51 protein-coding genes and 1 riboswitch (1 of these 52 running past the window's edge) are annotated in these 57,671 nt (G+C 63.5%); of the genes, 11 read left to right on the top strand and 40 right to left on the bottom strand.

The features are described from left to right. From GM676_RS09925 to GM676_RS09915, 3 genes are all read left to right on the top strand, one after another. Positions 1-559: the 3' end of a PhoH family protein gene (locus tag GM676_RS09925; RefSeq protein WP_155463380.1), read on the top strand. Its footprint begins 1,244 nt before the window's first position; only the last 559 of its 1,803 coding nucleotides appear in the window; its start codon lies beyond the left edge, outside the window; the stop codon is at positions 557-559. Between the two features lie 284 nt (positions 560-843). Next, entirely contained in the window at positions 844-1,134 is a 291-nt protein-coding gene (locus GM676_RS09920; RefSeq protein WP_155463379.1) for a type II toxin-antitoxin system HicB family antitoxin, read from the top strand. Between the two features lie 63 nt (positions 1,135-1,197). Continuing rightward, positions 1,198-1,398, top strand: a complete 201-nt coding sequence (locus GM676_RS09915; RefSeq protein WP_155463378.1) for a heavy-metal-associated domain-containing protein — start codon at positions 1,198-1,200, stop codon at positions 1,396-1,398. On the opposite strand, the gene GM676_RS09910 is transcribed toward GM676_RS09915, so the two are convergent. The 13 genes from GM676_RS09910 to GM676_RS09850 form a co-directional block, all read right to left on the bottom strand. Continuing rightward, positions 1,399-2,106 carry a glutathione S-transferase gene (locus GM676_RS09910; protein WP_155463377.1) on the bottom strand — a complete coding sequence of 236 codons (708 nt, stop codon included), beginning with the start codon at positions 2,104-2,106 and terminating at the stop codon, positions 1,399-1,401. It lies immediately after the preceding gene. A gap of 52 nt (positions 2,107-2,158) precedes the next feature. Further along, positions 2,159-3,724 carry a methyl-accepting chemotaxis protein gene (locus tag GM676_RS32770; RefSeq protein ID WP_155463376.1) on the bottom strand — a complete coding sequence of 522 codons (1,566 nt, stop codon included), beginning with the start codon at positions 3,722-3,724 and terminating at the stop codon, positions 2,159-2,161. Positions 3,725-3,832: 108 nt separating this feature from the next. After that, complete coding sequence (locus GM676_RS09900) at positions 3,833-5,869, bottom strand: TonB-dependent receptor (protein WP_155463375.1); 2,037 nt, start codon at positions 5,867-5,869, stop codon at positions 3,833-3,835. Beyond that, on the bottom strand, positions 5,866-9,831 hold the full coding sequence (locus GM676_RS09895; protein WP_170304274.1) for a cobaltochelatase subunit CobN: 3,966 nt from the start codon (positions 9,829-9,831) through the stop codon (positions 5,866-5,868). Before GM676_RS09895 ends, GM676_RS09900 begins: the two co-directional genes overlap by 4 nt. Before the next feature lie 10 nt (positions 9,832-9,841). Continuing rightward, positions 9,842-10,177: a DUF2149 domain-containing protein gene (locus GM676_RS09890; RefSeq protein ID WP_155463373.1), complete on the bottom strand. Its 336-nt coding sequence runs from the start codon at positions 10,175-10,177 to the stop codon at positions 9,842-9,844. Between the two features lies 1 nt (position 10,178). After that, the gene (locus tag GM676_RS09885; protein ID WP_155463372.1) at positions 10,179-10,745 is read right to left on the bottom strand and encodes a MotA/TolQ/ExbB proton channel family protein; all 567 of its coding nucleotides are present in this window, start codon (positions 10,743-10,745) and stop codon (positions 10,179-10,181) included. A gap of 76 nt (positions 10,746-10,821) precedes the next feature. After that, positions 10,822-11,039: riboswitch (cobalamin riboswitch) on the bottom strand. 4 nt (positions 11,040-11,043) lie between these two features. Then, the gene (cueR, locus tag GM676_RS09880; protein WP_155463371.1) at positions 11,044-11,430 is read right to left on the bottom strand and encodes a Cu(I)-responsive transcriptional regulator; all 387 of its coding nucleotides are present in this window, start codon (positions 11,428-11,430) and stop codon (positions 11,044-11,046) included. Continuing rightward, positions 11,427-13,697 carry a heavy metal translocating P-type ATPase gene (locus GM676_RS09875; protein WP_229262615.1) on the bottom strand — a complete coding sequence of 757 codons (2,271 nt, stop codon included), beginning with the start codon at positions 13,695-13,697 and terminating at the stop codon, positions 11,427-11,429. Before GM676_RS09875 ends, cueR begins: the two co-directional genes overlap by 4 nt. 67 nt (positions 13,698-13,764) lie before the next feature. Continuing rightward, entirely contained in the window at positions 13,765-14,625 is an 861-nt protein-coding gene (locus GM676_RS09870; protein WP_155463370.1) for a FecR family protein, read from the bottom strand. Beyond that, positions 14,594-19,804, bottom strand: coding sequence for a two-partner secretion domain-containing protein (locus GM676_RS31805; RefSeq protein ID WP_211923202.1), 5,211 nt, complete (start codon positions 19,802-19,804; stop codon positions 14,594-14,596). The genes GM676_RS09870 and GM676_RS31805 overlap by 32 nt, the downstream gene beginning before the upstream one ends. Positions 19,805-19,820: 16 nt before the next feature. Further along, complete coding sequence (locus GM676_RS09860; RefSeq protein WP_155463369.1) at positions 19,821-21,401, bottom strand: ShlB/FhaC/HecB family hemolysin secretion/activation protein; 1,581 nt, start codon at positions 21,399-21,401, stop codon at positions 19,821-19,823. 253 nt (positions 21,402-21,654) lie between these two features. Continuing rightward, positions 21,655-23,934: a CHASE2 domain-containing protein gene (locus GM676_RS09855; RefSeq protein ID WP_155463368.1), complete on the bottom strand. Its 2,280-nt coding sequence runs from the start codon at positions 23,932-23,934 to the stop codon at positions 21,655-21,657. Next, positions 23,934-25,550: an HD domain-containing phosphohydrolase gene (locus GM676_RS09850; RefSeq protein ID WP_155463367.1), complete on the bottom strand. Its 1,617-nt coding sequence runs from the start codon at positions 25,548-25,550 to the stop codon at positions 23,934-23,936. The genes GM676_RS09855 and GM676_RS09850 overlap by 1 nt, the downstream gene beginning before the upstream one ends. A gap of 211 nt (positions 25,551-25,761) precedes the next feature. Here GM676_RS09850 and GM676_RS09845 point away from each other — a divergent pair, with 211 nt between their 5' ends. The 3 genes from GM676_RS09845 to GM676_RS09835 all read left to right on the top strand — a co-directional run bounded on the left by GM676_RS09845 (position 25,762) and on the right by GM676_RS09835 (position 29,674). Beyond that, entirely contained in the window at positions 25,762-26,658 is an 897-nt protein-coding gene (locus GM676_RS09845; RefSeq protein ID WP_155463366.1) for an MBL fold metallo-hydrolase, read from the top strand. A 10-nt stretch (positions 26,659-26,668) separates the two neighbouring features. Then, positions 26,669-28,981: a GspE/PulE family protein gene (locus GM676_RS09840; protein WP_155463365.1), complete on the top strand. Its 2,313-nt coding sequence runs from the start codon at positions 26,669-26,671 to the stop codon at positions 28,979-28,981. Between the two features lie 63 nt (positions 28,982-29,044). Continuing rightward, complete coding sequence (locus tag GM676_RS09835; protein ID WP_155463364.1) at positions 29,045-29,674, top strand: nucleotidyltransferase domain-containing protein; 630 nt, start codon at positions 29,045-29,047, stop codon at positions 29,672-29,674. On the opposite strand, the gene GM676_RS09830 is transcribed toward GM676_RS09835, so the two are convergent. Continuing rightward, the gene (locus tag GM676_RS09830; RefSeq protein WP_170304273.1) at positions 29,655-30,212 is read right to left on the bottom strand and encodes a hypothetical protein; all 558 of its coding nucleotides are present in this window, start codon (positions 30,210-30,212) and stop codon (positions 29,655-29,657) included. The two genes, GM676_RS09835 and GM676_RS09830, sit on opposite strands and share 20 nt — an antisense overlap. Positions 30,213-30,292: 80 nt before the next feature. Next, positions 30,293-30,772 (bottom strand): GNAT family N-acetyltransferase, encoded by a 480-nt coding sequence (locus GM676_RS09825; protein ID WP_155463363.1) that lies wholly within the window; start codon positions 30,770-30,772, stop codon positions 30,293-30,295. Between the two features lie 102 nt (positions 30,773-30,874). Here GM676_RS09825 and GM676_RS09820 point away from each other — a divergent pair, with 102 nt between their 5' ends. Next, positions 30,875-31,558 carry a GNAT family N-acetyltransferase gene (locus tag GM676_RS09820; RefSeq protein WP_155463362.1) on the top strand — a complete coding sequence of 228 codons (684 nt, stop codon included), beginning with the start codon at positions 30,875-30,877 and terminating at the stop codon, positions 31,556-31,558. A 405-nt stretch (positions 31,559-31,963) separates the two neighbouring features. Here GM676_RS09820 and GM676_RS09815 read toward each other — a convergent pair whose 3' ends face one another. From GM676_RS09815 to GM676_RS09765, 11 genes are all read right to left on the bottom strand, one after another. Next, positions 31,964-32,815, bottom strand: a complete 852-nt coding sequence (locus tag GM676_RS09815; protein ID WP_155463361.1) for a metallophosphoesterase — start codon at positions 32,813-32,815, stop codon at positions 31,964-31,966. Positions 32,816-32,875: 60 nt separating this feature from the next. Next, complete coding sequence (locus GM676_RS09810) at positions 32,876-33,262, bottom strand: hypothetical protein (RefSeq protein WP_155463360.1); 387 nt, start codon at positions 33,260-33,262, stop codon at positions 32,876-32,878. Positions 33,263-33,329: 67 nt separating this feature from the next. Further along, positions 33,330-33,716: an ORF6N domain-containing protein gene (locus GM676_RS09805; protein ID WP_371866176.1), complete on the bottom strand. Its 387-nt coding sequence runs from the start codon at positions 33,714-33,716 to the stop codon at positions 33,330-33,332. A 29-nt stretch (positions 33,717-33,745) separates the two neighbouring features. Beyond that, positions 33,746-34,759 carry an inorganic phosphate transporter gene (locus GM676_RS09800; protein ID WP_155463358.1) on the bottom strand — a complete coding sequence of 338 codons (1,014 nt, stop codon included), beginning with the start codon at positions 34,757-34,759 and terminating at the stop codon, positions 33,746-33,748. 18 nt (positions 34,760-34,777) lie between these two features. After that, a complete protein-coding gene (locus GM676_RS09795) occupies positions 34,778-35,404 on the bottom strand; it encodes a DUF47 domain-containing protein (protein ID WP_155463357.1) in 627 nt (208 codons plus the stop codon). A gap of 61 nt (positions 35,405-35,465) precedes the next feature. After that, positions 35,466-36,851, bottom strand: coding sequence for a replicative DNA helicase (locus GM676_RS09790; RefSeq protein ID WP_155463356.1), 1,386 nt, complete (start codon positions 36,849-36,851; stop codon positions 35,466-35,468). A 122-nt stretch (positions 36,852-36,973) separates the two neighbouring features. Continuing rightward, a complete protein-coding gene (rplI, locus tag GM676_RS09785) occupies positions 36,974-37,426 on the bottom strand; it encodes a 50S ribosomal protein L9 (RefSeq protein ID WP_155463355.1) in 453 nt (150 codons plus the stop codon). A gap of 27 nt (positions 37,427-37,453) precedes the next feature. Beyond that, on the bottom strand, positions 37,454-37,744 hold the full coding sequence (rpsR, locus tag GM676_RS09780) for a 30S ribosomal protein S18 (protein ID WP_090176193.1): 291 nt from the start codon (positions 37,742-37,744) through the stop codon (positions 37,454-37,456). Positions 37,745-37,759: 15 nt separating this feature from the next. After that, on the bottom strand, positions 37,760-38,065 hold the full coding sequence (gene priB, locus GM676_RS09775; RefSeq protein WP_155463354.1) for a primosomal replication protein N: 306 nt from the start codon (positions 38,063-38,065) through the stop codon (positions 37,760-37,762). Between the two features lie 20 nt (positions 38,066-38,085). After that, positions 38,086-38,466, bottom strand: a complete 381-nt coding sequence (rpsF, locus tag GM676_RS09770; protein ID WP_155463353.1) for a 30S ribosomal protein S6 — start codon at positions 38,464-38,466, stop codon at positions 38,086-38,088. A 115-nt stretch (positions 38,467-38,581) separates the two neighbouring features. Next, entirely contained in the window at positions 38,582-39,199 is a 618-nt protein-coding gene (locus tag GM676_RS09765) for a TetR/AcrR family transcriptional regulator (RefSeq protein ID WP_155463352.1), read from the bottom strand. A gap of 160 nt (positions 39,200-39,359) precedes the next feature. Here GM676_RS09765 and GM676_RS09760 point away from each other — a divergent pair, with 160 nt between their 5' ends. The 4 genes from GM676_RS09760 to lexA all read left to right on the top strand — a co-directional run bounded on the left by GM676_RS09760 (position 39,360) and on the right by lexA (position 44,171). After that, positions 39,360-40,013, top strand: a complete 654-nt coding sequence (locus GM676_RS09760) for a DUF3313 domain-containing protein (RefSeq protein ID WP_155463351.1) — start codon at positions 39,360-39,362, stop codon at positions 40,011-40,013. Between the two features lie 10 nt (positions 40,014-40,023). After that, positions 40,024-40,626: an outer membrane protein gene (locus GM676_RS09755; protein WP_155463349.1), complete on the top strand. Its 603-nt coding sequence runs from the start codon at positions 40,024-40,026 to the stop codon at positions 40,624-40,626. A gap of 69 nt (positions 40,627-40,695) precedes the next feature. After that, complete coding sequence (locus GM676_RS31800) at positions 40,696-43,434, top strand: DUF5695 domain-containing protein (protein ID WP_211923201.1); 2,739 nt, start codon at positions 40,696-40,698, stop codon at positions 43,432-43,434. A 98-nt stretch (positions 43,435-43,532) separates the two neighbouring features. Further along, positions 43,533-44,171: a transcriptional repressor LexA gene (lexA, locus tag GM676_RS09745; protein ID WP_155463348.1), complete on the top strand. Its 639-nt coding sequence runs from the start codon at positions 43,533-43,535 to the stop codon at positions 44,169-44,171. Here the strand turns inward: lexA and GM676_RS09740 are convergent. The 14 genes from GM676_RS09740 to GM676_RS09675 form a co-directional block, all read right to left on the bottom strand. Next, complete coding sequence (locus GM676_RS09740) at positions 44,098-44,547, bottom strand: hypothetical protein (protein WP_155463347.1); 450 nt, start codon at positions 44,545-44,547, stop codon at positions 44,098-44,100. The two genes, lexA and GM676_RS09740, sit on opposite strands and share 74 nt — an antisense overlap. A 2-nt stretch (positions 44,548-44,549) precedes the next feature. Further along, on the bottom strand, positions 44,550-45,794 hold the full coding sequence (locus tag GM676_RS09735; RefSeq protein ID WP_155463346.1) for a cystathionine gamma-synthase family protein: 1,245 nt from the start codon (positions 45,792-45,794) through the stop codon (positions 44,550-44,552). Between the two features lie 2 nt (positions 45,795-45,796). Further along, the gene (gene purF, locus GM676_RS09730) at positions 45,797-47,323 is read right to left on the bottom strand and encodes an amidophosphoribosyltransferase (RefSeq protein WP_155463345.1); all 1,527 of its coding nucleotides are present in this window, start codon (positions 47,321-47,323) and stop codon (positions 45,797-45,799) included. Positions 47,324-47,361: 38 nt separating this feature from the next. Then, positions 47,362-47,850, bottom strand: coding sequence for a CvpA family protein (locus GM676_RS09725; RefSeq protein ID WP_371866174.1), 489 nt, complete (start codon positions 47,848-47,850; stop codon positions 47,362-47,364). A 13-nt stretch (positions 47,851-47,863) separates the two neighbouring features. Further along, on the bottom strand, positions 47,864-48,847 hold the full coding sequence (locus tag GM676_RS09720) for an SPOR domain-containing protein (RefSeq protein WP_155463344.1): 984 nt from the start codon (positions 48,845-48,847) through the stop codon (positions 47,864-47,866). Between the two features lie 22 nt (positions 48,848-48,869). Then, on the bottom strand, positions 48,870-50,159 hold the full coding sequence (gene folC / locus GM676_RS09715) for a bifunctional tetrahydrofolate synthase/dihydrofolate synthase (RefSeq protein ID WP_155463343.1): 1,290 nt from the start codon (positions 50,157-50,159) through the stop codon (positions 48,870-48,872). Between the two features lie 81 nt (positions 50,160-50,240). Further along, complete coding sequence (accD, locus tag GM676_RS09710) at positions 50,241-51,113, bottom strand: acetyl-CoA carboxylase, carboxyltransferase subunit beta (RefSeq protein ID WP_155463342.1); 873 nt, start codon at positions 51,111-51,113, stop codon at positions 50,241-50,243. A 77-nt stretch (positions 51,114-51,190) separates the two neighbouring features. Continuing rightward, entirely contained in the window at positions 51,191-51,475 is a 285-nt protein-coding gene (locus GM676_RS09705; RefSeq protein ID WP_155463341.1) for a hypothetical protein, read from the bottom strand. Positions 51,476-51,479: 4 nt separating this feature from the next. Next, positions 51,480-51,755, bottom strand: coding sequence for a BrnT family toxin (locus GM676_RS09700; RefSeq protein WP_371866173.1), 276 nt, complete (start codon positions 51,753-51,755; stop codon positions 51,480-51,482). Positions 51,756-51,824: 69 nt separating this feature from the next. Continuing rightward, a complete protein-coding gene (gene trpA, locus GM676_RS09695; protein WP_155463340.1) occupies positions 51,825-52,622 on the bottom strand; it encodes a tryptophan synthase subunit alpha in 798 nt (265 codons plus the stop codon). Positions 52,623-52,632: 10 nt separating this feature from the next. Then, complete coding sequence (gene trpB / locus GM676_RS09690; protein WP_155463339.1) at positions 52,633-53,853, bottom strand: tryptophan synthase subunit beta; 1,221 nt, start codon at positions 53,851-53,853, stop codon at positions 52,633-52,635. After that, positions 53,831-54,526 (bottom strand): phosphoribosylanthranilate isomerase, encoded by a 696-nt coding sequence (locus GM676_RS09685; protein WP_155463338.1) that lies wholly within the window; start codon positions 54,524-54,526, stop codon positions 53,831-53,833. The genes trpB and GM676_RS09685 overlap by 23 nt, the downstream gene beginning before the upstream one ends. A 12-nt stretch (positions 54,527-54,538) precedes the next feature. Next, the gene (gene truA, locus GM676_RS09680; protein ID WP_371866172.1) at positions 54,539-55,342 is read right to left on the bottom strand and encodes a tRNA pseudouridine(38-40) synthase TruA; all 804 of its coding nucleotides are present in this window, start codon (positions 55,340-55,342) and stop codon (positions 54,539-54,541) included. A gap of 49 nt (positions 55,343-55,391) precedes the next feature. Further along, positions 55,392-57,671: motility hub landmark protein FimV (locus GM676_RS09675; protein WP_155463336.1), on the bottom strand; the 2,280-nt coding region annotated here is incomplete at its 5' end.

Raw genomic sequence — 57,671 nt, 5'->3', positions numbered from 1 at the left:
GGGCACGGGCAAGACCCTGCTGGCCCTGGCGGCCGGCCTGGCGCAAGTGCTGGAAACCAAGCTCTACAACGAAATCATTGTCACCCGCGTGACGGTGCCGGTCGGCGAAGACATCGGTTTCCTGCCGGGCACCGAGGAAGAGAAAATGTCGCCTTGGATGGGCGCGTTTGACGACAACCTTGAAGTGCTCAACAAGTCCGATTCGGATGGCGGCGAGTGGGGCCGCGCGGCGACCCAGGACCTGATCCGTTCGCGCATCAAGATCAAGTCGCTGAACTTCATGCGCGGCCGCACCTTCGTCAACAAGTTCCTGATCATCGACGAGGCGCAGAACCTGACGCCGAAGCAGGTCAAGACCCTGGTGACGCGCGCCGGTCCGGGCACCAAGATCATCTGCCTGGGCAACATCGCACAGATCGACACGCCGTACCTGACCGAAGGTTCGAGCGGGCTGACCTATGTGGTGGACCGCTTCAAGGGCTGGTCGCACAGCGGCCACGTCACCCTGGCGCGCGGCGAACGCTCGCGCCTGGCCGATCACGCCAGCGACGTCCTGTAACGATATAAACTGTTTAGCTCGTTTAACAGCCCCGCCCGCAGCGATGCCGGCGGGGCTGTTTTTTTGTGTCTTGTCGGGCGAAGGCAACAGCGGCGTGCAAGGGCGTCGCGGCCGGGCCTCATAGTGCGTGCGCGATCCTTATGGCAACAGTCGATAGCAATCACACAAATTGCCGTTAACGTCATCCAAGAAAACGCTTGAAACCGGCGGCGACCTGTATAACACTAAACTCCCAAGTCATTGATTTTGCCCGTCTTTCGCGCCCTAGCTAAGGTTGAGACATCATGGACATCCCTATCCTGATCCAGAAGACGGTGGACGCCAAAAAGAAGTATGACGTGACGGTGCCGGACATCCCCGGCTGCGTCACGACCGGCGAGACAGTGGACAAAGCCATGAGCAACGCCACCAAGGCCATCTACGGCCACGTGGGCCAATTGGTCGAGCAAGGCAAACCCTTCGAAATCCGCCCCTCCGAGGTTGAAACCCTGGCGCAGGAACCCGACTACGCCGGCGGCATCTGGGCCCTGATCAGCCTCGACCTCGCCAAGCTGGACGATCCGCCGGAAGATTAAGCTTGACCTTCCCACCGCTGGAAGGATTAAAGTGTACTCATCGAAACTGTTTGGGAGTACACGATGTATCAGCTTCAAGTAGAAAATATGAGCTGCGGCCACTGCGTGGGCGCGGTGACCAAGGCCGTGCAGACCGTGGACGCGGCGGCCAAGGTGGAAATCGACCTGGCCACCAAATCCGTCAAGATCGACAGCGCCGCACCACTGGCCCCATTCAAATCCGCCATCGCTGACGCCGGCTATCCCGTCGCCAGCACGGCCTGACTACTTATCCAGCTCCGGATAGCGGCGGAAAATGCCGGTCTCGTTGAAGGGGATGCGGCGTTTGGATTGCAGGTAGGCGGCGATATTGGGACGCGCCGCCACTTTGTCGTGCAAGGCGATCAACTTGGGATACGAGGGCTCCAGCCGCGCCATGGTTTTCGGGAAGGCGTAGCGCAGGCCTTCGATCAATTGGAACAGCGACAGGTCGACATACGACAGGCGCGAGCCCACCGCCCAGCCGCCCTGCACCACACCCTCAAAGTAATCGAGGAACTTCGGAATGCGGTGCTCGCGGAAATCCTTCGCGCGCTTTTTCGCTTCCGTCTTCTGGTCTTCGTAATACAGATTGGTGGAGATCGGATGGTGGGTCTCGTGCGCCTCGTTGACGATGTCCGCGATCGTCAGTTGCAGCTGGTTGGCCCATAAGCGGCCAGCCTCCGCGCGCGGCGCCAGCTTGTGCTTCGTCCCCAGGTACATCAGGATGTTGGCGGTCTGCCCGATCAGCAATTCGCCCGCTTGCAGCACCGGAGGCGCAAACGAGGGGTGATCGGTCTGCTCGAAATCCAGGCTGGCCATCATCTTCGGCATGCCGCCCTTCTGCCGCGCCACGTCCACATAGGGCACGCCAGCCTCCTCCAGCGCCAGCCGGACAAATTCGCCGCGCCCTTGCAGGCCTGGCCAGTACAGCAGTTGATAGGGAGTCGTCATGCCCTCATGGTAGCATCATCGCGCGCAATCCGTCGCACAGACGGCCACGGCGTTACGATGCCAAAACCAGCCTGTCCCCATTGAGCTTGAAGACGCTGACGCACTGACTCAGGCCGCGCGCCTGTTCCTGTAACGACTGCGAGGCCGCCGCCGCCTGTTCCACCAGCGCCGCATTTTGCTGTGTCATGCTATCCATTTGCGTGACGGCCTGATTGATCTGGCCGATGCCATGCGACTGCTCCTGACTCGCCGCCGAAATCTCGCCCATCATCCCGGTCACGCCCTTGATGCTGTCGACCACCTGCCGCATGGTCTCCCCCACTTGGCCGGCCAGCTTGCTGCCCTCGGCGACTTTGGCCGCCGAGTCGGCGATCAGGCCCTGGATTTCCTTGGCGGCGCCCGCCGAGCGCTGCGCCAGCGTTCTCACCTCGGCCGCGACAACCGCAAAGCCGCGTCCCTGCTCGCCGGCACGCGCCGCCTCCACCGCGGCGTTGAGCGCCAGGATATTGGTCTGGAACGCGATGCTGTCAATCACACCGGTGATGTCGCCGATATTGCTGGCGGCCTGGCTGATGGCCTCCATGGTGGCGGTCAGATGCGCGATCTCGTCCCCGCCCTGGCTGGCCACCTGCGTCGCCGAAGCGGCAAGCTGATTGGCCTGGTGGACGTACTCGGCGTTGTGCTGCACCGCTGCGGCCAGCTGCTCCATCGATGACGCGGTCTCTTCCAGCGAACCGGCTTGCTCCTCGGTGCGCGACGACAAATCCAGATTGCCGGCGGCGATCTGGGCCGACGCGGTGTCGATGGTATCGGCGCCGCCGCGCACGCTGGTGACGATGCGCACCAGACTGTCCTTCATGTCGCCCATGGCGTGCAACAACAGCCCGGTCTCGTCTTTCGAGTCGGCGGCGATCGCGCCGCGCAGATCGCCCTCGGCCACGGTGCGGGCGATCCCGACCGCCTGTTCGAGCGGCACGGTAATGGAACGGGTGATGATGTACGCCATGGCCACCGCCAGCGCCAGGGCCAGCGCGGCCAGTCCCAGCACCATTTTTTCCGTCGAGCGGTACAGCCGCTCCGCCTCCTCGCCGCTTTCGATCAGGCTATCGTCCTGATGCTTGATCAGGACCCGCACAACATCAACGTAGCGGCGCTGGTCCTGCTCCATGCGGGTTTGCAGCAAGGCCGCCGCTTCCGCCTTCCGGTCCTCGGCAAGTTCCAGAAACGCCTTCTGCGACGCCTGGTAGACCACGTTGGCCTCCTGGATGGCCTTGAACTGGGCCTTTCCGGCCGGCGATTTGACCAGGGAGTTCAAGCGATCGAAATCAACCGCCAGCGCATCGTTGTTATCGCCCAGGATGCGCCGCTCGCGCGCGCTGGCTTCCGGGCTCTCCTGCGACAGCATATTGCGCATAGCGCTGGCGTTGCGATTGACGATGTCCAGCACTTCGTAAGCCAGCACGGTCTTGGGATATTTGTCGTGAACGATTTTTGCTGTGCGCTCATTCAGCAGGCCCAGGCTCCAGATACTCAGCCAGACACATCCTGCCATGAGGATCAATATCAGCCCGAACGCGCTGCCGAGCCGGATACCGATTTTCCAGTCCTTGATTTTCATGCGGCTCTCGAAGACAAACAAGCATCTTACGGCAGACACCTAAGATTTCCCATCAGGAAATCCCTATATTCAGATCAGGAAGAACTGATTTCATGGCGCCTGCGGCGGCTAGAACACCGCCTTCACCGTCAGGCGGAAGGTGCGCCGTTCGGCCGGATGGTAGTGGATGTCGTCCACGCCCTCAGCCGGCTCGCCCGGCAGGCGCGAGGCGTAGTAGTAATCCACGTCGCTGACCTTGCGGTCGAACAGGTTGAAGGCATCCAGCTGCGCTGACCAGCGGCGGTTAAACTTGTAGCCGATGCGCGCATACGCAATCGCCGTGGTGGCCGAACGCCGGCTGTTATCCTCAATCAGCGGACGCGGGCCGAAGTAACGCATCTGGAACGCCGCCGACCACGGACCGAGATCCGTGATGGTGGCGCCGAACGACGCCACCTTGCCGATCGCGCCGGGAATGTAATCGCCCGCCTCGTCATGTTCGGTGTAATGCCCGCGCGAGTAGGCCAGATCCAGATCCAACAGCAGCCAGGCATTGGCGATGTAGTGGTTGTTCCACTCGACGCCGGACCGGTAGCTGCCCCGGCTCGGCGAGGTATCGCCCGCATCGCCGGAGAATACCAGCTCCGAATCGGAGCGCAGCTTCCATACCGCCAGCGAACTTTGCAGGCCGGTCAGGAACTCGGTGCGCACACCGAGTTCCGCGCCGCGCGTTTTCACCAGCGGCGTGACCGGATCGACAGGCTCGCGCTCCTTCGGCGTCAGGTGCACCGTGGTGCCGCGCGCGTCGTTGCTGTGGAAGCCCTCGCCGTAGTTGACAAAGAATTCGGTCTTGGCCCATGGTCCCAGCACCACCGACAATTTCGGCGAGGTGGTGCCGGCGCTGACCTTGCCCGCGTTCTCGGCGAGATTGGTGTTCACGTCAAAGCGATAGCGGTCATAGCGCAGGCCGGCCGTGGTGCGCAGCCAATCTTGCCACTGCACGGTGTTTTCAAGATAAGCCGCCACGCTCCCCTCCTTCACCGTGGATTCGGTGATCGCGCGCAGCGGCTGCTGGTTGCGCGTGGCATACAGCGACAGCGGCGACAGGTAATCGTAACGTCCCTGCACGCCCACCTTGTTGCTGACATCCAGTCCGCCCCAGTGACTGAACCAAGTCTGCGCCACATCGAAGCCACCCATGCGGCGCTTCTCGTTCTGGCGTGACTGGTCACCATTCACCGGATCATCGAGGAAGTAGGTGAAGTCATTAAACAGCGTCAGCTCCGATTGCACCAGATAGGCATTGGCCTGCAACAGCGCATCACTGCTACGCTTGCGCAGCGTGGCGGACACGCTGTAACGCGAAGTGCGGCCGCCATCGCTGGCATCGATCGCGCCATACGGATTGAGCTCGCCGCTTTCCACCGCACGCAAAGGGATCTGGTTGCTGGCGTGCCACGCGCCTTTGTAGAACATGCCGGTCACGCTGAACTGATCGTCGCTCGCGCCCTGCGCGTAGCGCAGCACACCGAGACTTTTGTGGAAGGCTTCCGGCGTCACCCATGGGCCATTGTTGTGGCCCAGCTCCGCGCCGTACACCAGATTGCCCGCGCCCCAAGGTGTGGAGCCAGTGACCACGGAGCGCACGTACTGGTTTTCGCCCACGCTAACGCTGGCGGTATTTTCCTTCAGCTTATTCGCCAGCGTCATATGCGCTGCGCCGGCGGAAGCGAAGTCGCCTTCGTCGGCGTAGTACGGGCCTTTCTTGTAATTGATGCGGTCCACCAGTTCCGGGACCAGGAAGTTCAGATCCGTATAGCCCTGGCCATGCGCGTGCGTCCGCATATTGATAGGCATGCCGTCGACGAAAGTGGCAAAGTCAGTGCCGTGATCGAGATTGAAACCGCGCAGGAAGTACTGATTGGCCTTGCCGTCGCCGCTGTGCTGCGTGACGATCACGCCCGGCACAAACTCCAGCAACTCGCCCGGACGCAGGGCCGGACGATTGGCGATCAGGTCCGCCGTTACCGCGCCCTGGCTGGCCGCGACGGAAGTGCCGACGCCGTTGTCGTAGTGGCCGCGCACTTCGATGGTGGTGCTGACATCTTCCGCATGCGCCGCCAGCGGCAGCACTGCCGCCAGCGCGACGAGGGACTTACCGATCATACAAAGCCTTTCAATTGACGAAGTTTGTTCTTGCGGCTGACGTAGCCGACGCCCACCAGTGCAGTGGCAAGCGCCAGCAGCACAAGCGTGCCAACGGTCTTTTGCACCGGCGTCAGGTTGGACAGGGTTTGCATCTCAAAGCCGCTGACTTTTGCGTCGGCTGCTTCGGGCTTGGTTTTGACCGCTGGCCTCGGAGCGGGCTGCGCTTGCTGGACTTCGGCCTTGGCCTGCAAGACCTTCAACTCGGCGGCGGCGTTTTGCATCGCCACCTGCGGTGATGGCGCCGCGCCGCCAACGCGCGCGGCATTTGCAGCACCGCGAACGATGGCAGCATTGGTTCCGACATTTGGAACGAAGTCCGCAGTGAATTGCGGCGCTATTTTTAACGTCGCCTTGCTGCACGAGTCGGCACTGCACGACACGCCGGCATCTTTGATGGCGACGGCATTCATCTGCTCCAGTTTCCTGAACACTGCGTCGCTTGGCTTCCAGTAGCCGCGTTCGATAGCGCTCAGCATGCGGTCGGTCATCGCCTGGAATGCGCGCAGGTTGCCGGCGGCGGCAAAGCGCTCGCGCACCTTCAAGCCGTGGCGGTCCGCCACGTAGGTGTCGTACATGCGCTGCCACTTGCCATCGTCGACCACTTCCGGCACCGTCACCTGCCACGCCCACAAATAGTCCACCACGCGGTTGATGTAGCGCGCGCCGGAATAACCTTCCTTCAGCATGGTGTCGGCCCAGCGCGGATTCAGGTAGCGCGACTGCATCTCCTGCCCCATGTACTGCTCCAGCGTTTTGTGGGTGGCGCGGCGCGGATTGGCGAGGTCGCTCACCATCACCTCCGGCGTCTTGCCGTCCACGCTGCGGATCGCCATCGCGGTGCCGCCGAGGTACTGGAAGAAGTCATCGTTATCCAGCGTGGCGAACAGATTGCTGGAGCGGCTGTGCAACGCGATCTGGCTGCCGGACAGCGCCTGCTTGAACAGCGCGCGGCGCTGGTCCGGATTGGCCTTGTCGTCGCCCCAGTAGCCGGCGCCGAACGGATGGCTCATGCGGTTGATGAAGACATCCGCCACTTCCTTCTCGTTCTGCCACGCGTTGGTCAGCGGGATCAGCTTCTCGATCTGCGTGCCGTAAGCGCCGCTCGGCACGCCGAAGATGCGCACCGACGCCATGCGCTGCGCCTCTTCCGCCGAAATGCCGCTGGCCGTCAGCGCGGCGGCGGTCTTGCGGCTGTGCGCCGCCATGACGTTGCCGCCTTCGTCGTCCTGCTTCTGCGCCAGCTGTGCGGCTTGATCCATCAGCGTGAGCAAGTTGGGGAACAAGTCGCGGAACAGGCCGGAGGACACCAGCGTCACATCCACACGGGGACGGCCCAGTTGCTTGCGGCTCAGGGCCTCCACGCCGGTGACGCGGCCACGTTCGTCCCACGTTGGACGGATACCCATCAACGCCATGGCCTGCGCTTCCATCACCCCTTCGTGGCGCGAAGTCTCCACGCCCCACAGGTTCATGCTGAGCTTTTCCGGATAAGCGCCGTGGCGCTTGCGGTAATCCTCCACCAGTTGCTGCGCCAGTCTGGCGCCGGCTTCGTAAGTGGTCTTGCTCGGAATGCGCGAGGGGTCGAGGCCGAAGAAATTGCGGCCAGTCGGCAGCGCGTTCGGATTGCGCACCAGGTCCGCGCTGGCGCCGGTCGGAATGTAGCGGCCCGACAGCGCTTGCATCAGGCGGTCCAGCTCCAGCTGCGCGCTTTGCTCGATGTCCGTTTCCAGCTGCGCGATGCGCCGGGTCTTCTGCTCCGGTGTGGAGGCATTATCGAGACTGACCACGGCGCGTGCTGTCGCATTGCGCTGTTCCGCCGCCGGCGCCACGCCGAAGGTATGCAGGCCGAAAGGCGTCAGCTTGTTGCCTGTGTCGTCGAGATATTCCTCCAGCCCTTCCATATCGGCTTCGGATTTCAGCTCGGTCTTCCTCATGTCCTTCAACACACCGCTCTTTGCCGCGAGACGGTTGATAGCCTTCAGATGGCTGGCCGCCAGCAGCGGGCTTTTTTGCTCGGCCACGCGATAGTCGTTGAGTAGCGCACCCAGTTCGCGCAAGTCGGGATTCAGGCCTGCCACATCAAACGGCGGCGTCATATGGTCGATGATGGTCGCCATGCCGCGGCGCTTGGCTTGGATGCCCTCGCCCACATCGTCCATCACATACGGATAGATGTTGGGCATGGCGCCGATCAGCGCTTCGGTTGGATCGCTGTCGGACAGGCCGGCCTCTTTACCAGTCAGCCACTCCTGCGTGCCGTGTGTACCGATGTGCATGACCGCGTGCGCATTGAAGTCCTTTTGCAGCCACAGGTAAAACGCGATGTACTCGTGCGACGGCGGCATGCTGACTTCATTGTGCAGCTTCTCCAGATTCTGCTCCCATGCGCGGCCCGGCTGCGGCGCCATCAGCACATTGCCGAAGCGGCGCGCGGGATAAACGAAGAAAGCCTCACCTTTCACGTTGCGCCACAGGACCGGCGCTTTCTCCGGCTTGCCCCACGATTGTTCGATCGAGGCGCGCAGCGGCTGCGGCAGGCGCGCGAACCACCGCTGATAATCGGACAGCGGCACCAGCAAGGCCTGGCCGCTTTCGGCGAGGTGCTTCAGGCCCGCCATGTAATCGCCTTTGGACTTGCCGGGATAATTGCCCCACTTCTGGATTTCGCCTTGCAGCTCGCCCTCGCTGGCAGGCAGCGCGTCGCCGGTGCGATAGCCGTCGTGCTTGAGGCGCCGGACGATCTGCCACAGGCTCTCCGGCAGCACGTTCAGGTAGGCCGCGCCGATGGTCTCCGAGCCGTGCGGATAGTTAAAGTAGATCATGGCTACGCGCTTGTCGCCATTGGCCTGCTGGCGCAAGGCCAGCCAGGCGGCCACGCGTTCGTTGAGGCGCTCGATGCGCTCCGCGATCGGCGTCTCCTCCACGTAGGCCAGGCCGGTCTGCGCATCGCTGATGCGTTCGCGGCTGGCGACCACGGTAGGTTGGATCAGGCCCGCCGCTTCCGCGCCGGCCAGTTGCCAGGTGCGCTCGATGATGTCGAGCCCCACCTTGGAGTCCTGCCACTGCGCCAACGATTGCTGGCTCAGTGTGATGGCGTTAATCGCCGGCACGCCGATCTGGTCGAGCAGCGCGCCCACGCTGGCGGTGCCGCCCACCTTCATGCCCAGCGCGACGATCAGGTCGACGCGGCTCTTGCCGTTTTCGTCCAACAGCAGCTTCAAAGGCACCTCATATGGATAGCCGAACACCGGCGCCACGTTATAGCCACTGGCCTCCAGCCGCGCGACGATGGCGGCCAGCGGCAGCGTCTGTCCCGCCACCAGGCTGGCGCGGTAGAACGGCACGGCAATCCATGGCGCGCCCGGTTGATGGTGAGCATAGCCACGCACGTATTCGTCGTAGCTGCCGACGGTGCGGTTGGCTTGCACGTCGTACAGGCCAAACTCCGGCATGGCGTGCACCGGCGCCACGCTCACTTTGGAGCCAAAGCTGTTGCGCAGGATGTAGCGCAGCAGATTGCCAATGTTCTCCACACCGCCCTCGGCGTGATAGGCCTGAATGGTTTTATCGTCGCGCACACCGAGTTCGCGCAGACTGTCGTCAATCGCGCCCACCGCGAACACCGGCTTGTGTGCTTTTTGCAGGGCTTGCAGTTCGGCGGTCAGGCCGGCCATGGCCTGGCGGCCCTTGACGCTGATGACCGCCACGTCGGCGGCAGCCAGCGCACTGCGATCGGCCGGCGTCAGGCCGTTCACCGGCACGATGCGGATACTGAGATTCAACGCCTTCAATTCATCCTGCAAGCCGCGCACCGCCAGCACGGTCGGCCGCGATTCGACATCACCCAGCATCAGCGCCAGCGTGCGCGGTGCGGACGCGGATTGCACGTAGCCGGCCACGCATAGCAACAGCAGGAGCACAGCCCAAAGCTTATTCCGGAACATAAACCACCTTCCCATCTGGCAGCTGGTATGCAGTGCCCAAACGTTTGCCGGAGCCGGACAGCGGCTTGTCGCTTACCTTGCTCACCTTGATCTCCGCACCCTTCTTGGTCAGCACCTCGACGCGACCGTCGGCGGTTTTTTTGGCGATGGTGACTTCGGAGTTCGGGTCTAGCAGGTCCATCATGTTCCAGGCCGAGAACAGCGCCAGCATCATCGCCACAATGAACACGATGCTGGCGTCGAACAGATTGGCCACGCCCGATAGCGGATCTTCGCCATGCTCGCCGTGGCGGCTATAGCGATGCTTGTTCAGATAGCGCATCTCAGCCCTCCGCTGCCAGCAGCGTTTCGGCGGCGAAGGCGATCTCGGTCAGGTCGCTGCGCAGCCAGTGCTCTCGCACCAACGTCAGCACGTACGCGCTGACGCTACACGCCAAGCCGACCACGGTGGCGGTGAAGGCGGTGGTCATCGACTCGGCCATCTTCGGCAGGTTACCCTGTGCGAGGCCGGCCAGTGAGATGCCCATCGGGATCAGGGTGCCCATCAGACCCAGCGCGGGGCCGACGCGCACCACGAAGCGCACGCCATCGAGGCGGCGTACGCCGCTGGCGTCGGCACGCTGCACCACACGTTCGAGGCGGGCGTCCAGCGCCGGCTGGCCTTCCTTGGCGGTGAGCGCGGCGGCCATCTCTTGTCTGGCGGTGGCGACCAGCATGCGCACGCCGCGGCGGCGTTCCAGCCACTCGGCGGCGAAGATGCCGAAGCAGACCAGCATGTGCAGCACCAGTGCGGCGATGCCGAGCAATACCGGCAGATAAAGCACATTGGAAATAGAATACAGCAGCGATTCAATCGAATGAATCGCCGCGTCAGCAGGCAGATTTTGCATAGACGGATTGTGAAAACAGCGCGCAAACCGCTCACCTCCCCGTGAGCGGAATGAACAGAAATGCTGGTAACGCTTTAGCATTCCCACCTGTTTGGCCGGTATCCGGGCTTGCAAGCGTACCCGCCTGACCTTCCCATGCACGAGGCACAGTGGTGTAGCGAAGCGGGTTGTCGTCGCGTGACGACGCTTGATTACCGTTGCGGGGGCAGCACAGGTTGGCCGGTATCGGCTTCCTATTTCCCGTTTAACTGCGCATCCGGACGGACGCGCGGGCACCAAAACGTGACGGGATTATACGTTAGTCCGCAAGGCTTTGGAGGATCGGGCAGTCGGGACGATGGTCGCCGTGGCAGCAGCTGGCCAGTGTTTGCAGGGTGTCGCGCATTTCGGTCAGCTCGGCGATGCGCTGGTTGAGTTGCGCCACGTGGCCCAGGGCGATGGTTTTGACGTCGGCGCTGGCGCGTTCCTTGTTCTGCCACAGGGACAGCAGGTCGCGGATCTGGTCCAGCGAGAAGCCGAGCTGGCGGGCGCGCTTGACGAAGCGCAGGGTGTGCAGGTCGTTGTCGCTGAAGATGCGGTAGCCGGCGTCGGTGCGCTTGCCGGGTGGGATCAGGTTGATGCTTTCGTAGTAGCGGATCATTTTGGCGGAGACGCCGGTGGCGCTCGCGGCTTGGCCAATGTTCATTGTTGGTTCTCCGGTTTCCAGCGGCGCAGCAGCAGCGCGTTGCTGATCACGCTGACGGAGCTCAGGGCCATGGCGCCACCGGCGACCATGGGGTTGAGCAGGCCGAAGGCGGCCAGCGGGATGCCGATCAGGTTGTAGATGAAGGCCCAGAACAGGTTCTGGCGGATTTTGTTGTAGCTGCGGCGCGAGATCTGGATGGCGGCGGCCACCAGTGCCGGATCGCCGCGCATCAGGGTGATGCCGGCGGCATGCATGGCGACGTCGGTGCCGCTGGACATGGCAATGCCGACATCCGCCGCGGCCAGTGCGGGCGCATCGTTGATGCCGTCGCCGACCATGGCGACGGTTTTGTCGTCTTGTTTGAGCGCCGCCACTGCGCTGGCTTTATCGGCCGGCAGCATGTTGGCGATGACGCGCCGCACGCCGAGCTGCTTGCCGACGTAGTCCGCGCTGCCCTGATTGTCACCAGTGAGCAGGATGGTTTCAATGTGCAGGGCGTGCAGCGCATCGACTGCCGCGCGCGCTTGTGGTTTGATGCGGTCGCCGAAGGCCAACAGACCAATGAGTTGGCGGGCGTCGGCGTCGGCCAGCCAGGAGATAGTGTGGCCGGAGCGCTCCAGTTCCCCGGCTTGCGCCGAAAGCGCAGTCAATGCGATGCCCTGCTCTTGCATCAGCCGCGAGCTGCCCAGCACCAGCCGCACACCGTCCACCGTCGCCGCCACCCCGCGCCCCGGCAACGCGCTGACATCAGCCACCAGCGGCACGGCGCCAGTCGGCGCGGCTTGGTGGACGGCGCGGGCCAGGGGATGTTCGCTGCCGCGTTGGATGGCGGCGGCCAGCGCCAGCAGGCGCGCTTGGTCGACGCCGGGTGCAGGTGTCAGCGCGGCCAGCGATGGCTGCCCCTCGGTCAGCGTGCCGGTTTTGTCGAAGGCCACGGTGGTGATGCGGTGCGCCAGTTCCAGCGCTTCGGCGTCCTTGATCAGAATGCCGTGGCGCGCGGCGACGCCGGTGCCGGCCATGATGGCGGCCGGTGTCGCCAATCCCAGCGCGCACGGACACGCGATCACCAACACCGCCACCGCGTTAATAATCGCCTGCTCGACGTCGCCGGCGGCCAGCCACCAGCCGGCAAAGGTCAGCAGCGCCAGCACCAGTACCACCGGCACAAACACGGCGCTGACACGGTCCACCAGATGCTGCACCGGCGCCTTGGCGGCCTGCGCGTCTTCCACCAGCCGGATGATGCGCGCCAGCGTGCTCTCGGTGCCGACCGCTGTCACGCGCACCAGCAGCAAGCCTTCGCCGTTGATGGCGCCGCCCGTGACGCGCTGGCCGGCATGGCGTGCCACCGGCAGGCTTTCACCGGTGATCAGCGCTTCGTCGACGTGGCTGGCGCCTTCGGTGATCACGCCGTCGGCGGCGATGCGTTCGCCGGGACGGACCACGATGATGTCGTTCACGCGCACGGCGTTGATGGCCACCTCCACGTCCTGGCCATCGCGGCGCACGCGCGCGGAATCGGGACGCAAGGTTTGCAGGGCGCGGATGGCGTCGGCGGTCTGGCGCTTGGCACGCGCCTCCAGCCATTTGCCCAGCAGGACTAGCGTGATCACAACGGACGAGGCTTCGAAATAAAGGTGCGGCTGCGCGTCCAGCAGCTGGTAGATGCTCAGGCCATACGCGGCACTGGTGCCGAGGGCCACCAGCAGATCCATATTACCGCTGCGGGCGCGCAGTGCCAGCCAGCCGGCACGATAGAAGCGCGCGCCCAGCCAGAATTGAACCGGCGTGGCGAGCAGCCATTGCACGCGGCCGTCCAGCATCCAGTGGACGCCAGCCAGTTCGAGCAGCATCGGCAGCAACAGCGGCAGGGAGAACAGCGCGGCCAGCAAGACGGCGATACCGCCGGCGGGCGCTGGGAAGGCGCGACGGCGGAGCGGCGCAGTGGCGATGGCGCCGCTGGCTGGGGCGCCAGCGGCCGGGATGCCGGTGTCAATCGCGCCGGTGTCCGGGGAGATCGCACTGTCGGCAGCAGCGGCGGGCGCAGCGAAGGTAGGTTCGGGTCGGGAGGCCTGGTAGCCGGCTTTGTCGATGGCTTGCGCCAGCACGGCGAAGTCCACCGGCTGCGACGATTCCACCCGCGCCATTTCGGTGGCAAGGTTGACGCTCACCTTGTCCACGCCCGGCACGGCCGCCAGCACGCGCTCCACCCTGCCAACGCAGGAGGCGCAGCTCATGCCTTCAATTTTGATCGCTTGCTGATTCATGGGACACCCAATGCTGTTACAACATCTACAGCATCAAGTATCCCACGGTTGGAAGGTCAAGGTTTTTTTAACGAACTTCACAGTCCACGTTGTTCGACTTGGCGGGAGCACTGCTGGTGCCCGGCTGCGGCGTCGACGTGTTGAAGATCGGCGGCGGGTTGAACTTGAGACCCGGATTCTGCGGGATGATAATCGGCGGTGTCTGGAAGTTAGGCGTAAAACCGAACTGGCCCGCATTGAATACCAAGCTGCCGCCCTGGTTGCTCAGGTTGATGATGCCGTCGATCACCTGCACGTACAAGCCCGGCGCCATGGTCGGCAGGATCGGCACCGGTCCCTGCGCCGGCACCGGCCCCTGCGCCAGCATCAGCGGCTGCACCGGCAGCGCGTCGCCCAGCGCGGCGGTGCTGGCCATCAGCCAGGCCTGACGGGCGGCGGCGGCCTGCGCCACCGCTTGCGGCGACGGCTCGACCCATTCGGCAATGAAGGTGGTGCCGCGGATGCCAATGGTGGCGGTCGGCGTCTTCATCGCGAACTTTTCCTTGTTGCGCTTGCCCAGCAGGCCGGTCACCGAGCGCAACCCGCCCTTGACCAGGTTGAACGAGGCGTTGTCGCCGTCCGGCTTGCCGGCGTCGAAGGAGAAGTTCTCCACTTTGAAGGTGGTCGACGGCTTGAGCGTGATCTCGCTGTTGTCGATGAACTTGACCATGGCGTAGGTGTTCTTTTCCGTCACCAGCGTGTCGCCGCTCTCCACCTCGGACTTCATGGAGAGAATGCGCACCGCGCCATCGGCCTTCTTGGCCAGCAAGGGGCCACTCAGCTGGATGATGGTGCCCGCCACCTGGGCGGCCCAGCTGACGCCGGCCGTCCAGAACAGCGCCATCAGCACCAGCGCTTTAATTACAGTAGAGTTTTTTAACTTGATCATTTTTGGTTCCGGTCTTTTCCTTGGATGCGTCAGCCGTCTTGTCGCTTGTTTTCTGATCCTCCGGCGTGCTGGAGTTGGCCGTGCCTCCCGAGGACGAGCCGCCACTGGTCGGGCTGGTGGTCGACGTGCTGTCAGCAGCCGGGGTGGTCGAGGCCAGGGTTTTGATCACTTCGGTCGAGGCCTGCTGCACCGGCTTGACCGGCTCCGAAGCCGTCGGCGGCGACAACACCTGGCACAGCGCCGAATTCGGCGCGATGGTGCAAATGTCGGCCGATGGCGCCGGGGTCGGAACTGGCGTCGGAGTTGGCGTCGGTGCCGGAGTTGGCGTCGGCACCGGGGTAGGCGTCGGCGTAGGTTCCGGCGTTGGCGTTGGTACCGGCGTCGGGGTGGGTACCGGCGTTGGCGTTGGTTCGGGCGTCGGCGTCGGTACCGGTGTTGGCGTTGGTTCCGGCGTCGGCGTTGGTACAGGCGTTGGCGTTGGTTCCGGCGTCGGTGTTGGCACCGGTGTTGGTGTTGGCGTTGGCGTCGGAGTAGGCGTCGGGGTAGGCGTCGGGGTAGGTGTCGGCGCTGGCGTCGGCGCAGGGACCAAGGTTGGCGATACCGGGCTACCCGAGGCGGTCACAGTGCCGCCGAGATTGGTGTAGCCGGTAGCAGTCATGCTCACACTGCCGCTGGTCGAGCTGACGCTGGCGCCGCTGCCAATGGTGATGATGTTATCGGTGCCGTAGCCAGTGCCGGCCGCCAGCGTGATGCTGCCGGAATCGGAAATCACCGTGCCGTTGATCACCAGCGGGCTGTGAGTTTGCAGCGTGATGCCGCCACTTCTGGTTTCCACCATGCCAGCGATGGTCATGCCACCGATGTTATCGATGGTGATGGCGCCGCCGTTGCCGGCGCCGGCCTGCTTCACATCGTTCACCGTCAGGACCGAGGCATGCGCGGTGTTATTGGTATTGGCGATATTGATCGGCGCGCTGCCGCTGCTGGCGACATTGGTCACCTGCAGTTGCGACACCTTGGTCGACAGCGGCAAGCTGGCCGTGCCGACGCCATCGGTCGCATTGATGAATAACGAGTTGGCCGTCAGCGTGCCGCCCGTCACCGAGCCGCTGCCCGTCACCAGCGACGCCACGCCAAAGGCCGCGTTACCGTTGGTGCTGACGCCGTCGATGTTGTACAGCGCGTCCGTGCCAGCGGCACCGCCGGTCAGTCTGGCGATGGCCAGCGCGCCCGAGTTGGCGAAGGTGATGTTGCCGCTGCCGGTCTGCGCCACCGCCAGGTTGCTGACGTTGTTGCCAGACTGGTTGAGAATGATGGAACCGGCCGTTTCAATACCCAGGTCCCGCACGCTCAACAAGTTGTTTTGCGTAATGCTGCCCGTGGTGTTCAGCAGGCCGATGCGGGTGGTGGCGGCATTGATGTCATCCACGTCCGTCCCGACGCCGGCGATGCTCTCCACCACGATATTGCCCACGCTGAGCGCACTATCGGTGGAGCCCAGGCCCAACGTCGGCGCCACCACGTGCCACAGGTTTTGCACCGCCATGCAACCGGTGCTGCAACCCGAGCCGCCACCGATCTGCATGCTGTAGCCGGAGCTGTACGGGTGGATGCTGGCCACCGTGGCCGTGATATCGCTGTTCAGCGCCAGCGTATTGGCGCCGATCTCGAACAAGCCGGCCGAGCTGGCCGCGTTGATCGTCACGAGATTGCCTTCCAGCGTCACACGCTGGGATTTGCCGTCGATGGCGTGCGCCACCGTGAGGGTGGGCGCCGCAATGTCCAGTTGGCCGCCGCTGAGGGAACCGGTCAGGGTGATGGCGTCCACCGTCAGCGCGGTGCTGTTCTTGAAGGTCAGCGAACCCACGCTGGTGGCGCTCAGGGCGCCAATCTGGTTGGTTTCGCCCAGGATGCTCACCGCGCCTGGCGTAGTCACGCTCATCGCGCTGGCGCTCAGGATGCCGGAACCGGACGACTGGGTGATATTGCCGCCGCCGCTCAGCGCCAGCGTGGTGGCGGCGCTGATGTTGTTCAGCGCGACATTGCCGGCCGCGTTGTAGGTGAAGCTGCCATTGGCCGTGCTGCCGCCCACCGAGCCGGCCAGGTTGGCGCCGGTCAGGCTAACGCTGTTGCCGGCGTTGGCGGTCAGGTTGCCGGCCGTGATCGCGCCGGTGCCGACGACGTTGCTGCCGCTCAGGAGAACGCTCTGTGTCTTGCCATCGAGCGCGCCGGACACCGTGATGTCGCCGCCGGCCGCCACATTGATGGTGCCGTCGCCATAGCTGCCGCTCAGGGTGATGGCATTGAGTGTCATGCCGTCGGTGTTCTTGACCACCAGCGAACCGACGCTGGTGGCCGCCAGCGCATCGATATGGTTGGTGATGCCCACCAGGCTGGCCTTACCAGGAGTGGTCAGGGTCAGCAGCGGTGTCTCGATGGCGGCGCCGGGGTCTTGGGTGATGTCGCCGCCGGCCTTCAGGCTCATGCCGCTGTCGCCGCTCAGGTTGTCGTTGATGTCGAGCTTGCCGCCGGACGTCAGGTTCAGGTTGCCCTTGGCGGTGATGGTGTCGGTGACCTCCATGTCGCCCGCCGTGGTGAACTCAAACACGCCGCCGCTGGCGTGGCCGCTGACGCCGGTCACCGTGCTATTGCCGGTCAGCGACACCGAGCTGGCGGACGCGGTCAGGTTGCCGGCCGTGATCGCGCCGGCGCCGCTGATGGTGCCGCCCATGGCGCTGAGGTTCAGCTCGCTTTGCACCTTGAGCGCGCTGTTGATGGCGATCGCGCCGCCATACAGGTTCAACTGACCAACGGGGCTGCCGCTGCTCAGGTCGACCGCGCCGTCCACCGACAGCGTGCCCGCGTAGCCTTCGGCGCCTCCGATGCTGAGGAAGCCCGATCGCAGGTTCTTCAGCTCCGCCTCCGTCAGGCTGAGCTTGCCGGTGGTTTCCGCGCCCAGGCTGATGCCGACGCCGCTGCCATAGGCATTGACCGAAATGCCTTCCGCGCCGACCTCGGCGGCGATATCCATCTTGTTGGCGGTCAGCGAGACGCTGGTGGTGCCGGACAAGTTGAAGCCGGTGGCGGTGCTCAGGGTGCCGCTGCCGTCCACGCTGACATACAGGTAGGGCGCGCCCTCCAGGGTCTTGCTGAGGGTGATGTCCTGGCCGCTTTCCAGCAGCACGTTGCGAATACCGCTCAAGCTGATGTCGCCGGCGGTGGTGATGCTGCCGACGCCGCTGTGGCCGATGATCAGGCTGCCGGCCGAGACCGATTGCAGGCCGGCCGCGCTCAAGCCCAGCTTGCCGCTGTCGCTGCCGCCGAGGACGATGTCGCGACCGCTGGTGTAGGTGGCGAACGACACCGAATCGCTGCCATCGGAAGCGCCGCTGCCGATGGTGGCGCTGGCGCCGTTCAGGTTCATATTGTCAGCGATGAAGGACAGCGTGCCGCCGCCGCCGCCGGTGGTGGAGACCTTGCTGTTGGCGCCCAGCGTGATGTAGCCGTTGGCCACATTGGCGCGCGCGTCCAGGCTGCCGCCAGCCAGCTGGACGATGCCGTTGTTGGTGACGTAGCTGCCGCTCAGGTTGAGGTTGGCGCCGCCGGTGTCGATCATGGCGCTCGAGCCGCCGGAGGCAATCGTCACGCCACCCAAGCCAGTGGCGCTGCCGCTGGCGGCGTCGTTGGCGCTCAGCGTGATGTTGCCCAGCATTCCGATGGCCGCATTGACCTTGATGTCGTTACCGGCTTGCGCCGTCAGGCCGATGCCGGCGTTGGTGTTACCGATGGCGCTGCTGAAGGTGATGTCGTGCTTGGCTTGCAGCACCACGCTGTTGACCGACTCCGAAATCAGGTCGGCGCCGACGCTGCTGGTGCCGTCGGCGGAGGTGGAGGTGCCGAACACCTTGACATCATCGAGCGAGCCGCCGCGGCCGGACACCACTTCGATATCCCATGGGTCCAGCAGCCAGGTGCCGGTACGCCCCTTGGCGGCGCTGGTGCTGACGCGCGCGCCGTCCAGGTTGAGATAGTGGCCCGAGGTTTCGATCAGGCCGCCATTGCCGCCGCTGGCGCCGCCGCGTGCCGACAGGGTGCCGTGCATGCGGGTGGCGTCCTCGCTCCAGATCACCACCGTGCCGCCATTGCCGTTGCCGCCGGCGTCGGCGCGGATCGCCGCGTCCTTGTCGACATAGGTGTACAGCGCGTTCTGGATGGCCGCGTTCTTGCCCTGGTAGTCGCCGCCGACCAGCACCTTGCCGCCGCCGGCTTCACCGCTGGCGTCAACCACGGCATTGCCCATCACGCCGACCTGCTGCCCCAGCAGCACGATATCGCCACCGGTGTTGAGGTTGCCGCCGGTGGCGGTGGTCTGGCTGCCCGCCTCCACCAGCGTGGTGCCGCTGGCCTTGAGCACGATCTTGCCGTTCTCGCCGCGCACCGCGCTGTTGGCGTTGATCACGCCACGCTGATTGACCAGCGCGCCAAACACGCCCACGCGGCCGCCCTGCGCCACGATCTGGCCCAGATTGACGGCCTGGTCGGACGGCGCCGACACCACCACCTGCACATTCGGATCGCTGGAGTCGAACAGCTGCACGCTCTTGCCGGCCGCCAGCACCACATCGCCGTTCGGCGACGAAATCACGCCGCTGTTTTCCACCGCCGGCGCGATCAGGAAGATCTGGCCGCCGGACGGCGTGGTGATGGTGCCCTGGTTGCTGACCTTGCCCGCATTGGCGGCGCCGTCGAAGTTGTTCTTGCCGGCCAGGAAATCGGCGTTGGAGATATTCAGGCTGGAGGCCACCAGGCCGTTGACGTCCACGCGCGAACCGGCGCCGAAGATCACGCCGTTCGGGTTAATCAGGAACACCTTGCCGTTCGATTGCAGCGAGCCGAGGATCTGGCTCGGGTCCTGGCCGGTGATGCGGTTCAGCACCTTGCTGTCGGCGTTCTGCTGGATGAAGCGGGTGATCTCGCCCGGTCCGATCGAGAAGCTGCGCCAGTCGATGATGGTGTTGGGTGTGTTGGTGATCGAGTACAGGCTGCCTTGCTGATTGAAGGTAGCCATGCCGTGCACCACGGTTGGCGCCACCGGATTGGCTTGCGCGCTGCCAAACGCGGCGGCCACCACCACGGCCAGCACCTTGCGGCGCAATTTATAGGAGGTATGCGGTTTCATATGGGGTCTTCTTCAATCAGTAAGCCAGGCCGAGGCGCAGGTGCAGGCGGTTGGCGCCATCGCGGGTGGTGGCGCCGGCCTTGGTGACATGGCCGTAATCCAGTTGCAGGTTGACATTGGTCGACAGCACGAAGCGGGCGCCGACACCGGCGCTGGCGATGGACGTACTGCTCAGTTCGCTCGGCAGAGCCTTGTTGCGACGGATGTAGGCGCTGTCGTAGAAGCCCAGCAGGCGGCAATTCCAGCCGGCGCGCGAGCACAGGTTGGGCGTGTAGGCTTCGAGGTTGGCGCTCAGCCCGGAATCGTTGGAGATTTCACGCTCAATGAAGCCGCGTACCGAGGTGGCGCCGCCGGCGCCGAACTGCTCGCCGGGGATCAGCGCATCCGGGCTGTACTGGCCGTTGACGATGGCGCGCAGCTGCCATTCGTTGCTCAGCGCGCGGGTGACGCTGCCGCCCACGCGCAGGATGGTGTAGTTGGCCTTGGCGCCGGTGCGCACCGCGAAGGCCTCCTGGCCGCCGTTGGAGCCGCCCGAGATATTGCGCAGCAGGGTGATCTGCCCGCCCATCTCGCCCAGCTTGATCGGCGTGCTGGCCTGGTAGCTGATGCTGACCGGGTGCACCGTGACATTGTTGCCCAGCTCGGTGCCGGACAGCACCACGCTGTTCTTGAAGGCCTTGATGTCGACGCCGTAGGACAGGTGCGATTCCAGCTCGCCGCGTTTTTCCAGCGCCTGGTTGTAGCGGGCGCCGTACACCGCGCCCTTGCCGCTGACGGCCAGGTTGAAGGCGCCGGCGGTGATGGTGCCGGAGTCGACATTGGAATAGCTGGCGTAGAAGTCCAGCGAGTCGCCGCTGGCGTACAGCGGAATGTGGTAGCCGGCGCCGTACACTTTCACCCGGCCCGGTTCCTCGGCCGAGGTGGTGTATTGCAGCGACGCCAAGTGGTCGCGGCCGAACAGGTTGGCGTTTTGCAGGATCACGCCGACGTGGGTCTTGCCGGTGGCCTCGGTACCGGTGTTGTCGACATTGGCCATCAGCTTCCACGGCGATTCATCCACGACATCCAGCACGGCGTCGACTTCATCATCCTTCTCGCCGCTTTGCAGCTTCATGGTCACCTGCTTGGCCGGATTGTCGTTACCCTGCTTGAGGTTGGCCGACACGGCTTTCAGGTTGGGCGACTGGCCTTCCTGCAAGGCCGGCAGGCTGCGGCGGATATTGGCTTCGTCGAAATACTTGTTGTTCTTGACCGTCACCCGGCCGACTTTGGTTTCCACCACGCGCAGCAGCACCACGCCGCCATTCAGCTCCTGTTCCGGCAATTCAATCGTGACGACATTAAAGCCGCGTTGATGGTAAGCTGCCTCCAGCGCTTCCAGAGCGCGCTGCACATCGCCAAAGTCGCGCTGCTTGCCGCTGTAGCCGGCCAGCACGGTATCGATCTGCGCCTGCGGCAGCAACGTGTTACCCTTGACTTCAAACCGGGAAATTTCAAATCGGATGGCGCCGTCGTCAGGCACCTCCGCGCCCCATGCCGAGGCAACGGCAGCGGCGAGAACGGAGCCTGCAAGCAGGCGCGTTAAGCTGTTTGTCATGTTATGGACTCTGGTGATCTTGGCGTTTTGTTATTTTACAATAACAATCTTTCCCCGATGCTAGCATAGCCACCCCTCCCGCTGAGCGCGATCTTGCCCGGGTGGCCGCAAGTGTTGGATTTCTGCGGCACCAAATAATGTAGCCCACAGGAAATCAATATTCCCTAAGTTTAATCCTATTTAATCAATTCGCCACCTGATTTTGCTGAAACTGTGGCTACGTTATTTTTGCATCAAAATTGCCTCATCGACATTATTTCGTTTCAAAGGTGGTGACGCCATCCCAACCCTCGCCCGGCGGATGCTCACGGAAGTAGGCGATGCGCTCAACGTACAGTTCATACAGTCCGCGTTGCGGCGACAGCGCCCGCAATTCGGCGACGATGGCCGAAGCCTCGTCCCAGCGCTGCGCGCGCACGGCGGCCAGCGCCTCGTGCCAGCGCTGCACTTCGCGCCGGGTGGCATCGTCGGTCTCCTGCGCCAGCGCGATCGGCTCGAAGATGGCGACCGGCTCGTTCTTGCCCTTGACCCGCACCAGGTCGAGCTCGCGGTAGGTGAATTCCGGCGCGGCGGCGCGCGTGCTCTCGCCCACCGCGATGCCGACGCCATACACCTTGGTGATGCCTTCCAGCCGCGAGCCCAGGTTGACCGCGTCGCCCATCACCGTGTAGGCGCGACGGATGTTGGAGCCCATGTCGCCCACGTGCATCAGGCCGGAGTTGAGGCCAATGCCGATTTTCAGCTCCGGCCAGCCGCGCGCGATGAAGTCCTGGTTGAGGCGTTTGGCGCTGGCCTGCATCAGCAGCGAGGTGGCGACGCCGCGGCTGGCGTGATCGTCAAACGCCACCGGCGCGCCCCAGAACGCCATCACGGCGTCGCCGATGTACTTGTCCAGCGTGCCCTGGTGGCTGCTGCGGATGTCTTCCGACATGGCCGTCAGGTAGAGGTTGATGTATTCGCGCAGCTGCTTCGGCGTCAGGCCTTCGGAAATGGTGGTGAAGCCGCGCACGTCGACGAACATCACGGTCAGCTCGCGGCTTTCGCCGTCCATGTTGTACTGATCGGGATCTTCCGACATCTGCTCCACCAGCTCCGGCGCCACGTATTCGCCAAAGCGCGACACCAGCCCGCGGTTGCGCCGCACCTCGCCGAAGTAGCCCCACACCACGTTCATCACGAACAGGCTGAAGATCACCAGCACCAGCATGGCCAGGTTAAAGATCAGGTCTTCCTCGCTGTACTGGTAGTAATTCAAGCCGACCGCCGCCGCCAGCACCGCCACGCCCAGCAGGCTGGCCCGGATCGGCGACAGCGCCGCCAGCGCAAAGCTCAGCGCCAGGCCGAGCACCAGAATCTCGCCGGCCTCGGCCACGAAGGCCCAGTACGGCCGCGACTTGAAGCGGTTGTCGAGGATGGACTTGATCAGGTTGGCGTGGATTTCCACGCCCGGATATTCAGGATTGACCGGCGTGGCCCGCAAGTCGACCAGCCCCGGCGCCGTGGTGCCGATCAGCACCACCGTGCCGTTCAACAGCTCGGCCGGCGCGCGCCCGGTCAACACATCGGCCGCCGACACGTAGCGGAAGGAACCGCCCTGCGGACCGCCACGGCCGCGATACTGCACCACCGTGCTCATCGCCTCGCCCACCGGGATCACGCGCTGCTTGCGGCCCGGCAGCAGGATGGTCAGGGCATCGTAGCCACCGCTGTCGAGCTGGTTCTGCGACAGCTGGTCGGCCGTCTCCGTCATCAGCGGCTTGACCGCCAGCGCCTTCAGGTACAGCGAGGCCGTGGCCAGCGACAGCGAGGGATAGTAATTGTCGCCAACCTGCTGGATCAGATAGGCGCTGCGGACGATGCCGTCGGGATCGGTCACCACCGAGAAACTGCCGGCGCCGGCCGCCGCCTGCGTCAGCACCGACACATTGGCTTCAAAGCCGGGCGCGTTGTAGGCCAGCAGTTCGCGCCCGTTCAGGTCGGCCTCGGAAAACAGCGGCTTGGGCAGCGCGCCCTTGATCTGGTCCGGCGACAGGTTGAAGCCGAGGATCACCGGCTTGCCTTGCAGCGCGCCGGCAAACACGCCGTCGTAGTCCATCATCGGCTTGAGTTCCTCCAGCCGCTGGCGCAGCACCGGCACGTCCTTCAGCTCGGTTTGGGAGAGTTTTTCCAGCACGTTGTAGCCGGACGACGTGTCCGGCTCGGGAAAGGAAATATCGTAGCCGACCGCCGCCACCTTGTAGTGATCGACCAGCTGCGAGATCAGGCTGGCCTGGACGTTCCGGCTCCACGGGAAGCGGCCGAACTCGGTCAGCGATTTGCCGTCGATGTCGACAATCACAATGCGCTTGTCCAGCGTCGGCGCTTCCAGCTTCATGCGCTCGCCGGCCCACAGATTGTCCAGCCGGGCGATGGTGTCGTTGCCGAACAGCGCCAGCGAATAGGCCACGCCGATCGCCGTGATCAGCATGCCCAGCAGCCAGCGTTTCCAGTATTTGGAGAGGGTCTTGGTGAATTTGGCGGGCAGCAGGCGCATCAGGGCGTGTAGCCTGGAATCTTGGCTTCGTCGATGAAGTCGATCTGCTTCTCGTCCATGTTCTTATGGGCGAATTCCATGTAAATCTTGTTGCGGATGAAAATATCGAACAAGTCCGGATCGATGTGACCGTTAAGCGAGAAGTTGCCGAGGATGCGCAACGACTCGGACAGCATCTTGCCCTTCTTGTACGGGCGGTCCTTGGCGGTCAGCGCCTCGAAGATGTCGGCGATCGCCATCACCCGCGCCTGCACCGACATCTGCTCCTTGGTCAGGCCGCGCGGATAGCCCTTGCCGTCCATGCGCTCGTGGTGGCCGCCGGCGAACTCCGGCACGTTCTTCAAGTGCTTGGGCCATGGCAGCGCCTCCAGCATCTTGATGCTCATGACGATGTGGTTGTTGATTTCCTTGCGCTCGGCGTCGGTCAGGGTGCCGAACTTGATGGTCAGGTTCATCAGTTCGTCGTCGTCGAGGAAGGCGCGCTCGGCGCCGTCCGGGCCGGTCCAGCGGCGCTGGCCGATGCCACGCACGCGCTCCTGGTCTTCCGGCTTCATGCCCTCGCCGCCGACGTTGGCGCCCCGGATGAAATCGCGCTCGGCGCGCAGCGTGGCCTGCTGCGCCGCCAGCTCCTGGTCGATGGCGGCGTGGTCCGAGCCCGCTTCCAGCTTGCGCCGGAGGGCGGCGATCTCGGCGTCGCGCAGCAGCACCTCGAAGCGGGTGTCGATCAGGGCAATGCGGTCGAAGATGGTTTCCAGCTTGGTGGCCTTGTCCACCACGTGCACCGGGGTGGTGATCTTGCCGCAGTCGTGCAGCAGGCCGGCCAGCCACAGTTCCTTGCGGTCGGCGTCGGTCATGCGGAAATCGGCCAGCGGGCCGGTCTCGGTGTGGTGCACGGCTTCGGCCAGCATCATGGTCAGCTCGGGCACGAACTGGCAATGGCGGCCGGTGTATGGCGATTTTTCATCGATGCCGATGTTGATCAGGTTGACCAGCGACTCCAGCAGCTCCTCCAACTGGAAGATCAGACGCTGGTGGGTCAGCGCCACCGCCGCCTGCGCCGCCAGCGCTTCGATGAAACGCTGGTCGGTCTGACTGAAGGCGCAGATCCCGCCGGTGGCCGGGTCCTTGGCGTTAATCAGTTGCAGCACGCCCACCAGTTCGCCTTCGTGGTCGCTCATCGGCACCGTCAGGATGGATTGCGAATGGTAGCCGCGCAACTGGTCGAACTTGACCATGCCGGAGAAGTTGAACACATCGGCCTTGTACACATCCTCGATATTGACCGACAGGCGGAAATGGGCGGCGTAGGCCGCCACCGCCGACAGGTTCTTCTCGCCCTGGTCATCGTACAGCGGCACGCCGCCGGACACCGGCACGCCGCTGGAGCCGCCCTGGTGGATATTCAGCGTATCGTTGAGCAGGATGTGGAAATTCAGCTGCCGCATGTCCTCGCCGGGGCGATACAGCGTGCCGCCGTCGGCATTGGTCATGCCTTTGGCCACCAACAGTATGCGTTCCAGCAACGAGTCGGTATCGTGATTGCTGCCCAGCTGGACACTGAGCTCGGTCAGCTGGTCCAGGCGCGCAGCGATTTGGCTTTGATTCAACTCTTGCATGGTTGTTATTTTTGACAACGTTTTGGACGGGCGCAGTGGCGCGCAACTTGCAAGCGCAGTTCCAGAGTGTAGCTCCAGCGCAAGCTGTTGTACATCGGGAAATTGGCGATGCGACGAATTTACATCGGCTTTTTGCCTCTTCCGGAAAAAAAAAGCTATTATCGAAGGCAACAAATTAACAACAATAAGAGCGGCTATCAGGGATACACGTATGAAATTTAAATTTTGGGGAGTCCGTGGTTCCATACCCTCCCCCGGCCCGCGCACGGCGCGGTATGGCGGCAACACCACCTGCATCGAAGTTCGTACCGACAACGACACCCTGATCGTCATCGACGGCGGCACCGGCCTGTTCGCGCTGGCGCAAGCGCTGATTCAAAATAAAACCCGGCCCATCCACGCCAACATCTTCATCACCCACAGCCACTGGGACCACATCCACGGCCTGCCCTTCTTCACCCCGCTGTTCATCCGCGACAGCCGGGTGCGCCTGCATGGCGTGACCGATCCGGTCACCGGCAACGGCATCGAGCACGTGATGGGCGTGCAGCTGCAAAACAGCTACTTCCCGGTCAGCGAAACCCAGATGGACGCCACCATCGAATACCAGACGCTGGACATCGGCCAGCCCATCGCGGTGGGCGACGCCACCGTCGGCAACGTGGTGATGAACCACCCCGTGACCGACCTTGGCTACCGCATCGATTGCAACGGCCGCTCGCTGTTCTTCACCGGCGACCACGAGCCGCACTACAACATCCATCCTGCCGGCCATCCCGAGCATGCCGCCTACGAGCAGTGGATGGCCGAGCGCAACGCCGCCATCGATGCCACCGTGCGAGGCGTGGATGCGCTGATCGTCGACTGCTCCTACACGCGCGAAGAATATCCGGCCAAGCAGGGCTGGGGCCACGGCACCTTCGACTCCGCGCTCTCGCTGGCGCTGCGCACCGGCGTCAAGGCGCTATACTGCACCCATCACGAACCGACCCGCAGCGACGACGAGCTGGAAGCCGTCTTCGCCGAAGTGATGGCGCGCCACGCCCCGCTGCTGGGTGAACTGAAAGTATTCCTCGCATACGAAGGCATGGAAGTCCAACTCAACTAGCGGAGCGATCATGAATGACGCCGGTACACGTCCTCGCGATGTCGATCTCAGGCTGGCGTTTTTCCAGAAGCTGCAAACCGTCACCACCAAAATCCACGCCACCAGCAACCTCGACGAGATCATGCTCGACCTGGGCATGGAATTCTGCGACCTGTTCAACTGCGACCGCTTCACGCTGTACGCGATGGACAAGGAAAAGGACTACATCGTCTCCAAGGTCAAGACCGGCCTGACCTCGTTTCGCGACCTGAAGCTGGCCATCACCCCGGCCAGCATCGCCGGGTACGTGGCGCTGACGCGCAAAACCGTCAACATCGCCGACGTCTACGACCAGGCCGAGCTGGCGCGCTACTCGCCCGAGCTGCGTTTCCAGCAGGGCGTCGACCAGCGCACCGGCTACCGCACCAGGCAAATGCTGGTGGCGCCGCTGATCGCGGTACAGTCGCGCGAGCTGCTGGGGGTGGTCCAGTTCATCAACAACCGCGACCGCGTGCCCTTCTCCCGCATCGCCGAGGACGGCGTCAAGGACTTGTGCGAAACCCTGTCGGTGGCCTTCTCGCAGCGCATGAAGCCACCGCAGATGGTACGCACCAAGTACGACGGCCTGGTGACGGAGGCGGTGATCTCGGCGCAGGAACTGGAAGCGGCCACGCGCAGCGCGCGCGCCAGGGAGGTCGACATCGAGGACGTGCTGATCGATGAATACGAGATCAAGCCGGCCACCCTCGGCGTCTCGCTGGAGAAACATTTCGGCGTGCCGTACGAGCACTTCCGCGCCGATCGCCTGAAGCCGGTGGAGCTGCTGAAAAACCTCAAGCGCCAGTATGTGGAGGAATCCGGCTGGCTGCCGCTGGAAGACGGCAAGGAAGGTTTGCTGGTGGTGGCGCTGGACCCGGAGCGGGTGGCGCATACCCACATCGTCGAACAAATCTTCCCGCGCGCCAAGCCGGTGTACCGCGTGACGTCGCAGCGCGAATTCCGCCAGATGATGGAACTGTTCTTTGGCGCGGGCGACAACGCCAGCGTGGGCGACCTGCTGTCCGGCATGGACGACGCCTACGACGAGGATGGCGAAGGCTCGGCCGAGGTATCGGAGGCGGTGGAAAACGAGCTGGTCAAACTGCTCAACAAGATCATCACGGATGCCTACCGCCAAGGCGTGTCGGACATCCACATCGAACCGCTGCCGGGCAAGGGCAAGACCGGTATCCGCTTCCGCAAGGATGGTTCGCTGGTGCCGTATATCGAGATACCGGCCAGCTACCGCGCGGCGCTGGTGGCGCGCGTGAAAATCATGTGCGACCTCGACATCTCCGAGCGCCGCAAGCCGCAGGACGGCAAAATCAAATTCAAGAAATACGGTCCGCTGGATATCGAACTGCGGGTGGCGACCATCCCGTCCTCGGGCGGCGTGGAAGACATCGTCATGCGTATCCTGGCGGCGGGCGAGCCGATCCCGCTCGACAAGCTGGGCGTGCTGCCGTTCAACCTGGAGCGATTGCGCGAGACGGTGAGCAAGCCCTACGGCCTGTTCTTCGTCTGCGGCCCGACCGGTTCCGGCAAGACCACCACCCTGCACTCCGTGCTCAACTTCCTGAACACGCCGGACACCAAAATCTGGACCGCCGAAGACCCGGTGGAGATCACGCAGAAAGGCCTGCGGCAAGTGCAGGTCAACCGCAAAGCCGGGCTGGACTTCGCCACCGTGATGCGCGCCTTCCTGCGCGCCGATCCGGACATCATCATGGTCGGCGAAATGCGCGACAAGGAAACCGTCAGCATGGGCATCGAAGCCTCGCTGACCGGGCACCTGGTATTCTCGACGCTGCACACCAACAGCGCGCCGGAATCCATCGTGCGGCTGCTGGACATGGGCATGGACCCGTTCAACTTCTCCGACGCGCTGCTGGGCATCCTGGCGCAACGGCTGGCCAAGCGCCTGTGCGGCAAATGCAAGCAAGCCTACGAACCGTCGGCCGAGGAACTGGACGCCCTGCTGGGCGAATACTGCGAAGACCTGCTGGACAAATCCACGGTGCTGGCCCGCTGGCGTCAGCAATACGCCAAGGACGGCAAGTTCACGCTGTACCGCGCTGTCGGCTGCGACGAATGCAACAAAGGCTACAAAGGCCGCGTCGGCCTGCACGAACTGATGCTCGGCACCGACAAAGTCAAAAAGCTACTACAGGAACACGCACGGGTGGCTCAACTGCTGGCTGCGGCACTGGAAGACGGCATGCTGACGCTGAAAATGGACGGTATCGAAAAAGTCCTCCTCGGCATCACCGACATCAAAATGGTGCGCGCGGTTTGCATCAAGTGAGGCGCTGTACATTCAACAGCATCCGCTGTACTATCAACAGCACCGTTGATAGCAGGGGAAACGATGAACTCAGCGATGTTTGCCGAACTCTTTGGCGGCGCCGCCCGCTTCCGGGCTTTGCGCTGCCTGTTCGAACAGCCGGGGCGTACCTTCGGCCTGCGTGAGCTTGCCAACGAAGCCCAAGTGGATTCAGGCAACTTGAGCCGATGGCTACAGCGCTGGTCCGCACTGGGCCTGGTAACAACAGCGGAAAAAGCAGGCTATCGGGCCTCACCTGATCCCGCACTCCAGCCATTGGTGCAGCTATTCCAGCAATCCAGCGAGATAGTGACCGCGCTAAAACAATTATTCGCAGAGCTACCGAATGTGGAATCCGCTGTCCTATTTGGCTCAGTGGCCCGCCAGCAGGAAAGCGCGCATAGCGACGTCGACATTCTCATCATCGGAGATACTTCCGAAATAAGGATTAATGCACTGCTGAGGCCTTTGGAACGACAATTTGAACGCGCTTTTAATGCGTCCGTTTTCTCCAGATCAATGATCAAGCAATTGCAGAATCAGGGAAACGAGTTCGTTGCTACACTGCTTGACGGCCCCCTCCTCCTCTTGAAAGGAGATCCGCATGGTCTTGCCCCTGGCCGTCCTACGAAACAATGGTTCGCTCGGCACCACGCTACACTGCTCCAGCCGTAAGGTAAGAACTGCTAAAAAGGCCAGGCATAGACAAGGTCCTCTTCGGCATCACCGACATCAAAATGGTGCGCGCGGTTTGCATCAAGTGACCGCGCGGCTTGCGGCGACGGTCGGCCAGCAGGCGCAAGCGCGCAAGGCCGGCCTTCAGATTGTAGGAGCGGCCGGCCAGCATGGCGTTCAGCAATTGCGTCGCCATCGCCAACGCCGGCGCGCCGGCTACCGAGGGCAGCACCAGCCGATAGCGTCCCGGCATGTTCGGCACCACGCCGACGAAGCCAATCGCGACCTCATTCAAGGCCAGGCGGCGCAACTCGATCGCGGTCTGCTGCACCAGCTCCACCACGGGCGGCACGGCGTCGGCGCGCTTGCCGACCACGCCACGCAAACGACGCAGGCCGGGCAAGACGTTGTACAGGCGCTTTTGCAGCTTCTCGCTGGCCTCGGGCGTGACCGGTTCCAGCTCAAGAATACTCAATAAGCACGGTTGGGTGGAATAGCGGTTGCCGCTTTCCAGATAGCGTTGATCGATGATTTTCATGCGCTACATTGTGCCGCTGGCACCGCCCGCACGTAAGCAGCGTCCGTCGCGACGGCGTGTAAGAACATGCTTACATCCGCTTAAGCCGGTTCCAGCAGGGATGGCAACTGTTTCTCGAAGCACACCGCAAGCGGATTGCCGATGTATTTGCCATAGTTGGCGATGCGGGAGTAACCACGCGCCTCGTAAAAATCGACGGCGCGGCGGTTGACCAGTCGGGTTTCCAGCCAGATAGCCTGATATCCCATCGCCACCGCCTCCTCCTCCAGATAGCGCAACACCGCGCTGCCGACGCCGCTGGTGCCGTGACGCGCATACATGCGCTTGATTTCCGCCACGCCGGGTTCGAGCGGACGCAACGCGCCACAGCCGAGCGCCGCGCCACTGCGATTGCGCGCCACCACAAAACAGGCCATGGGGCCGCGTACATCCTCGACATCGAACGAAGCCCTGCCGCCATCGCCGGTAATTGCCTCCAGCGCCGTCGACAGCTCATCCATCAAAGCGACCGAATCGGCCGCGCCGGGATCTTCCTCTGCAAGTTGGATCTCATACGCCATGCCCCGCCCTCCCGAATAGCAGAGCTCATTGTAAATCAAGCACTGTGCATCTAACGAGTTACATGTCGCCTTCACAGGTCTAAAATGATCAACGGAGGACATGTGCGTAAAACACGTCTATTGCGGAGAGATGTTGTGGTAAGTTTTGCCGGGAAAGTAACCATTCAGTATGCGGCGGGGACAAACCCGCCTATCGTCGACGGCTGCAACATCTCAGATTGGATCTGGAAGCTTGCGGGAGCATTTGATGGTTCTACGATTTTCGTCAAGAGGAGGAAAACCCGCACTGTCTTTGGTGTTGTCGATGCTCTTGTCTTGGAAGTTGACGCTCCAGAAATACTTGAGCGTCGTATGGAACGAAAGATACTTGAGCGCCAAGATCAAGACGGCTCTGTAACCATCATTGACAATGTTGCATTTTATATAAAGAAAGAATATCGCGGCCAAGGGATCGCAAGCTACTCTTTGCTTACGGAAGCATTGGCTGCGAACGAACTTGGATTTGCGATGATTGTTGCTACAGCTGCAAATGATCCTGCAGTGGGGTGGAAAGTGTGGCCTAAGCTAGGGTATGACGCAGAGATACCTGATGACATCCTTGCGAAGATGATGCCTGACCTCTTGCTGGATGGGCGGTTTGACTTGAACCAACCAATGCGCATTTCCACGCTTTTGGATGGTGGTCGCTACGATCTTTGGGAGCGTGATGGAAGTGGGTGTATCATGGAGTTTGACGTGAGCGATTTAGACAGTTGGTCGATGACACGTCTTATCGCTAAAGTGTGAAGCAGGAGGGATAAAATGAGACGAATTTCAGTAGGAGGCCAATTTTTGGCGCCGGCCTCTGGCCGAGCTATCCGTGAAATGATGCGTGTGGATGCGGAGGCAATCGCTGCTGAGCGTCGGGAGGCGTCTGAACGTCAACAACCCTCAACACCCCAAAACACGCTGGAACGCCCGAGTGCTCAAGTTCGCATATACGCGCCGCATATTCAAGCTTTCTTGGCTCAGCGCAAGAAGAAAGCGGAGCCAAGTTTTTGACTACCAGGGCGCGAGCCCCTCGAATTGCCCCTCACTCCAAGTCCTCGAAACGCAGAGGTCGGTCGTAAAGCCCTTGAACCAATATGCTTTAAGCCCCTCGTGAGGAATACCTCGGCGTAGGCAGGCTCAATGATTTCAGAGCGCAGGTAGCTATTGCAACGTGCAGATCACCAACTCCGGGTCGGCGTTGATGCGGACGGGGATGCCGCTGCAACCGACGCCGCGACTGACGATGAGGTCGCCATTGCCGGGGACGGGGAAGCGGGCGTAATAGTAGGGACGGGACAGCGGACCTCGCGGCATCACCAGCGGTGTGCCGTCCGGTAAGGCGATCTGGCCGCCGTGGGTGTGGCCGGCGAAGCCGATGTCGTAGCGGTGGCCGTTCAGCAGCAGCAGGCCGTCCGGGGCGTGCACCAGCAGGATGCGGGTCTCAGCGGCGTTGGCAAAGGCGGCGTCGACATCCGTCTCGCCGGTCCACGGGTCGTCCATGCCGCAGATGGAGACGCTGTCGAACGGCGCAGGCAGCGTAACCGCGCGGTTGACCAGCATGGCCACCCCGGCCTCGCCAAACAGGCGGGCGATTTCCTGGTCGTCGGTGGACAGGTCGTGGTTGCCGAACACGGCGAATTTGCCCAGCGGCGGCCGGCACGCCGCCAGCCCCGGGCACAGCAAGGCGGCGTTGCGCGCCGGGCCGGTGACGTAGTCGCCGCCCAGCAGCAGCACGTCGGGCTGCTCTTCGGCGATTTCGGCGAACAGGTCGGCGAAGATGCCCGGATGGGTCGGACGGCCGGCGTGGAAGTCGGAGGCGAAGCCGATTTTCAGCGGTCGCGGCAGGCGGCGTTCGGCCGGCAGTGTGACGCTGTAGCGGGTGACGCCCATGCGGCCATGCAGTCCGCAGTGGTAGCTCAGCGCGCTCACGATCCCGCCCAGCATGGCCACATCCAGCATGGCCTGGATGCCAAGGCGGAGTCGGGAGTAGCGTTTGCTGCGGTGAGGAGGCATGTCGATCTGGGCTGGTTTAAAACGGACCCGGGATGATAGCGCATCCTGGCGCCGTGTGCGCTATAAAGCGGCGTCCGCCAGCAGCGACGGCCGCAATGCGCGCATGCGCACTTCGCTGAAGTAGCCGCCGCCTTCGGTGTAGCGCAGGTAGTGGCGGCCGCATTGCACGCAGCGCACGAGGTGGCTGCGATTGCTGGGGAAGTAGCGTGGGGCGATGGGGGCGTCTTCACTGTCGTAGCGGGTGCCGTGGGGGTGGTATTCGGCAAAGGTCGGCTCGGTGTATGGATCCTCCACCAGCGTGGCCACTTCCTCGAACTGGTCCAGCTCCAGCGTCAGGGGCACGGCGCGCCATGCCAGCAATGCGGCATCGTGGCAACTACACGGTACAGCCACCGCAGCCGACCGCTCGGCCAACTGCTTCAAACCCGCAAAATCAATCGCCATCATCCGCCGCTCATCAAAAGAATTCGATTCTACTGCAATCCAAATCCACTGGCCGCCGAGTGACTCAACATTATTTATCCGGTTGCTCAGATATCACGAATCCTATTGGTCGTTTCACGGGTGATGGCGGGCTGGCGGTAAGTTGGCGAATGGCGGCAATTACTTGTGCAAGTTGCTGCGCAAGAGAATCATGTCTCGCAGATAAATTGACCGTCTGGAGCTCCAGCTCCGACAATTTCTTCGCCAACTCCAGGTTATTGGCCAGCAGGCTGCGCATTTGAACAAAAGCGCGCACCACGTACAGCGATGTCTCAATTGCTCTGGCTGACTTTAGAACCGTCGCAGCCATGATGGCGCCATGCTCAGTAAAAGCCAGCGGCCTTGAACGTCTCCCACCCCAACTTGAAGTCGCAAAATGCGACCTCAAGTTTTCGAGCTCTTCGACGTCAGCAAACATAAAAAAAGGGAGCCGCGGCTCCCTTGGTGTTACATGATGTGGTGCCCTATCCACCAGGCGATCGCAGCGACGAAGGCCGAGGCCGGGATGGTGAAGATCCACGCCCACACGATGTTGCCCGCCACGCCCCAGCGCACCGCCGACATTTTCTGCGACGAGCCCACGCCGACGATCGCGCCGGTGATGGTGTGGGTGGTCGACACCGGCACGCCCAGCGCGGTCGCGGTGAACAGGGTGATGGCGCCGCCGGTCTCGGCGCAGAAGCCGCCCACCGGTTTCAGCTTGGTGATTTTCTGGCCCATGGTTTTCACGATGCGCCAGCCGCCAAACAGGGTACCGAACGAGATCGCGGTGTAGCACGAGACGATCACCCACAGCGGCGGCTCGGTGGCGCCGGCGGTCGAGTAGCCGGCCGCGATCAGCAGCATCCAGATGATGCCGATGGTTTTCTGCGCGTCGTTGCCGCCGTGGCCCAGGCTGTACGACGCGGCCGACAGCAGTTGCAGGCGGCGGAACCAGCGGTCCACCCGGCGCGGCGTCGAGCGCACGAAGATCCACGACACCAGCAGCATCATCAGCGAGCCGAACACGAAGCCCAGCAGCGGCGACAGCACGATGAACAGCACGGTCTTGATCAGGCCGGCCGAGATCAGCGCGCCGGTGCCGCTCTTGGCCACCGCCGCGCCCACCAGGCCGCCGATCAGCGCGTGCGAGGACGACGACGGGATGCCGTAGTACCAGGTGAAGATATTCCACACGATGGCGCCCACCAGCGCGCCAAAGATGACGTACTGGTCGACCACGCCCGGGTCGATGGTGCCCTTGCCCACCGTGGCCGCCACGGTCAGCTGGTGGAACACGAAGATGGCGACGAAGTTGAACAGGGCCGCCATGGCGACGGCGGTCTGCGGCTTGAGCACGCCGGTCGAGACCACCGTGGCGATCGCGTTGGCGGCGTCGTGGAAGCCGTTCATGAAGTCAAATATCAGCGCCAGGGCGATCAGCATGCCCAGCACATAGATACTGATTTGTAGGGTTTGCATGGGTACTCGTCTTTGTAATTATGCGTTTTCGACGATGATGCCTTCGATGATGTTGGCCACATCTTCGCAACGGTCGGTCACGGTCTCCAGGATTTCGTAGATGGCCTTCATCTTGATCAGGTTGCGCACGTCCGGTTCGTCGCGGAACAGCTTGGACATGGCGGCGCGCATCACGTGGTCGGCGTCCGATTCCAGGCGGTCGATCTCTTCGCAGATGGAGACGATCTGGCGCGAGTTGTCCATGTTGTGCAGCATGGCCACCGCTTCCTTGAGCTTCTCGGTGCAGGCCAGCACCAGCTCGGCCAGGCGCTTGGCTTCCGGCGTCACCGAGTGCAGGTCGTACAGCGACACGGTCTGGGCCGCGTCCTCCAGCAGGTCGAGGATGTCGTCCTGGCGGGTGATCAGCTTGTGGATGTCGTCGCGGTCGATCGGCGTGATGAAGGTCTTGTGCAGCATGTCGACCGTCTGGTAGGTGATCTTGTCGGCTTGCTTCTCGATGCTCTCGATCGCGTGCACGCGATTTTCCAGGTCATCGAAATTGGACATCAGGCCCACCATTTCTTTCGCGCCTTTGACGCACAGCTCGGCGTGCTGATTAAACAGGTCAAAGAATTTGCCCTCGGTGGGCATCAAGCGTCCAAACATTGTTTTCTCCGTTTTATTACTACTGCTAAGCGCCAGCCCGGGGTGCGGGCCGGCGTGAGGATTAGTCGCCCTGATAGATGGACAGGTTACCGACGTAATTGCCAAACTTGGTGTACTGGCCGATCCAGGTCAGACGCACCGCGCCGATCGGGCCGTTACGCTGCTTACCGATGATGATCTCGGCCGTTCCCTTATCGGGCGAGTCGGCGTTGTAGACCTCGTCGCGATACAGGAAGATGATGACGTCCGCGTCCTGCTCGATAGCGCCGGATTCGCGCAGGTCGGACATGACGGGACGTTTGTTGGGGCGTTGCTCCAGCGAGCGGTTCAGCTGCGACAGCGCGATCACCGGGCAGCCCAGCTCCTTGGCCAGGCCCTTGAGCGAACGCGAGATCTCCGAGATCTCGGAGGCGCGGTTGTCGCCGGCCTTGGAACCCTGCATCAGTTGCAGGTAGTCGACGATGATCAGGCCGAGCTTGCCACACTGGCGCGCCAGGCGGCGCGCGCGGGCGCGCATCTCGATCGGGTTCAGCGCCGGGGTTTCGTCGATGAAGACCTGGGCGTCGTTCATCTTCTGGATGGCGTGCGTCAGGCGCGGCCAGTCCTCGTCGTTCAGGCGGCCGGTGCGCAGGCGGTGCTGGTCCAGCTGGCCCACCGAGCCCAGCATACGCATGGCCAGCTGGGCGCCGCCCATCTCCATCGAGAAGATCGCCACCGGCAGGCCGGCCTCGATGGCGACGTTTTCGCCGATGTTGACCGAGAACGCGGTCTTGCCCATCGACGGCCGGCCGGCCACGATCACCAGGTCGCCCGGTTGCAGGCCCGAGGTCATGCGGTCGAGGTCGATGAAGCCGGTCGGCACGCCGGTGATCTCGGACTGGTTCTCGCGCGAGTACAGCTCGTCGATGCGCTCCACCACCTGGGTCAGCAGCGGCTGCACCGCCAGCCAGCCGGCGGCGCCACGCGCGCCCTGCTCGGCGATGGCGAAGATGCGCGACTCGGCCTCGTCCAGGATTTCCTTGGTTTCCTTGCCCTGCGGACTGAACGCCTGGCCGGAGATGTCGTCGGCCACGGTGATCAGCTGACGCAGCACCGAGCGGTCGCGCACGATCTCGGCGTAGCGGCGGATATTGGCGGCCGACGGCGTGTTCTGCGCCATGGCGTTCAGGTAGGCCAGGCCACCGACGTCCTCGGCCTTGCCCAGCTGGGTCAGGTTCTCGAAGACGGTGATGACGTCGGCCGGCTTGGAGCCGTTAATCATGCGCACGATCTGTTCGAAGATGATGCGGTGATCGTAACGGTAAAAGTCTTCCGGCTGCATCATGTCGGCGATGCGGTCGAACGACGCGTTATCGCGCAGCAGGCCGCCAATGACGGACTGTTCTGCTTCGATGGAATGCGGCGGGACGCGGAGCGACTCGACTTGCGGATCGGAGGGGGCGTTCATGGCGCGAATTATACCTGCTTGCTTGTGCCAGATTACAATTTTATGACGAGAAAAAAGCCGGGCGAGCCCGGCTTTTTCTAGGGTGTTGCAAAACCAGCCAGGCGTTGCCGCCCGGTCCAGTCTTAGGCGGCTTCGCCCACCACGGCAACGGTCACTTCCACCACCACGTCGGTGTGCAGAGCAACGCTGACCGGGAACTCGCCAGTGGTCTTCAGCGGACCGGTTGGCATGCGCACAGCGGCTTTTTCAACAGCGAAACCGGCTTTGGTCAGGGCTTCGGCGATGTCGAAGTTGGTTACCGAGCCGAACAGACGGCCATCAACGCCGGCTTTCTGGGCGATGGTCACGGTCATGCCGTTCAGTTTTTCGCCCTGGGCTTGCGCGGCGGCCAGCTTGGCGGCAGCAGCTTTTTCCAGTTCAGCGCGCTTGGCTTCGAATTCCGCGATGGCGGCGGTGGTAGCACGACGCGCCATTTTTTGCGGGATCAGGAAGTTACGTGCGTAGCCGTCCTTCACTTTAACGACTTCACCCAGGTTGCCCAGGTTGACAACTTTTTCCAACAGAATGATTTGCATAGTTCTTCTCCAGGTTCTCTGCCGCGATTAGGCGTTGTGCAGATCGGTGTACGGCAGCAGGGCCAGGTAACGCGCGCGCTTGATCGCGGTGTCAACTTGACGCTGGTAGTGAGCTTTGGTGCCGGTCAGACGTGCTGGCATGATTTTGCCGTTTTCCTGGACGAAGTCCTTCAGGGTATCTACGTCTTTGTAGTCTACTTGCTCAACGCCAGCGGCGGTGAAGCGGCAGAACTTCTTGCGCTTGAACAGTGGGTTTTGTTGCTTGCGCTTTTCTTTCAGCTTGAGCTTGTTTTTGTCGAACTTTTTACCGAATGCCATTTTAGGCTCCTGTATTTAAATTGAGCTGTCCGGGACAGCACTAAAATCAATGATGTGAAACACCAGGCTTTTGCTATTGCGGCTTTTCTTGCTGAGGAAACCGGAGAACTGGTACATCCCGCCCAGCGGCGCCTGATGGAAGCGGCCTGAAATCTCGCCCGCTGCGACAGCGGACACTTCAAACTCGGTCAATCTGGCGATCCCCGCCTCCATCTGCTGCGATCGGTGCTGGAGTACAGCGTTCACGATCGGCATGCCGGCCGGGGTATAGCGTATGGCATCCCGTTCGGCGATGAGGGCGATGAACTGGAGCTGGTTCAGCTCGGTTCCTTCTCAGTCAATCAGGCGGCTGGAGCAGCGGCTGCGGCTTCCGCGCGGTGCGATTTCGCCGCGTCTTCGCGTTGTACCGATTTCATCATCGGCGAAGGAGCGGTTTCCGCTTTCTTCATCTTGACGGTCAGGTGACGCAGAACGGCATCATTGAATTTGAATGCGGTTTCCAGCTCGACCAGGGTCTCGTTGTCGCACTCGATGTTCAGGCAGATGTAGTGAGCTTTCGCCAGTTTCTGGATCGAGTAAGCCATTTGACGGCGGCCCCAATCTTCAACACGGTGAACGTTGCCGCCGCGGGTCGTTACGGTGGTTTTGTAACGCTCGATCATGGCGGGCACTTGCTCGCTCTGGTCCGGGTGGACGATAAATACGATTTCGTAGTGACGCATGTATAACTCCCTTAAGGACTTGATAAATAGCCCACCCTGGCGTCAAGACAGGTGTGGGAAGAGGTAAGCCCGCGACTATATCACCTTTGCGGGCAAAACGCCAGCCCGGCCGTGGCTATGGCGCTTTCAACAACAGCCGGATCAGCTGCCGGTGGGTTTCCCGGGTCTTCAGGCATTCGGCCTCGGCCACCGCCGGCGTGAAGATCAGCTTGCAGATCACGGCGTACAGCACCGGCGCCATGACGATGTTGAAATTGTCGGTCAGCGGCGTCTTTTGCAGCGCCCCCTCGGCCACGTACTGGTCGATCCGGGCCTGCTGCGCGCGGTGCGCCGGCAGCACCGTCTCGTCCTGCCAGCGGCGGATCAGCTCCGGCACGCGGTGCCCCTCGGCGATCACGAGTTTCATGATCGACATCATCTGCGGCGTCATTTGCTCATATTGCTTGTCGATGTAGGCGTCCAGCTCGCTCTGCACATTGGCGCCGGCCGGCGGCAGCTGCCAGGCGCCCAGCGCCGGTTGCAGCACATCCCTCAGCAGCGTCTCGAAAATCTCGTCCTTGCTGGCGAAGTGAACGTACAGATTGGCCTTGGACATGCCAGCCCGGGCGGCGATCTTGGCAATGCTGGCGGCGTTGAAACCCAGCGCGGTGAATTCGGTGAGCGCCGCGTCCAGGATCTGCTGACGCCGCACCTCGGTGGTCAGACGCACGCGTTTCTTGGCTGGAACATCCATGATGAACGATCGGTTAGTAAAAAACAGTATCTTAGCCGCGAACACTAATGACCGATCGATCATTATCGTGTTAGGATAAATATGATCGATCGGTCATTAGCGGATTTTCCGAGCGCACCGGTCGACCAAACGCATCTTCATCCACTCAAAGAGGAGTATCTTGACCACTCACTTCCCCCTTCCCGCCCTGCTGGGCAGCGCCGCCTTGGTGGCGCTGGCCGGTTGCGCCGGCACGCCGCCGGCGCGCTATACCGACCTGCCGGTTTCACCCTGGCTACGGCCCGACAGCGCGGCCACGCGGCCGTATTCCTACGCCGACAACGCGCGCCGGGAGCACTACCACGCCATCATCATCGAACCGGTGGCCATTTATCGCGGCGCCGACCACCAGTTCGGCGACCTGCCGGAGCGCGACAAGCACGAGCTGGCGGCCGCGATGCAACAGCAATTCGGCCAGGCGCTGAGCACGCGCTTCCGCCTCGCCGACAGCGCGCGGCCCGGCACGCTGCGCCTGCGCCTCACCCTGACCGGCGCCAGCACCAATACCGCCGTGGTCTCCACCTTCACCCGCTTCGACCTGGTCGGCCTGCCCTACAACACCGTGCAGTCGCTGCGCGGCAGGGAGGGCATCTTCATGGGCTCGGTCAGCTACGCGGTGGCGGTGTACGACGCCATGGACGACCGGCTGCTCAAGGCTTATCAGGCCCGGCAATACCCGAACGCGATGAATGTCAGCGCGACCATCGGCGCGCTGAGCGCCGCCAGGACCGGACTGGAAAAAGGCGCCGAGGAATTACTAACCCAACTGCAATAAGGAGCGATCTATGATGAACAGCAAATTCCTGCGTGGCGCCGCCGCGCTCTGCGGCCTGAGCGTCTGCCTGCTGGGCGGCGCGGCCGAACCGTGGAGCGGCTTCTACGGCGGCATCAACGGCGGCCGCGGCACCACCGACAGCGACACCGTCACCACCCGGCTGGGCCGCTTCAATGGCGACGGCAGCGGCGCGCTGGGCGCCGTCCAGCTGGGCTACAACTACCGCATCAGCCCGGCGTTTGTGGTGGGGATCGAAAACAGTTTCGGCGCCACCCGCATCGAGGCCGGCCCCGGCGGCGCGTTGTCGCCGCACGTCAAGCTGCCGCTGCTGGCGAGCGGCCGCGTGCGCGGCGGTTCGCTGATGCTGGACGACCGCCTGTTCCTGTACGGGACCGGTGGCGTGGCGATCGGCCGGCTGGACGATGCCGGCGTGAGAACCGGCAAATACGGCTGGACCGCCGGCGCCGGCGCCGAGTGGGCCTGGTCGCCGGCGCTGAGCACCAACATCGAAGTGCTGACCTACAACCTGTCCAAGGACTGGAGCAAGGACGACAACCTGGGCAGCGGCCTGAAATTCAAGACCGTCACCTTCGGCATCAACTACCACTTCTGATGCACCGCGCCGGGCTGGATGCGCAAAAAAGCGCCATCCAGTCCGGCGCGCGATGCTACGATTAGCTGCATGAAAATATTTCCTGCCCTGCTAGCCCTAGCCATCGCCCTTCCCGCCACCGCCGCCGACCACGCCTACAGCACGCCGCAACTGCTGCTGGCCTTGCGTGGCGATACGCAAACACTGGCCCGGCTGACGCCGGTCAGCGATCCCAGCTTCGACTTTGTGCCCGGCACCCGCGCCGACGAGCGGCGCGGCAATGGCTACCATCACATCGGCGACCTGACGCTGCGCCTGCGCAGCGGCAACGGCCCCTGGCAGGAATACGATACAGCGCGCGCCCGACAGCCGCTGCGCATGCTGCCCGCCGCCGGCGCGCTGGCGGCGGCCGACATCACGGCCACCTTGGGCGCCGACCTGCCGCTGGCGGTGGAGCGGCGCTGGCTCAATGTGAACGGCACGCTGGTGCTGCGCTTCACGCTGATGAATCGTTCGGCGCGGCCGGTGGAAATCGGCGGCCTCGGCATGCCCATGGTGTTCGACAACATCATCACCGACCGCACGCTGGAGCAGGCCCATGCCAGCGCCAGTTTTACCGATCCCTACATCGGCCGCGACGCCGGCTATGTGCAGGTGACGCGCCTCAACGGCAAGGGTCCCGCCCTGCTGGTGCTGCCGGACGGCCGCACGCCGCTGGAGGCCTGGCGTCCGATCAAGGATGGCAGCCAGCGCGAGCAGACCGCCGAAGGTTTCTACGACTGGACCGTGGCCAGCAAGGCCTATGCCGAAACCGACTGGAAAAACGCCGGCGAGCAATGGAATGCGCCCAGCAGCCTGATGCTGCGGCCCGGCGAGCGGCGCGAGATCGGCGTACGTTTCGTGACCGCGCGGTCGATCCGCGCCATCGAGCAGACGCTGGTCGCGCAGCGGCGGCCGGTGGCGGTGGGCGTGCCCGGCTATGTGGTGCCGACCGACCTGGACGCCACGCTGTTCCTGCATAGCCCGCAACAGGTCGCCAGCATCAGCGCCGAGCCGGCGGGCTCGCTGACCGTCACGCCCGTGGCGGGCGGCGACGGGCACGGGACGGCCTCAGCGGCCCACAGGGGCGGCGCGGGCGCTGGACACGGGATAGCGTCAGCGCCCGGGGGCGGCGGCACGGCGGCGGCGGCCGGCGGAAGCGGCGGCGACTGGGCCGCCAAGGGCTGGCTGCGCTACACCATCAGGAGCCAGGGCTGGGGGCCGGCGCGCCTGAGCATCACCTACGCCGACCACAGCGTGCAAACCATCAGCTACTTCATCACCAAGCCGCTGGAGCAGACCGTTGCCGACCTCGGCCGCTTCGCCACCACCCGCCAATGGTTCGACGACAAGAACGATCCTTTCCAGCGCGCGCCCGCCATCCTGACCTACGACCGCGAGGCCAACCGCATCGTCACCGGCGACACCCGCGTATGGATCTCCGGCATGAGCGATGAAGGTGGCGGCGGCAGCTGGGTGGCCGTCATGATGAAGCAGCTGGACAATCCCGACGCCGCCGAAATCGCCAGGCTGGAACAGCTGGTCAACGAAACCGTGGTCGGCAAGCTGCAAGTGGCCGACGGCCCGCAGGCCGGCGCCGTGCGCAAGAGCCTGTTCTACTACGACCCGCAAGCCTTCCCCAACTATTACGATCCCAAGGCCGACTGGACAAGCTGGACCTCGTGGAGCAAGAAGGACGCCGCCGACCTCGGCCGCGCCTACAACTATCCCCACGTCGCCATCGGCCACTGGGTGCTGTACCGCCTGGCGCGCAACCATGTCGGCCTCATAAAAACGCACGACTGGCGCTGGTATCTGGAACACGCCTACCAGACCGTGGTGGCCATGGTGCGCGACGCGCCCGAGTACGCGGAATTCGGCCTGATGGAAGGCGACGTCTTCGTCGACATCCTCAAGGACTTGCGGCGCGAAGGCCTGCAAGCCGAAGCCGCCGACATGGAGCGCCTGATGAAGCAGCGCGCCGACCACTGGCGCACGCTCACCTATCCGTTCGGCAGCGAGATGGCCTGGGACTCCACCGGCCAGGCCGAGGTCTACGCCTGGATGCGCCACTTCGGCTACCAGCCGCAAGCCGACATCACGCGCGAGGTCATCCTCGGCTACGACCCCACCATCCCGAGCTGGGGCTACAACGGCAACGCCCGCCGCTACTGGGACTTCCTGTACGGCGGCAAGACACAGCGCATCGAGCGCCAGATCCACCACTACGGCTCGACGCTGAACGCCGTGCCGCTGTTCGAAGCCTACCGCTCCAATCCATCCGACCTGCATCTGCTGCGCGTGGCCTACGGCGGCCTGATGGGCGGCATCACCAATATCGACCAACAGGGCTTCGCCTCGGCCGCCTTCCACGCCTGGCCCGACATGATGCGCTGGGACGCCTACAGCGGCGACTACGGCATGGGCTTCTACGGCCACGCCTACGCCAGCGCCACCTACGTGGTGAACGATCCAACCTTCGGCTGGCTGGCCTTCGGCGCCAACCTGCGGGTGGCGGACGACGGCCGGCTGCACATCACGCCGAAGGACAGCGCCCGCACGCGCCTGTTCATCGCGCCGCAACGCATCTGGATCACGCTGGAGGCCGGCAAGTACGACAGCGCCGTCTACGATCCGCGCAGCGGCGCGGTCACGCTGCAACTGGCGGCGCGCACGCCGCACACGCCCCAGGCCCGCATCATCACCGAGCGCGACGGCAAGCGCAGCGAGTACCTCGGCACGCTCGCCGACGGGCCAAGCAGCTGGGCCAGCAAGGGAATCGGCGATTGAATATGAATTAATTTCGCGTAAAGCAACAAATTCCCTTGCTTTTCGCTTCACACTGTACAAAAATACAGACTGTTCATATACACAGGCTCACTGTACTCATGCTCAAGCTCACCGCACGCCAGGAACAAATCCTGAACCTGATCAAGGACGCCATCGAAAACACCGGCTTCCCGCCGACCCGCGCCGAGATCGCCAACGAACTGGGCTTCAAATCGGCCAACGCCGCCGAGGAGCATTTGCAGGCGCTGGCGCGCAAGGGCGCGATCGAGATCGCCGCCGGCACTTCGCGCGGCATCCGTCTGCTGGGCGCGCACGCCGAACCGCCGGCGCCGAAGGTGCCGGCGGCGCTGATGATGTCGCTGCCGCTGATCGGCCGCGTGGCCGCCGGCTCGCCCATCCTGGCGCAGGAGAACCTGGAAACCAGTTACAGCGTCGACCCGGCCATGTTTGCCTCCAGGCCGGATTACCTGCTGAAGGTGCGCGGCGAATCGATGCGCGACGCCGGCATCATGGATGGCGATCTGCTGGCCGTGAAAAAAGTCGACAGCGCCAAGAACGGCCAGATCGTGGTGGCCCGCATCGGCAGCGAAGTGACGGTCAAGCGCTACCGCAAGACCGGCTCGACCATCGAGCTGTTGCCGGAGAATCCGGACTTCAAGATCATCAAGGTCGATCCGGAAGCTGACGAGTTTGCGCTGGAAGGCCTGGCAGTAGGCCTGATGCGGACCTGGCACTAAGCACATCCCCCTGCGCCAGCAAGACCAGATCGGCTTGCTGGCGTGCCTCCTGTGCGACCTGCACAAAGACCTGATTCATCAATTGCTGCGCGGCGGCCAGTTCGGCCTCGCTCATGGCGTCCGCCACTTCCACGGGGATGGTGCGTCCTACCGGCAGCGAGGCCTTGTAGTTGACCGCGAAACGGCCATAGCAGGCCAGCCAGGCGCCGCGCTCTTCGGCGGTGTGCATGGCGCTGGCCACGCCGCAATGAAAGCGCGACAGCGCGATGTCGGCGCCGTCGTAGTGATGGGTGTAGTAATCGATTTCAACGCGGTGATCGCCGGCCTGGGCCGCCGCAGCGGCTGCCATCAGGCCGGTGGCGATCAGCGCTTTCATCGTCAGCAGCCTTCGAGGGCGCAGCAGAAGTCGTCCAGCAGATCGTCGGTGTCTTCGATGCCCACCGACACGCGGATCAGCGATTCGGCGATGCCCATCGAAGCGCGGCGCGCGGCGCCCATCTCGTAGAAGATGGTGTGGGCGACCGGGATGATCAGCGTGCGGTTGTCACCGAGGTTCGAGGCTGGAATCGCCAGTTTCAGACGGTTCAGGAAGTCGAAGCAATCGAGGCCATCCTTCAGCTCAAAGCTCAGCAGCGAGCCGTGCGCGCGGAACAGTTCCGCGCTGATGCCGTGCTGCGGGTGCGATTTCAGGCCCGGATAGTAGACCGCCGCGACGCGCTCATCCTTCTCCAGCATCTCGGCCAGCGCCAGCGCGTTGGCGGTGGTGCGCTGCATGCGCAGCGCCAGCGTTTCGGCGCCGACGGCGATGTGGTGCGCGGCGTCCGGCGCCAGCGAGGAGCCGAAGTCGCGCAGCGCCTTGGCGCGGATCTGCGCCAGGCCCCATTGCGGCGGCGCGGCTTTCTTGTAGTTCTCGTAGATGTTCGGGAACCGGGTCCAGTCGTAGGCGCCGGTGTCGGTGACGCTGCCGCCCAGCGCGTTGCCGTGGCCGCCGATCGACTTGGTCAGCGCGTTGACCACCAGGCCCGCGTGCACCGACTTCGGCTGGAACAGGTAAGGCGTGGTCATGGTGTTGTCCACCACGTACAGGATGCCGCGCGCCTTGCACAGTTCGCCGATGCGCTTGAGGTCCGCCACTTGCGTGCGCGGATTGGCGATGGTTTCGACAAACACCACGCGGGTATTGTCGGTGATGGCCGCTTCGACATTGGCCACCTCGGTGGCGTCCACGAAGGACACGCCGATGCCCTGGCTCATAGCGGTCTGCCACAGGCTGTTGGTGTTACCGAACAGGAAGGACGACGACACCACGTGGTCGCCGGCGCGCAGCAGTGCCTGCACCACGGCGCCGATCGCGCCCATGCCGGTGGCGAAGCAGATGGTGCCGACGCCCTGCTCCATCTTGTTGACCTTCTCTTCCAGCGCCGAGATGGTCGGGTTGCCCTGGCGGCCGTAGCGGAAGCCCGGCTCCTTGCCCTGGAACACCGACGCCAGCTGGCGCGCATCGGCGTAGCCGAAGGCGACCGAGGTGTGGATCGGCTTGTGCAGCGAACCGTGCTCGATGCCCTTCTGGCGGTCGCCGTGCAGGATGGTGGTAGTGAAACCGTAGTTCTTCTTGTCGCTCATGGTTACGCTTCGCTGGCCGCCAGGTTCAGGTTCAGTTGCGAGCGGGCCGCGTCTTCCGGCGCCCTGGCCTTGGTCGGGTGGTGACGCTCGTATTCCAGTTTATCCAGATACTCGCGCGTCACGTCGCCCGTCACGTAGACGCCGTCGAAGCACGAGGCTTCGAAGTTTTGCAGCGCCGGATTGACGTCCGAGATGGCGCGTTTCAGCGCGTCCAGATCCTGGTAGACCAGCGCGTCGGCGGTGATCTCGCGGCACACTTCCTCCACGGTGCGGCCGTGGGCGATCAGCTCGTCGCGGGTCGGCATGTCGATGCCGTACACGTTCGGATAGATCACTGGCGGCGCGGCCGAGGCGAAAATCACTTTCTTGGCGCCGGAGTCGCGCGCCATCTGCACGATCTCGCGGCTGGTGGTGCCACGCACGATGGAGTCGTCCACCAGCAGCACCACCTTGCCCTTGAATTCATCCGGAATCGCGTTCAGCTTCTGGCGCACGGATTTCTTGCGCGCGGCCTGGCCCGGCATGATGAAGGTGCGGCCGATGTAGCGGTTCTTGATGAAGCCTTCGCGGTATTCTTTTTTCAGCGCCAGCGCCAGCTGGATCGCGGCCGGACGCGACGAATCCGGAATCGGCATGACCACGTCGATATCGTCGGCCAGGCCTTCGCGCTTGATTTTCTCGGCCAGGTACTCGCCCATTTTCAGGCGGGTGTTGTACACCGAGGCGCCGTCGATCACCGAATCCGGACGCGCCAGGTAGACGTACTCGAACACGCATGGGTTCAGGGTGGGATTGTCGGCGCACTGGCGCGCGTGCAGTTGCTTGTCGTTGTCGATGAACACCGCCTCGCCCGGCGCGATGTCGCGCACGAAGCGGAAGCCCATGCCTTCCAGCGCCACCGATTCCGAGGCGATCAGGTATTCCACGCCCTCCGGGGTTTCGTTGATGCCCAGGCACAGCGGACGAATGCCGAACGGATCGCGGAAGGCCAGCAGGCCGACGCCGGCGATTTGCGCCACGGCGGCGTAACCGCCGCGCACACGGCGGTGCAGCACGGTCACGGCGTTGAAGATGGTGTCGGCGTCGATCGAGATGTCGACCGTGGCCTTCTGGATTTCGTGCGCCAGCACGTTCAGCAGCACTTCCGAGTCGGAGTCGGTGTTGATGTGGCGGCGGTCATTGATGAACATCTCTTTCTTGAGCTGTTCCCAGTTGGTCAGGTTGCCGTTGTGCGCCAGCGTGATGCCGAACGGCGCGTTGACGTAGAACGGCTGCGCCTCTTCCTCGCTCGACGAGCCGGCGGTTGGGTAGCGGCAGTGGCCGATACCGGAATTGCCTTGCAGCGTACGCATGTTACGGGTACGGAACACGTCGCGCACCAGGCCGTTGGCCTTGTGCATGGCGAACATGCTGCTGTGATTGGTCGCGATACCCGCCGCATCCTGGCCGCGGTGCTGCAACAGCAGCAAGGCGTCATACAGCATTTGATTGACAGGTTGATGGGATACGACGCCGACAATGCCACACATGATGGTGCTCCTGGACAGGTACTACAGATTTAAAGAATTCAAAAATTCACATGCTGCGCCATCGCAGCGGGAAGATACGGCTTGACCATGCGCGCGCCTTGCTCGGCGTATGGACTCAAGACCGCATGCTTCCAGAAATCCTGCTTCGGCAACGACGTCATCCCGCTCAAGATGACGGCGGCCAACACAATTACAAGCCCGCGCGCCACGCCGAACACGGCGCCCAGCGCGCGGTCGATGAAGCTCAGGCCGCCCGCGTCGAGCAAGGCGTCCAGCGCCAGCGACAACAGGCCCATTAGAATCCGCGCACCGATGAACAGTGCGATAAACGCCACGATCAGCCGCAGCACCTCGCCGGGAATCACCGACGGCAGCATCTGCGCCAGCGCCGCCGCGTAGGCATTGGCGACCACAAAGGCGATCACCCAGCTCAGCACCGAGAGCACTTCCTTCACCAGCCCGCGCACCACGCCGATGATGACCGACGTGACCAGCACGAAAATAACCAGGTAATCGAAGATCGTCACGTTATGCCGCGGCTCAGACGGTTTCGATGCGGCCTTCCAGGCCCATGCTGCTCAACTTGGCTTTCACCTTTTCCGCTTCTTCCTTGCTGCTGAACGGGCCCACCCGCACGCGCGTCACGCCGGTGGGCGTTTTCTGCGTGAAGGAGCTGATGCCTGCGTTTTTCAGCTTGGCGCGCAATTCATCGGCCTTGGCCTGGTCGCTCAGGGCGGCGACTTGCAGCACGAATTTTTCGGCCGGCGCGGCCGGCTTGCCTTCGAGGATGGCCAGTGCGCGCGCGTCTTCGGTTTTTGCCGCCGGCTTGACTTCGGCGGCCTTGGCTTCCTTGGCCGCCCTGGCTTCCGCCAGCTTGCGTTCGGCTTCCTGTTTTTCGGCTTTCAGCTTGGCTTCCGCCTTGGCCTCGGCCTGCTTGCGCTCAAGATCCCGCTTGTCGTCGGCTTCCTGGCGCGCTTTCAGCTCGCGGTCCGCCTTGGCTTGCTGCTCGGCCTTGGCGTCCGCCTTGGCCTTGGCGTCGGCCGCTTGCCTGGCGGTGTCGACGGCGGCGACGGCCGGCGCGGCAGCGACCGGCGCAGGGGCCGGCTTGGCAGCCGGCTTCACGTCTTCAACGATTTCTTCCTTGCTGTCGAGCGAAGCGCTGGCGGCCACCGGCGCCGGTGCGGCGACCGGCGCGGCTGGTTTGTCCTTGGATGGGATTTTGATATCGATGTCGGACGACAGCGGCTTGGGCTCGGAATCCAGCACCATCGGCAAACCGACGGCCACCGCCAGCGCCAGCGCCACCGCGCCCACCAGGCGGCGGCGCGCGCGTTTCTTTTCCGGCAACACGGCCTCATCCTCTTCGCGCTCGCGCGTGCGGCGCTTGGTGGCGCCGCCGTCGGCCGACGAGGCGCGCTTGGAGCGGGCGCGTTCGGTCGCCGCCCGGTCATCTGCGCTGGTGTAATAGCCGCTGTCTTGACCAGCGTCTTGCTTGTTTTTACCGAGTTTCGAGAACAAGCCCATGCGTGATTTCAGTCCTGTGCGTTCAATGGAGTGAGGATTTTCGCGCCGCCATGACACCGGCGACGGTCAGGAAAGATCCAAAGACCACAATTCTATCATCCTCACCGGCCCGGCTGATGGCATTTGCGTAGGCCGCGCCCGGATCGTCGAACACATTGATGGTGCGTTCGTCGCGTTCCGGCTGCACCAGCTGCACCTTGGCGGCCAGCTCCGAAGCGCTGGCCGAGCGGGGCGACGGCAAGGTCGCCAGGCACCAATGGTCCACGTGTTCGGACATGGCGGCGATCACGCCGTCGATATCCTTGTCGTGCATGGAGCCGAACACGGCGTAGGTGTAGCGGTGGAAGCCCATGTTGCCGAGGTTCTGGTTCAGGGCCGCGGCGGCGTGCGGATTGTGCGCCACGTCGAGGATGATGGTCGGGCGGCCCGGCAGCACCTGGAAGCGGCCCGGCAACTCCACCGTCACCAGCCCGGTGCGCACTTCCTGCGCGCCCACCGGCAGCACCAGCTTGAGCGCTTCCAGCGCGGCCAGCGCGGCGCAGGCGTTGAGGATCTGGTTGGCGCCGCGCAGGCTCGGGTAGGCCAGCGAATTGCGGCGCTGGCCGCGGCCGCCGTAGCTCCACTGCTGCTTGTCGCCGGAATAGTTGAAATCGCGGCCCATCAGCCACAGGTCGGCGCCGATGGCGTTGGCGTGGTCGATCAGCGATTGCGGCGGCACCGGGTCCGAGCAGATCGCGGTCTTGCCGGCGCGGAAAATGCCGGCCTTTTCGAAGCCGATCTTCTCGCGGGTGTCGCCCAGATAGTCGGTGTGGTCGATATCCACGCTGGTGACGATGGAGACGTCGGCATCGATGATGTTGACCGCGTCCAGACGGCCGCCCAGGCCCACCTCCAGAATCACCACATCCATGCCGGCTTCCGACAGCAGCTTCATGATGGCCAGCGTGGTGAACTCGAAGTACGTCAGCGAGGTATCGCCGCGCGCCGCCTCGACCGCATTGAAGGCGGCCACCAGCGTCTCGTCGCTGGCCATGTCGCCGTTGATACGGGCGCGCTCGTTGAAGTCGAGGAAGTGCGGCTTGATGTACAGGCCGACCTTGTAACCGGCGCGCATCAGCACCGATTCCAGCATGGCGCAGGTCGAACCCTTGCCATTGGTGCCAGCCACCATGATGGTCGGGCAGCTAAAGCTCAGCTGCAAGCGTTCCTTGACGGCCAGAACGCGGTCCAGGCCCATGTTGATGACGGTTTCGGCATGGCGCGATTCAAGCAGCGCAAGCCAGGCGGGCAAAGTAGTTGGGAGGTTCGACATGATGGTGACTCAGAAATGAAAACGGCGCGCAGGCCGGATGATATCCGATTGCGCGCCGTCGCGTGAGAGGGTAGCCGGTTTTTAGGCCAACACTTCCACTGGTTGATTTTGCAACAGAGCCAGCAGGCGGGCGATCTCCTCGCGCATCTTGCGGCGATCGACGATCATGTCGACGGCGCCCTTCTGCACCAGGAACTCGGCGCGCTGGAAGCCTTCCGGCAGCTTTTCGCGCACGGTGTTCTCGATCACGCGCGGGCCGGCGAAGCCGATCAGGGCCTTCGGTTCAGCGATCACCACGTCGCCCATGAAGGCGAACGAGGCGGACACGCCGCCCATGGTCGGGTCGGTCAGCACGCTGATGAATGGCAGTTTCTTCTCCGACAACTTGGTCAGCATGGCGGTGGTTTTCGCCATCTGCATCAGCGACAGCAGGCCTTCCTGCATGCGGGCGCCGCCGGTGGCGGTGATGCAAATGAACGGCACTTTCTGCTCCAGCGCGACCTGCGCGCCGCGCACGAAGCGCTCGCCCACCACCGAACCCATGGAACCGCCCATGAATTCGAATTCGAAGCAGGCCACCACGGCCGGCAGGCTCATGATGGAGCCGCCCATCACGACCAGCGCATCGGTCTCGCCGGTGGCTTCCATCGCTTGCTTGAGGCGGTCTGGATATTTCTTGCTGTCCTTGAACTTCAGCGTATCGACCGGCAGGGTATCCATGCCGATTTCATAACGGCCGCCGGCGTCGAACAGGCTGTCGAGGCGCTCGCGGGCGCGGATGCGCATGTGGTGATCGCATTTAGGGCAAACGTGCAGGTTCGACTCCAGGTCGGTGCGGTACAGCACGGCTTCGCACGATGGGCATTTGACCCACAGGCCTTCCGGCATGGTCTTGCGCGCGCCCGCGTCGGAACGCTGGATACGTGGGGGCAGCAGTTTTTCCAACCAACTCATACATTCTCCTTGCAGCTAACTCGTGGCCCGAAGTGTAGCCGTTTCTCGCCCCCCTGTCGAACTTTAGAGGATTTCCACTACTCCTCCAGAGGGAGCTTGCCCTCCGCCTCCAGTGATTTCTTCAATTCTTCACGTTCTTTCAAGGTAAGAATACCAAGATTGGCTTTATAACCAGATCCCGCCATGTGACGAAGATACATCCTGATCATATCTTGAGCAGGCAAGCCGTACGGCCTGCCCAACCCCTCAAAATACTCTATCGAGCGGAAGTCCAGCCTGAACGTAATTTCCGCGCTAAGCTGTTCGAAAAACGGATTGGGTACCGCATGAGAGAAATCAACCTGTTTGTGCTTGTTGCGCATGATGTCACCTATTCAGATAAGCTAGCTTCTTGCCACGCGAGGCCTTGCGCGCTGAAATAATACGGATGACATCAGCATCGCGATAACAGAACGAAACTACAAGTGCTCGGTCTTTATCGCTCCGCGCCAAAAGGCAAAACCGGTCCTCAGTATCAGAATGAAGATGGTCGAATTCCATGCGCGCTTCCGGGTCATCAAACGCGGTAACGGCTTCATCAAAGCTGACGCCATGCTGGCGCAGGTTGGCTTTGGCTTTGCGGGGATCCCAAATGAAGCGCACGACCGCTCCCTTTCAACATAGCGAGTACTTAACTATGTATCAAGGTGAGCAGTCGGGTTTTGCGTGACGTCAGGCGTCGAGGGCGGTGCGGATGGAGGTGGTGAAGGCCTGCACGGCGGCGACGGCGCCGTCTTTGCCCGCGGTTTCAATCTCCTGGATGATGCGGCTGCCGATCACCACGGCGTCCGCCACTTCGGCCACGGCGCGCGCGGTGGCGCCGTCGCGGATGCCGAAGCCCACGCCCACCGGCAGTTTCACGTGCTTGCGAATGGCTTGCAGGCGCTTGGCCACGTCGACGGTGTCGATATTGCCGGCGCCGGTCACGCCTTTCAGCGAGACGTAATAGCTGAAGCCGCCGCCCACCTTGGCCACCTGTTCGATGCGTTTTTCGGTCGAGGTCGGGGCCAGCAGGAAGATCAGGTCCAGCTCGGCCGCGCGCATGGCGGCGGCGAACTCTTCGCACTCTTCCGGCGGGTAGTCCACCACGATCGCGCCGTCCGCCCCCACCGCCACCGATTGCGCGATGAAGGCCTTGGCGCCGATGCGTTCGATCGGGTTGGCATATCCCATCAGCACCACCGGGGTGGTCTGGTTGGTCTTGCGGAACTCGGCCACGTAGTCGAACACATCCTTGATGCCGACGCCGTTGGCCAGCGCGCGTTCGCAGGCGCGCTGGATCACCGGGCCTTCGGCCATCGGATCGGAGAACGGCACGCCCAGCTCGATGATGTCGGCGCCGCCAGCCACCAGTGCGTGCATCAGCGGCACGGTGGATTCGCGGCCCGGATCGCCGGCGGTGATGAAAGTGACGAGCGCGGTTTTATTGTGCGCCTTCAAGGCGCTGAAGGTTGCTGCGATTTTGGACATGTCGGTTTCCTTAGTTGAAGTTCAGACCCATACGCTCAGCGACCGTATGCATGTCCTTGTCACCGCGGCCCGACAGGTTGGCCAATACAATCTTATCTTTCGGCAGCGTGGCTGCCAGCTTGGCCGCGTAGGCCAGGGCGTGCGACGACTCCAGCGCCGGAATGATGCCTTCAATATGACAGGAATCGTGGAAGGCCTTCAGCGCTTCCTCGTCCGTGATCGACACGTACTCGGCGCGGCCGCTATCCTTCAGGTACGCGTGCTCCGGGCCGACACCCGGATAGTCGAGGCCAGCGGACACCGAGTGCGTCTCGATGATCTGGCCGTTTTCATCTTGCAGCAGATAGGTGCGGTTGCCGTGCAAAACGCCGGGATAGCCCTTGGTCAGCGAGGCCGCGTGCTTGTCGCCGTCCAGGCCCTCGCCCGCCGCTTCCACGCCCACCAGCTTGACGCCCGGCTGGTCGATGTACGGGTAGAAAATGCCCATCGCGTTGGAACCGCCGCCGATGCACGCCACCACGTAGTCCGGCTGGCGGCCGGCCAGTTCCGGCATCTGCACCAGGCATTCCTCGCCGATCACCGACTGGAAGTCGCGCACCAGCATGGGATACGGGTGCGGACCGGCCACGGTGCCGATGATGTAGAAGGTGTTTTCAATGTTGGTGACCCAGTCGCGCATGGCTTCGTTCAGCGCGTCTTTCAGGGTCTTGGAGCCCGATTCCACCGGCACCACCGTCGCGCCGAGCAGCTTCATGCGGTAGACGTTCTGCGCCTGGCGCTTGACGTCCTCGCTGCCCATGTAGACCACGCACTCCAGGCCGAAGCGCGCGCAGATGGTGGCGGTGGCCACGCCGTGCTGGCCGGCGCCGGTCTCGGCGATGATGCGCGGCTTGCCCATGCGCTTGGCCAGCAATGCCTGGCCGATCACGTTGTTGATCTTGTGGGCGCCGGTGTGGTTCAGGTCTTCGCGCTTGAAGTAAATCTGCGCGCCGCCGGCCAGTTCGGACCAGCGCTTGGCGTGATAAATCGGCGACGGACGGCCGACGAAATGCTTGAGCTCGTAGCGGAATTCTTCGAGGAATTCAGGGTCCTTGCTGTATTTGGCGTAAGCCTCGTTCAGCTCGGACAGGGCATAAGTCAGGGTTTCTGCGACAAAGCTGCCGCCGTAAGGGCCGAAGTGGCCTTTGGCGTCCGGCAGTTCGTAATCTTTAGCGTGGAACAGCGCTTTCATGATGGGTTTGGCTTTCGATAGTAGTATCTCCGGCCCGCACCGCCGTGACAAAGTCGGCAATCTTGCGGGCATCCTTGATCCCCTTGGACGCTTCGACACCGGAACTGATGTCGACCGCGTAAGGGCGTACACCGACCACCGCGTCAGTCGCGTTGTGTACGCTCAAGCCACCACTCAAAACGACCCGAGGCGCGAGATCTTTTGGAACGAGAGACCAATCAAAACCCTTTCCTGCGCCACCGTAGGCGTCCACATAAGTATCCAGCAACAGGCTGGTGAACAGGGGACTGGTGGCGCGGTTTGCCTGCTCGTATTCTAGCAGTTCATCCGGCCGCGTGTCAGGTTTGACGCGGAACACTTTCAGGTACTGTCGCCCGGCCGCCGCAGCAATGGCCGCGCCCTGCGCCACCGTTTCATCGCCGTGCAGTTGCAATAACGACAGCGGCGCGATCTTCACAGCCGCCGCCACTTCTTCCGGCGCGGCGTTCACGAACAGGCCGACGGTGGTGATGAATGGCGGCACGGTGGCGATCAGCTCGGCCGCGCGCTCGGGCGTGACGTAGCGCGGGCTCTTGGGATAGAACACGAAACCGATCGCGTCCGCGCCCGAGGCGATGACCGCCTGAATGTCTTCCTCGCGGGTCAGTCCGCAAATTTTGATACGGGTGCGCATGCGTCTATCCTTTTAAAACCACGGCAGCTGGCTGGCGCTTTCCTGCGGCAGCGCCCATTTTTCATCGTAATCGATCTTGGCCAGGTACAGGCCGTCCGGCATGAAGGTCGGCGCCGCCAGCTGGCGGTTCCGCGCTGCCAGCAGCTCGGCCATCCAGTGGACGTCCTCCCTGCCCTGGCCGATGTAGACCAGCGAGCCGACCAGGTTGCGCACCATGTGGTGCAGGAAGGCGCTGGCCTTCAAAGTGAAAATGATCAGGTCGCCCTGGCGGCGGATCTGGATGTCATGCATCTGCTTGACCGGCGACTTGGCCTGGCAATGCGCCGCCCGGAAGGTGGTGAAGTCGTGCGTGCCGATCAGCGGCTTGACCGCTTCCCGCATGCGCTCCACGTCCAGCGCGTGATGGTAGAAACCGGCGCGGCCGTTCAGCAGCGGCGAGCGTACCTGGTGGTTGTACAGCACGTAGTGGTAAGTGCGCGCCTGCGCGCTGAAACGGGCGTGGAAGAAGTTTTCGGCGGTGGGATCGCCCTCCAGCTCCCTGGCCCAGCGCACGCCGATCGATGGCGGCAGGAAGGCGTTGACACCGCGCACCCAGGCATGCGGCAGGCGGTTCAGGTCGGTATCGAAATGGACCACCTGCTCGGCAGCGTGCACGCCGGCGTCGGTGCGGCCGGCGCAGGTGGTGGCCAGCGGCACGGTGGCGAACTCCAACAGCGCCTGCTCCAGCTTGTCCTGCACGGTGAGGCCGTGGTCTTGCTTCTGGTAACCGTGCCAAGCCTGGCCGTCGTACTGGAGCCCGATTGCTATCCGTTTCACTACTGCCCAATCCAAATGTCTGAATCAGCCATTATATAACGGCGCGGATTTATCCCAGCTGAGCCTTCATGGCGTTGGCCTTGGCGATCTGCTCGTCGCTGCCGCCGCGCAGCACCTCGTCCAGCAGCTCGCGCGCGCCTTCCTTGTCGCCGATTTCCTGATAGGCGACAGCCAGGTCCAGCTTGGTGTCCATTTCCATGTGATGGGCGGACAGCGGTTCGTTGCCGGCTGGGGCCGGTGCCGGTGCCTCGGCTGCGGCTGGCGCGGCGCCCAGGTTGTCCAGATCCAGATCGATGCCCGACAGGTCGAATTCCTGCGCGGCCGGCGGCGGCGCGGCGGTGATGTTTTCCACTTCCGGCGGCAGGTCGAGCGCGGTGTCGAAGTCCAGCGCGCCCGCTTCGGCCTTGGGCGGCTCGGTGAAGGCCGGCACTTCCGGAATGTCGAAGCCGGCCAGGTCCAGGTCCAGCGGATCGCTGGTGTCGGCCGGCCGGGTGTCGGCGGCCGGCGCGGTCGATGGCAGGTCGAGGCCGAAGTCCATGCCGAGATCGTCGGCCGGCGCTGGCGCTGGCGCCGGGGCTGGCGTTTCCGAGGCCGGCAGTTCGATGGCCGGCGCCGGCGCCGAGACTGGCTCGAAGCTCAGGCCGCCCAGGTCGAAGTCCATCAGATTGTCGGCTTCGGCCGCGACCGAGGCTGGCGAAACCGAGGCATCCGCTGCTTGCGGCAGCGCGGTGTCCATGTCGGCGCCGAAGTCGAGGTCGTTGAAATCGGTGGCCACCGTAGCTGGTGCGGGTGCCGGCGCGGCGGCTTCGGCCGGCGCGGCATCCTGGCCCAGGTCGAAGTCCAGCGTCGAGGCGGCGGCAGGCGGCTCGGCAGGCGCGAAGGTGCTGGCCGGGTCGTTGCCGAAATCGCCGAATGGCGGCTCGGCAGCGGCGGCCGCCACGGCGGCGCCGGCGACAGCGGCACCAGCGGCTGCGGCTGCGGCTGGCGCGGCAAACGACGAGCCGCTATCGGCGCCCATGGTGTACAGCGGATTGGACGGATCGAGCGTCTTGCCCATGGAAGCGGCTTGCTCCCACTCGCCGCCCTGGCCGCGCGTCAGCGCATACAGCTCGGAGGCCTGGGTCTCGAACGCGCGCGCATCCTTGCGGGTGACGTAGATTTCCAGCAGTTTCAGACGCACCGCGTGGCGTTCCGGATGGGTGCGCAGCGCTTCTTTCAGGATCTCTTCGGCCTGGGCGTCGCGGCCGTAGGCGATGTAGACGTCGGCTTCCGCCACCGGATCGACCTCATTGGTGTCCAGCTGGCTGGCCGATGGCGCGAAGTTGGAATTGAACACGCTGTTGTTGGTGTCGACGCTCTGGCCGCCGGCATCGGCGATCAACGGCTGTTGCGGCGGAATGGCGGTGTCGCCAAGGATGGACGGCTCTTCGGCCGGCACCGTGAATTTCTTGCGGCGGCGCGAGGCCATGATGCCAACCGCACCCAGCAGGATGGCCGCGGCGGCGGCGCCCACGTAGGTGATGTTGTCCATCAGGATTTCGAAGAAGCTTGGCTCGGCCAGTTTCTTCGGCGGCAGCACCAGCGTGCGCTTCGGCTTGTGTTCCTGCTGCGGCGTGACGTCCAGCGTCGGCACGCCGGGAGCGGCGGCGGAAGCTTCGGCGGCGGCCGATGGTTTCTTGGCCTCGGCCGCGGTCTTGCTCTTCAAGGCCATCAGCTTTTCGAGGTCGTTGACGTTCTTTTCCAGCTCCTTGACGCGGGCCGAGGCTTCGTCCACCGCCTTCTGCTTGGCGATCTTGTCCTCTTCCGCCGCCTGGCCGGTCTTGCCCTGCTGCGGCGCGCTGGCGGTGGCTTTGGACAGGGTCAGCTTGTCCTTGGCGGTGTTGGTGGCGTTCGGCTTTTCTTCCACCTTGGCGGTGATCTTGCCGGACACGTTTTGCGAGGCGTCCGGCTCCTTGGCCGGCGTGCTGGCGGCCACCTGCCCGGCCAGCTTGGAGCGGTAAGCGTTGAAGTCGGCCGCGTGCGCGACCACCACGCCGCGTGCCTCGCTTTCGCTGCCGGCGGAACGGACCGCGTCGCTATCCGGCACGGCCAGGATCTGGCCCGACTTCAGGCGATTCATATTGTTGCCGCTGAACGCTTCCGGATTGGCGCGGTATAGCGCTACCAGCATCTGGTCCAGGGAAACATCGACGGGCTTGACCTGATTGGCGATGCGGGTCAGGTTGTCGCCAGCCTTGACGGTGTATTCGCTCGCGGCGGCCCTGGCCGGTGCGGGCGCCGGCGCCGCGGATGGCTGCGGGCGCGCAGGCGCGGCCGGCTGGGCCGGAGC

This window comes from Duganella radicis, from assembly GCF_009720825.1.
GTDB lineage: Bacteria > Pseudomonadota > Gammaproteobacteria > Burkholderiales > Burkholderiaceae_D > Rugamonas > Rugamonas radicis.
This window is presented reverse-complemented; position numbering and strand designations above follow the sequence as displayed.

Bases quoted from the DNA above. Each gene is read 5' to 3' on its own strand.
- GM676_RS09800 (WP_155463358.1), bottom strand. From the start codon at position 34,759: ATGCAAACCCTACAAATCAGTATCTATGTGCTGGGCATGCTGATCGCC.
- trpB (WP_155463339.1), bottom strand. From the start codon at position 53,853: ATGAAAGCGCTGTTCCACGCTAAAGATTACGAACTGCCGGACGCCAAA.
- cueR (WP_155463371.1), bottom strand. From the start codon at position 11,430: ATGAACATTGGCCAAGCCGCGAGCGCCACCGGCGTCTCCGCCAAAATG.
- GM676_RS09815 (WP_155463361.1), bottom strand. From the start codon at position 32,815: ATGCCTCCTCACCGCAGCAAACGCTACTCCCGACTCCGCCTTGGCATC.
- GM676_RS09920 (WP_155463379.1), top strand. From the start codon at position 844: ATGGACATCCCTATCCTGATCCAGAAGACGGTGGACGCCAAAAAGAAG.
- GM676_RS09795 (WP_155463357.1), bottom strand. From the start codon at position 35,404: ATGTTTGGACGCTTGATGCCCACCGAGGGCAAATTCTTTGACCTGTTT.
- GM676_RS09890 (WP_155463373.1), bottom strand. From the start codon at position 10,177: ATGCGCTATCTGAACAAGCATCGCTATAGCCGCCACGGCGAGCATGGC.
- trpA (WP_155463340.1), bottom strand. From the start codon at position 52,622: ATGTCCAAAATCGCAGCAACCTTCAGCGCCTTGAAGGCGCACAATAAA.
- GM676_RS09765 (WP_155463352.1), bottom strand. From the start codon at position 39,199: ATGGATGTTCCAGCCAAGAAACGCGTGCGTCTGACCACCGAGGTGCGG.
- GM676_RS09735 (WP_155463346.1), bottom strand. From the start codon at position 45,794: ATGAGCGACAAGAAGAACTACGGTTTCACTACCACCATCCTGCACGGC.
- GM676_RS09790 (WP_155463356.1), bottom strand. From the start codon at position 36,851: ATGAACGCCCCCTCCGATCCGCAAGTCGAGTCGCTCCGCGTCCCGCCG.
- GM676_RS09835 (WP_155463364.1), top strand. From the start codon at position 29,045: ATGAACTCAGCGATGTTTGCCGAACTCTTTGGCGGCGCCGCCCGCTTC.
- GM676_RS09825 (WP_155463363.1), bottom strand. From the start codon at position 30,772: ATGGCGTATGAGATCCAACTTGCAGAGGAAGATCCCGGCGCGGCCGAT.
- GM676_RS09830 (WP_170304273.1), bottom strand. From the start codon at position 30,212: ATGAAAATCATCGATCAACGCTATCTGGAAAGCGGCAACCGCTATTCC.
- GM676_RS09855 (WP_155463368.1), bottom strand. From the start codon at position 23,934: ATGCGCCTGCTGCCCGCCAAATTCACCAAGACCCTCTCCAAATACTGG.
- GM676_RS09720 (WP_155463344.1), bottom strand. From the start codon at position 48,847: ATGGGCTTGTTCTCGAAACTCGGTAAAAACAAGCAAGACGCTGGTCAA.
- GM676_RS09845 (WP_155463366.1), top strand. From the start codon at position 25,762: ATGAAATTTAAATTTTGGGGAGTCCGTGGTTCCATACCCTCCCCCGGC.
- GM676_RS09915 (WP_155463378.1), top strand. From the start codon at position 1,198: ATGTATCAGCTTCAAGTAGAAAATATGAGCTGCGGCCACTGCGTGGGC.
- GM676_RS09885 (WP_155463372.1), bottom strand. From the start codon at position 10,745: ATGCAAAATCTGCCTGCTGACGCGGCGATTCATTCGATTGAATCGCTG.
- GM676_RS09810 (WP_155463360.1), bottom strand. From the start codon at position 33,262: ATGATGGCGATTGATTTTGCGGGTTTGAAGCAGTTGGCCGAGCGGTCG.
- GM676_RS09860 (WP_155463369.1), bottom strand. From the start codon at position 21,401: ATGACAAACAGCTTAACGCGCCTGCTTGCAGGCTCCGTTCTCGCCGCT.
- GM676_RS31805 (WP_211923202.1), bottom strand. From the start codon at position 19,804: ATGAAACCGCATACCTCCTATAAATTGCGCCGCAAGGTGCTGGCCGTG.
- GM676_RS09900 (WP_155463375.1), bottom strand. From the start codon at position 5,869: ATGATCGGTAAGTCCCTCGTCGCGCTGGCGGCAGTGCTGCCGCTGGCG.
- GM676_RS09840 (WP_155463365.1), top strand. From the start codon at position 26,669: ATGAATGACGCCGGTACACGTCCTCGCGATGTCGATCTCAGGCTGGCG.
- GM676_RS09875 (WP_229262615.1), bottom strand. From the start codon at position 13,697: ATGAATCAGCAAGCGATCAAAATTGAAGGCATGAGCTGCGCCTCCTGC.
- GM676_RS09910 (WP_155463377.1), bottom strand. From the start codon at position 2,106: ATGACGACTCCCTATCAACTGCTGTACTGGCCAGGCCTGCAAGGGCGC.
- GM676_RS09755 (WP_155463349.1), top strand. From the start codon at position 40,024: ATGATGAACAGCAAATTCCTGCGTGGCGCCGCCGCGCTCTGCGGCCTG.
- GM676_RS09805 (WP_371866176.1), bottom strand. From the start codon at position 33,716: ATGTTTGCTGACGTCGAAGAGCTCGAAAACTTGAGGTCGCATTTTGCG.
- purF (WP_155463345.1), bottom strand. From the start codon at position 47,323: ATGTGTGGCATTGTCGGCGTCGTATCCCATCAACCTGTCAATCAAATG.
- folC (WP_155463343.1), bottom strand. From the start codon at position 50,159: ATGTCGAACCTCCCAACTACTTTGCCCGCCTGGCTTGCGCTGCTTGAA.
- GM676_RS09850 (WP_155463367.1), bottom strand. From the start codon at position 25,550: ATGCAAGAGTTGAATCAAAGCCAAATCGCTGCGCGCCTGGACCAGCTG.
- accD (WP_155463342.1), bottom strand. From the start codon at position 51,113: ATGAGTTGGTTGGAAAAACTGCTGCCCCCACGTATCCAGCGTTCCGAC.
- rpsR (WP_090176193.1), bottom strand. From the start codon at position 37,744: ATGGCATTCGGTAAAAAGTTCGACAAAAACAAGCTCAAGCTGAAAGAA.
- GM676_RS31800 (WP_211923201.1), top strand. From the start codon at position 40,696: ATGAAAATATTTCCTGCCCTGCTAGCCCTAGCCATCGCCCTTCCCGCC.
- GM676_RS09870 (WP_155463370.1), bottom strand. From the start codon at position 14,625: ATGATCAAGTTAAAAAACTCTACTGTAATTAAAGCGCTGGTGCTGATG.
- GM676_RS32770 (WP_155463376.1), bottom strand. From the start codon at position 3,724: ATGAAAATCAAGGACTGGAAAATCGGTATCCGGCTCGGCAGCGCGTTC.
- GM676_RS09740 (WP_155463347.1), bottom strand. From the start codon at position 44,547: ATGAAAGCGCTGATCGCCACCGGCCTGATGGCAGCCGCTGCGGCGGCC.
- lexA (WP_155463348.1), top strand. From the start codon at position 43,533: ATGCTCAAGCTCACCGCACGCCAGGAACAAATCCTGAACCTGATCAAG.
- rpsF (WP_155463353.1), bottom strand. From the start codon at position 38,466: ATGCGTCACTACGAAATCGTATTTATCGTCCACCCGGACCAGAGCGAG.
- GM676_RS09685 (WP_155463338.1), bottom strand. From the start codon at position 54,526: ATGCGCACCCGTATCAAAATTTGCGGACTGACCCGCGAGGAAGACATT.
- rplI (WP_155463355.1), bottom strand. From the start codon at position 37,426: ATGCAAATCATTCTGTTGGAAAAAGTTGTCAACCTGGGCAACCTGGGT.
- GM676_RS09705 (WP_155463341.1), bottom strand. From the start codon at position 51,475: ATGCGCAACAAGCACAAACAGGTTGATTTCTCTCATGCGGTACCCAAT.